This window comes from Sphaerisporangium perillae, from assembly GCF_023276435.1.
Lineage (GTDB): Bacteria > Actinomycetota > Actinomycetes > Streptosporangiales > Streptosporangiaceae > Sphaerisporangium > Sphaerisporangium perillae.
Genome location: NZ_JALLPO010000024.1, coordinates 115155 through 157349 on the forward strand (window position 1 = coordinate 115155; position 42195 = coordinate 157349).

Consider the following 42195-nt stretch of genomic DNA (forward strand, 5'->3'; position numbering starts at 1 on the left):
GCGTCCCGTCGGTCAGGGTGCGGGCGCCCCAGACCAGGGGCGGGCGCCCGGGGAAGCGGCGGATGGCGTTGATCCCGGCCTTGTTCAGCGCCCCCTGCTCGGCGTCGTTGAGCGCGTACTCCAGGTCGACCGCACCTCGTACGGTCTCGTTGGCCGGCGCCTTGTGCACCCCGACGGAGCCGTCGCAGCGCGCCATCACGCCGGCGACATGCCCGGAGGGTGGGACGGTGACGGTCGCCGAGGTGCCGGGCCGCGCGGTGGGATCGGGGATCACGATCCACGGCCAGTACAGCGCCCCGAAGCCGTTGGCGGACTTCAGGCCGCCGCGCTGCTTCTGCAGGGCGCCGTCGGCCTTGAGCGGCGTGGTGTCCTGCGCGCCGTCGAGCACGGCGAACCGGTCGCCCATCGTCTCGCAGTGCGCGAGCACCTTCGCCTGGACGGTGGGGTCGACGACGCCGGGCAGGCAGACCATGCTGACGTCGGCCAGCCGGGTCAGCGCGTCGAGCGCGCCGTCCACCCCGCCGTTGTCCTTGATCGGCACGACGTACGCGAACGTCCCGCCGTTCTCCAGGAAACCCCGCACCGCGTACGGCAGGTTCAGCGACGCCTTGTAACCGCCGAAGGCGTCGGTGTACGCGGTCCAGTTGGTGATCGCCACCGGCTTGCCGAGGGCGCTGTCGGCCGCGGCGACCCCGATGAGGGCCGGGACGCTGGTGCCCGCGCCCGTGATGGGCCCGGCCGGCGTGATCTCCTCGATGTAGACGCCCGGCGCCTTGGACTCATAGTCGATCATCGTCTCCTCCTACGCCTGCGGGACGGGTCAGTGGCCGGGCAGGACCACGTCGTGGATCTGGGCCTCGGCCGCGTAGTTCACGGGCACCTGCCGGTCGGGATGGCCGGCGGCCTGCACCCGCAGGTGGTAGGCGCCGAAGCCGAGGCCTTCGACGGCGAACCCACCGTCGCGGCCCGAGGTGACCTGGTCGCCGGTCTCGGTCACGGTCACCGTGGCGCCGGGGACCGGGGCCAGGGTGTGGTCCAGTACCCGGCCGGCGAGCGCGGGATACTGCGGCGAGGCGGTCCGCACCTGCACACCCTGCACCGCGGCGAACTCCTCGACCTGGTCGAAGGGGTCCACCGTGATGGTCACGGTCAGCGCGAAGGCCGGGCGGGGCGGCACGCCGAGGGCGCTCCAGAAGTGGCCCATCGCCTGCCCCTCCCTGGTCTGCGCCACGACGGCCGGCAGCGGGTACGGCTGGGGCGGGGTCTGCAACGTCCCCTGCAGGAAACGTTCGTCGATCACCGGGAACCGGCTCAGCCACACCAGGGCGAGGCCGAGCAGCCGATGTTCCTCGGCGGCCCTCATCCCGGCCGTCCGCGACGACCACGCGGTGGTGAGGTAGGTGCAGTCGACGCGCAGCGACGGCAGCCGGGCGCGGTAGCCGCTCCCGGCGCGCTCCAGCACTCGCGCCTCGTCGCGCAGCGTGCGGTTCTCGGTGACCTCGTGCAGGAACAGGTTCACGGTGGCCTGCGCCGGCTTGTAGTCCTTGTCGGGGGTGTCGAAGCTGACGTCGGCGTCGCGCAGGAATTCCGGGGCCGCCGGGTCGCGCAGGAGCGCCTTCAGGGTCGCGTCGAGGTCCTGGAACATGTGGTGTCCTCATCCCTCACCCGGCCCGGTGCGAAGCTCCGAGTCCAGCAGGATCTTGCCCATGTTGTGGTGCTCGCGGCGGACGGCCTCGAGCAGATGGGACATGCCGATCGGGCGGTCCTGCGCGGCGGCGAGGAAGGCCGCGCGCAGCACGGCGTTGCCGATGTTCCCGCCGGAGAGGCGGAAGTCGCGGCCGAGCCGCCCGAAGTCGACGTCGTCCTCGCGCGGCGCGCTGTCCGGGAGGCTGACCTGCCAGATGCGCCGCCGCTGCGCCTCGTCGGGGAAGGGGAAGTCGACGACGAACTGGAGCCGGCGGGTGAAGGCGTCGTCCAGGTGCTGGCGCAGGTTCGTGGCCAGGATCGCGACGCCGTCGTGCTGCTCCATCCGCTGCAGGAGGTAGGCGGTCTCGATGTTGGCGTACCGGTCGTGGGCGTCGCGTACCTCGGAACGCTTGCCGAACAGCGCGTCGGCCTCGTCGAACAGCAGGATCGCGTCGGCGTCGGCGGCCGCGGTGAAAATGCGCTCCAGGTTCTTCTCGGTCTCGCCGATGTACTTGCTGATCACCGAGGACAGGTCGATCTTGAACAGGTCCAGGCCCAGCTCGCCGGCGACGACCTCGGCGGCCATGGTCTTGCCGGTGCCCGGCGGGCCGGCGAACAGGGCGCTGACGCCCTTTCCCCGTGCGGGCCCGCCGTCGAAGGCCCAGTCGTGCCAGACGCGCCGGCGCAGGGCAACCCGCAGGCACAGCTCGCGTAGCTGGGTCGTGGGGTCGCCGGGCAGGACGAGATCGTCCCAGGTGCGGGATGAGGTGATCCTGCGGGCCAGGGCCGCCAGTTGGTGACCGGTCTGGTCGCGCGCCGCGGCGAACAGGTCCCCGCGCGCCGGTCCGCTTGGTGATGCGGGCCCGCAGGCGGACGCCGCGCCCGCGGCCGCGACGGCGTGGGCGATCTGGCCAGGCCCGAAGCGGAAGCGGCCCGCGAGCGCCTCGGCCAGGTCGCCGGGGGCGGCGACGCCGGCCTCGGCCAGGCAGGCCGCCCATACCTGGCGCCGGACCTCGTGCCCCGGGCGGGCGAACGGCACCGTGACGACGCCGAGCGGCGGCCCGCCGAGCGGCAGCCAGGGCCGGTCGCCGGCCATGATCACGATGCCGGGGTGGCGGGCCAGCCGCTCGGCGAGCGCCCGGCGGGCGTGGGCCGGCCCATGGGCCGCGACCCCGGCGTCCTCGGTGTCGCTCGGGCGCAAGGCGTCCGCGGCGTCGAGGTAGAGCAGCGCACCGTGCAGCTGGGCTTCGCGGAAGGCGCGGAACAGCACCTCCTCCGTCTCCTCGCCGGTGGTGGGCGGGCCGGCCAGGCCGAGCGTCAGCAACGGTGCCCGCAGCTCCCCCGCCAGGGCTTCGGCGGTGGTCCGGCGGCCCGACCCCGGCGGCCCCTGGAAGTACAGCCGCAGCGGACGGTGCTCCCGCGCGGCCCGCGCCGTGGCCAGCAGCGGCTCACGCGCGGAGGCCGGCAGGGGGACGGCGGGCCAGCGGCCGGGCGGGGGAGCGGTGAGGCGGCAGCGGGCGGCGAGCCTGCGGTCGAGGCCGCCCTGGAGGAGCAGGACGTCGACGATCTGCTCGTCGAGGGCGATGAAGTGCGCGAGCAGCGGCGGCCGGACCGGCCGCTCGTCCGGCACGAGCGTGACCACGTGCTCGCCGACCAGCGGTGCGTCGGCACGGAACATCGAGCGGGCGGCGAGCTTGCCGGCCACGGTCGTGGTGACCAGGTCCAGGGCGAGGTTGACGGTGGGACGCCGGCGGTTGACGTCGTCCTGCAGGTAGCCGTACAGCCGTTCGTACCGCGGATCCACCTCGGGCGCGAGGGCGACCAGGACGACGTCGAGTTCCTGGTCGGTGAGGCCGTAGGTGTCGCGCAGCCAGCTCCAGCCGGCGTGGTCGCCGGTCACCTCGTCCCAGCCCGGCCGCACCGGCTCGGCCGTGCCGCGCGCGGCCGTTCCGGCCAGCAGCGGGGCGCCGGGCTCGCCGTGGAGCGAGGTGGCGGCCTGCTCGGCGGTGACGTACAGCCCCCGGAAGGCGTCGGCGGCGGCCCCGGCGCCGAACCGCTCGCGGGCCTGGGCCGTGGCGCGGGTGAGAAGCACGTCGAGCCGCGTGAAGGGGAGCTCGATGGCATTCACGTGCTCGGCCGGGAAAATCGCGTCGTCCACCGTGGAAGGAAATAAAGGTACGCCAATAGACACATCTGCCCCCGAGGACGAACCGATGAACACTCCCGGCCCGATCGATGCGACGACTCATCCCCCCGGCTTGGAACGTTACGAATCACGTGATGGCATTGTCAATAGTTCGAGCGACTTCAACGGTGTTGATCAGAAACGCGGTCTTCCTCGCCTTGGTGCCCTTGGTCGTAGGTGTCCCCGAGCTCGGCCGATCCGTCACGCCGGGCTACTTCGCTGCTGCCGTGGAATTGCTGGTTTGCGGCAATTGACCGCAAATGAGGGGCTATGACGGCCGTTCGACCGGCTTTTCACGGTTGTCACCGTGTGCCGCCTCGTACGGGCAGGGCGGCACCGGGAGCCGGCCGGCCCGGCCAGACGTCGGCCACGGCGTCTTCGTCGCTCCGCCCGTATGACGCCCCGCCCGTGTGACGTCCCGCCGGTGTGTCGCCTGTCGAGGGCGTCGGCGCCTTCGCCGGCACCGTCGTCCCCGGCGCCCCTGCGATCCCCGTCCCCACCGCCCGCCCACGGCCCCGGACCCGCCCGTGAAGGACCCCGAGAACCCCACGGCGCATCGCACCGGCCTCAGTGGATCACACCTTGAATCAAACCCGCAGACGGTCAGATCAAGGGGTCGAACTCGCCGGTCTTGACGCAGCCGATGAAGGTCTGCCAGGTGGGGCGAGGAGGAGCTTAGGGCCGTGGGGATTCTTGCTGTCCCGGACCGCTACCACCCGGGGACGTTGGCGGCCACCTCGACACACTGCCCGCCGTTGCCACCGGAATGCGATGACTTCCGCCATGCAGCGGTGCTCAGATCCATTCCCGCTTCACTTCCTCGATCATTTTGAGGGATACATGCTCAGGATAGGCCCATAGTCGTATGGCTTCATATCGGTTTCGTATCGAGGTCACGAGCCCAGGTTCACTCGTGATCTGACCTTCGGCTGAGGAATCCACATGAACGGTGTCGGGTTCTGCGTTCGGTAGCTTGGCAATCATGAAAGCGCCGAGCAGGCCTGGAAGGCATTCCGGGTCGACGATTTGGATGGAGATGGTGGGCCTGTCGGCGAGTTCTACATCAGGGGCTCCCGGCTGAAGATACGCCGTGCGTAGGACTCGGTTCGCAGGAGGCCGGGGACAAAGAGGGGATCCCAGGAGTGGAGGACGAGCGCCGTGGGTTCTATTTCTTCGACCCAGCTTCTGAACCATATAGGTCCTCCGGGGGCGATGATGCGTTCGCGCAGTCCGGTGAAGTATGTACTGCCGCCCGATCCGAAGAGGCGGTCGAGGCGTTCGGCGTCGGACTTCGATGGCGTGCGGGTGGCGGCTTCCAGGCGGCTGACCTGGGTCTGGGTGCAGCCGAGGCGGGAGGCCACGGCGGCCTGGGACAGTCGCGCGGCCTCGCGCAGGCGGCGCATCTCGGCGCCGAAGCGCATGCGGGGGGAGTCGGGACCGGGAAAGGGTTCGACGCTCATCGCGTTCCTCCCGAAATGGAGAAAAACGGACCTTTCAGCTCGAGATGCGATACCGGACGCTGGTTTCGATAAACTGTTGTCCGTCATTAGCGGTCATCCAATGGGATGCCGATCGGGTCATGGATTCATCGCTCACGGGGGCAATCTAAGCACAGCTCTTGTTCATTCGGCAGGACGGAAAAAGAAAAGCGATCCGGTATTCCACGAGGCAGGGACGGGGCGGGTGCCGCATGATCGAAAGGGCCGTCTTCGGTACGTGCTGACGCGGCTGCCCTGGCGGATCGCGGACGCGGCGCGCTTTGCGGGAGTCCCCGGCGTCGTCGGCCCGTCACTCGGGCAGGCGGTACTCCTCGAGGAGGCGGCGGCCGATGATCATTTTCTGGATCTCGGAGGTGCCCTCGCCGATGAGCAGCATCGGGGCCTCGCGGTACAGGCGTTCGATCTCGAACTCCTTGGAGTACCCGTACCCGCCGTGGATCCGGAAGGCGTCCTCGACGACCTCCTTGCAGTACTCCGCGGCGAGGTACTTGGCCATGCCGGCCTCCAGGTCGTTGCGCTCGCCCGCGTCCTTCTTGCGGGCGGCCATCACCATCATCTGGTGCGCGGCCTCGACCTTGGTGGCCATCTCGGCCAGTTTGAACTGGATGGCCTGGTGCTCGTGGAGCGCCTTGCCGAAGGTCTCGCGCTGCTGGGCGTACCGGATGCCGAGCTCGAACGCGCGCTGGGCCACCCCGCAGCCCCGCGCCGCCACGTTGACCCGGCCCACCTCGACGCCGTCCATCATCTGGTAGAAGCCCTGGCCCGGCACGCCGCCGAGCACCCGTCCGGCGGGGACGCGGACGCCGTCGAGCACCATCTCGGTGGTGTCGACGCCCTTGTACCCCATCTTGTCGATCTTCCCGGGGATGGTGAGGCCAGGACGGGTCTCGCCGAAGCCCGGCTCCTTCTCGACCAGGAACGTCGTCATGTTCCGGTACACCGAACCGGCGCCCTCGTCGGTCTTGGCGAGCACCGCCACCAGGTTGGCCGACCCGCCGTTGGTCAGCCACATCTTCTGGCCGTCGATGACGTACTCCTCACCGGAGCGGACGGCCTTCGTGCGGATGGCCGAGACGTCGGACCCGCAGTGCGGCTCGGACATCGAGAAGGCGCCGCGGATCCGCCCCTCGGCCATCTCCGGCAGGAAGTGCTCCTTCTGCTCCGGCGTACCGTGCTGCTCGATCATGTAGGCGACGATGAAGTGGGTGTTGACGATCCCCGAGACGCTCATCCAGCCGCGGGACAGCTCCTCCACCACCAGCGCGTAGGTGAGCAGCGACTCGCCGAGCCCGCCGTACTCCTCGGGGATCATGAGCCCGAACAGGCCCATCTCCTTCATCCGCTCGACGATCTCCGAGGGGTACTCGTCCCGGTGCTCGAGTTCGGTCGCGACCGGGATGACGTCCCTGTCGACGAAGGCCCGCACCGTGGCCAGGATCTCCCGCTGCACGTCGCTCAGGCCGTCGGTCTGCGCAAGCCGACCCATTTCAGTCCTCCTCCTGCTCAGGTGGGCCGATCTCCACGGCGGGGATCACCCGATCACGCCCCGGTCCCGCAGCGCGGCGAGGTCCGCGGGGGAGTGGCCGAGCGCCTCGCCGAGCACCTCGCCGGTGTGCTGACCCACCGCCGGCGCGGGACGGGCCCCGCATCGCTCGCCGTGCATCACCAGCGGCGAGCCGGCCGCGATGTGCGGGCCCACGCCGGGCTGGTCCAGCATGGCCAGCACGGGATTGCCGGCCAGCAGCGCGGCCGGGTCGGCGACGAGATCGCCGAACGTGCGGTACCGCGCGTACAGCAGGCGCCGGGACGACAGGGCGGCGTCGACCTCCTGGAAGGTGTGCCGGGCGAACCACGCTTCGAGCAGGCCGCTGATGACGGCGCGGTGGGTGTACCGGTCGCCCTCGCGGGTGAAGTCGGCCCCGAGCGCCCGCTCGACCGCCTCCATCGCCGCGCCGAGGCCGGTCAGGGCGAGCAGGTCCGTCCAGTGCCGCCGGGTGAGCACGACCAGCATCACGCGATGGCCGTCACCGGTCGGGAAGTCGCGGCCGTAGCTGCCGTAGACGTGGTTCCCGTCCTGGTGGCGCTCCCCGCCAAGCTGAGCCTCGGCGAGGTAGCCGAGATTGCCGGCCATGGCCATCGCCACGTCCTGGAGGGCCACGCTCACGTACTGCCCCTCCCCGGTGAGCAGGCGGCGGCGCTCGGCGGCCAGCAGGCCGAGGGCCAGATAGAGGCCGGCGGCGATGTCCCAGGCGGGGAGCACGTGGTTGACCGGCCCCGCGCCGGCCGGTCCGGTGACCGAGGGGAGGCCGGTCTCCGCGTTCACGGTGTAGTCGACGGCCGTCCCCCCGTCGGCCTTCCCCGTGAGCTCGACGTGGATGAGGTCGGGGCGGCGCGCGCTGAGGGCCTCGTAGGACAGGCCGGGGAACCGGGCGTTGCTGACGACGATGCCTCCACGCGGGCCGCCCCCGGTCACGAGATCGGCGATGACGGAACGGCCGGCGTCGGAGCGGAAGTCGACCTCGACGGCGCGCTTGCCCTTGTTCAGGCCGGTCCAGTAGAGGCTGGTCCCGGACTCGCTCAGCGGCCACCGGGAGCGGTCCACCTGGCCGCCGATCGGCTCCACGCGGATGACGTCGGCGCCGAGCTGGGACAGCGCCATCCCGCACAGCGGCGTGGCGACGTAGCCGGACAGCTCGACGATCCGCATTCCCCGCAGCGGGGCGCCGGCGGGCACGGCCGGGGCGGCCGGCCTGCTCTCCTCGGCCGCGCCAGTCACATCAACCGCCCGCCGGTGACCTCGTGCACCGTGCCCGTCATGTAGCTGGACAGGAACAGCACGACGCTCGCGACCTCGGACGGCTCGCCCGCCCGGCCCATCGGGATCTCCGCCATCTTCTGGTCCCAGGCGTGCCGCGGCATGGCCTCGGTCATCGCGGTGCGGATGAGTCCCGGCTGGACGGCGTTGACCCGCACGCCCAGGTGGGCCAGCTCCTTGGCAGCGGCCTTGGTGAGGCCCACGATGCCGGCCTTGGCCGCCGAGTAGTTCGTCTGGCCGACCATGCCGACCTTGCCCGACAGCGAGGACATGTTGACGATCGACCCCCGGCCGGCCTCCCTCATCACGAACCGGTGCACCGGCGCCCGGATGCTTTCGAACTCGTCGGCGCCTACGGCTCCTCGCCCAGTCATGTGTATAAGCTACTTAAGACCGTGAGGAGCCCTGGCACGTGGTCCCGGCGCGCGGTCACAGGCCGTAGGCCTCCAGCAGGCGCAGCCAGACCTCGCTGACCGTCGGGAACGACGGGACCGCGTGCCAGAGCCGCTCCAGCGGCACCTCGGCCGTGACCGCGATGGTCGCGGAGTGCAGCAGCTCGGCCGTGTCCGGCCCGGCGAAGGTGACCCCGAGCAGCACCTGGCGCTCGGTGTCGACCACGGCCTTGGCCCGGCCCCGGTAGCCGTCGCCAAGCAGGTAGGCGCCGGTCACGTTGCCGAGGTCGTACTCCACCGTGCGCACGGGGAATCCCTCGGCCCGGGCGAGGGCCTCGGTCCGGCCGACCGCGCAGATCTGCGGGTCGGTGAAGACCACCTGCGGAGCGCCGTACCCGTCGCCGATGTCGCGCAGCCCAGGCAGGTCGTCGGGTTCGCCCTTGGCGCGGGCGGCGATGACGTCGCCGCAGAGGCGCGCCTGGTACTTGCCCATGTGGGTGAGCAGGTTGCGGCCGTTGACGTCGCCCACGGCGTACAGCCAGCCTCCCGCGACACCGGTGGCCCGCATGCTGTCGTCCACCTCGACCGGACGGTCGCCGGCCAGCCCGACCGATTGCAGGCCCACGCCGGCGAGGGCGGCGCGGCGGCCGGTGGCCACCAGCAGTTCGTCGGCCTCCACCGGGGGGCCGGAGGCGAGGTGCACGGTGACCGGGCCGCCCGGCACCGGACGCTCCACCCGGGTCACGCTCGCGCCCATGCGCACCTCGATGCCCACGTTGGCGAACTCCTCGGCCACGAGCCGCCCGGCGAAGGGCTCCATCCTCCCCAGCAGCCGGTCGCCGCGCACCAGCACCGTGGTCTCGGCCGCGCCGAGCCCGTGCATGGCCTGGGCCATCTCGCAGGCCACCACGCCGCCGCCGATGACGGTCAGCCGCCCGGGTATGGCCTTGGCGGCGGTCACCTCGTGGCTGGTCCACGGCCGGGCCTCGGCCATGCCCGGGACCGGCGGGACGGCCGCGACGCTGCCGGTGGCGAGCACGACCGCGTGCCGGGCGGTCAGCGACCGGGACGTGCCGCCGGGCTCCTGCACCCGGACCCGCCTCGGACCGTCCAGGCTTCCCCGCCCGCGCACGAACGTCGCCGGCACCCCCTCGAGCCACGCCACCTGCCCGGCGTCGTCGTAGTGCGAGACGGTCTCGTCGCGGCGGGCCAGCACGGCGGCGGCGTCGATCGGCCCGATCGAAAGGCCCGGGACCCGGCGGACCTCGGCGGCCAGGTCCACCGGCCGCAGCAGCGCCTTGCTCGGCACGCACGCCCAGTAGGCGCACTCACCGCCGACCAGGTTCTCCTCCACGACCGCGGCACTGAGGCCGCCTCGTACGGCCCTGGCCGCGACGTTCTCACCGGCCGGGCCGGCGCCGATGACGATCACGTCGAACTCGTCCGGCATGACTACCTCCTGGGAACTGAGCGTCTTCTCCACGGCCCCCGCGACCGCGGGTCGGCGGCGGCGGTCACCCGGCGGCGAGGGAACAGGCCTTCCCTTGATCGCGCCACCGATCGGGGCTGATCATCCCACAGGGCCCGCCACGGGGCCCTGCACGGAACGGTCAAGTCCGGTCGGCGGCGCGAGCCGTTCGCTGAACGCCGGGGCGATCGCCACGGCGGCACGGGCCGGTCAGGGACCCGTGAGGCGGCGTTCGCCGTTCGTGGTGAGGACGAACACCTGCCAGTTGTAGTACGCGTAGTAGTTCCTGCTGTCCCGCTTCATCTGCCGGGCGTGCAGCAGGACGGCGTTCACGTAGGCGTTGGACGGGTTGTAGGCGTGTAGCGCCCTCTTGTAGTCGCGGGGGGCGCCGGAGGCGCGCAGGTAGTTGGCGGCGCCCGCGATGGCATCCTCCGGGTCCTGGATGTCCCCGCCCATGCCGTACGCCTTCCAGGTCGCCGGCATGAACTGCATGGGACCCTGCGCGCCCGCGTAGCTCGCGGACCTGACCCGGCCGAACTTGGTCTCCACGAGCATCACCGCGGCCAGGACCTCCCACTCCACCCCGAACCGGCGCTCGGCCTTCTTGAACTGGCCGAGGAGGACGCCCGCGGGCAATGGACGCTGAACCTTGAACGTCGCCGAGCCCTTGAGGGGGTGGGCCAGCGAGAGCAGCTCGCGGATGGCCTCGGTGTTGTCCCTGGCCTCCCCGGCGAGCGGCGCGGCCAGCTCGCCGAAGGCGCGGGAGGCCGGCCCGGGATGGCGGGCGGCGAAGCGGTAGATGCGCTGCTGGTGCAGCGCCAGGAGCACGACCGGCTCCGGCGGCCCGCCCCGCGACGGATCGCCGTCCCCGGTCCAGGCGTCGACGGCCGCATGAAGCGCACGGGTGGTGTCCTTCAGGGACCGCGCGAGCTTCGAGGCGTCCTTTGGGATCTTCGTATCGGGGGCGGGAAGGCCGGCCCGTTCGCCGGTCGCGGCCGGCGTCGCCGACCGCTCCGAGGTCGACGCCGGAGACGGCGGCGAGGCCGTCTCCGCCCTGCCCGCGGGCTGCCCGCAGCCGCAGACGCCGACCAGGGTCGCGGTGATGACCGCCGCCATCGCCCGGGCGCGGGCCGGACGACGCGTGCTCTCCGTGCCTTGGTCCATAGCGGCAACCTACAACCGCCGACGCGACGGGCGGGGCGACGCGCGCGAGGGCCGGCCTGCGAGTCGCCGCGTATGTCCTGCGCTGAGCTGCCGACGACCGCCGTGCCGGTCAGGTGGTCCACGCGGCGGCGAGGAGTTCGAAGGAGCGGACGCGGTCGGCGTGGTCGTGGGCGATGGTGGTGACCAGCAGCTCGTCGGCGCCGGTCGCGTCCCGCAGGACACCTAGCCGGTCCACCACCGTCTCAGGCGACCCGACGAACTGGGTGTCGAGCCGGTCGGCGACCAGCGCGCGGTCCTCCTCGCTCCAGACGTGCGCGGCGGCCTCCTCCGGCGACGGGAACGCCATCGCCCCGTCGCCGCGGCGGATGCTCCGCACCCAGAGCCCGTACGGCTCGGCGATCCTGCGCGCCTCCTCGTCGGTGGCGGCCACGACGACGTCGGCCGACACCATGACGTGCGGGGCGGCGAGCGTCGCCGACGGCTTGAACGCGTCCCGGTACCCCTCCACCGCCTCCAGCACGGTGGCGGGGCTGACGTGGTAGTTCGCGGCGAACGGCAGCCCGCGCTCGCCGGCGACCTGGGCGCTCTGGCCGCCGCTGCTGCCGAGGATCCACAGCTCCACCTCGGCGCCCTCGCCGGGCTGGGCGTGCGCCTGGAATCCGTCGGCGGAGCGGTAGGCGCCGGCGAGCAGCGCCTGGATGTCGTCGACCTGCTCGGCGAAGTCGGGTGACTCGGCGCCGGGCTGCTGGAGCAGCGATCCGGACAGCTTGAAGAGCGGGGAGTGCGCGAGCGCGGCGAAGGAGAACGGCGGCGGGATGAGCAGGCCGTCCACGATCCGCGCCTCGGCAGGCGGCGGGGCGGGCGCGCCGGCGGCGGCGCGGGCCGCGGAGCTCAGTTCCTTGGCGCGCTGTCCGGAGCGGCCGAGGCCGAGGTCGATCCGGCCGGGGTGCAGCGCCTCGATGGTGCCGAACTGCTCGACCACGGCGAGCGGGGTCTGGTGGCCGAGCTGGACGGCGCCGGAGCCGACCCGGATCCGGCTGGTGGCCGCGGCGACGGCGGTGATGAGGACGGCGGGCGCCGAGCTGGCGACGCCGGGGGTGAGATGGTGCTCGGCCAGCCAGTACCGGTGGTAGCCGAGCTCCTCGGCCCGCCGGGCGATGTCGACGGTGTTCCTGAGCGCGTCGCGCGCGGTTCCGCCCGAGACGATGGGGGCGAGGTCGAGGATCGAGAGCGGCGTCATGACAGTCCTCCGTTGGAGAGTGGTCTGCTGGGGATCTCCTTGCGGAGGACGGGGGCGACGTCGCGCTGGAACAGCTCCAGCGACGCGCGATGCTGGGCGTCGGTCAGCCCGTCGGCCTCGGCGGACAGGTGCATCACCTCGTGGCCGAGCCGTTCGTGGTAGCGGTGGATCTTCTCGATGATCTGGGAGGGGCTGCCGACGAGGATGGAGCTGCGCTCGATGGCGTCTTCCAGGGTGTGAAAGACCGGGTCCAGGCCGCGCGAGGTGAACAGGGCGATCCGGGCATCGAAGATCGGCCGGTACGTTCTGATGGCCTCCTGCGAGGTCTTGGCTCCGTAGTAGCCCGCGCTGCCCGCGCCCACCAGGGCGTCGGCGGGGGCGTGGCCGTAGAACTCCCAGCGCTCCCGGTAGTAGCGGATCAGCTCCGCGTACGGCTCGACCGGGTTGGTGACGTTGGCGGAGAAGACCGGGTCGCCGTACCGGGCGGCGAGGTCCACCGACTCCCTGCTGGTGGCGCTGCCGTGCCAGATCCTGATCCGCGGCCGCAGGGGCCTCGGGAGCACCTCGGCGTTCTCCAGCGGCGGCCGGAAACGCCCTGACCAGGTCACCTTGTCGTCGTGCCAGAGCCGCCGGAACAGCTCGTACCCCTCCTTGTTGCGGTCCCACTGGTCGCTCTCCGTCACGTGGAAGAGCTCCGCCTGCGCGGTGCCGTTGCCCTTGCCGATCATCAGCTCCAGCCGGCCGCCGGAGAGGTGGTCCAGGGTCGAGTAGTCCTCGAACGCCCGGACCGGGTCGAGCAGACTGAGCGTCGTCACGGCGGTGAACAGCTTGATCTTCGAGGTGAGGGCCGCGATGTGGCTGAGCACCACCGGCGGGGAGGAGGACAGGAAGGGCCGTTCGTGCCGCTCGCCGAAGGCGAACCCGTCGAAGCCCAGTTCTTCCGCGAGGACCGCGCTGGCCACGACCTCGCGGAATCGTTCGGTGACCGGCTTGTACTCGCCGGTGAGCGGGTGGGGGGTGTGGAAGGCCAGTGTCATCGCCAGGAACTTCAAGGCCGGTGGTACTCCTTCGTCGTGCGGGTCACCTCGGGGATGTCGGCCGAGGCGGGTAGGCGCGGGAGGCGGGGCGCGGCCCGGTGGCCGGGACCGATCGTCGGGCGATGGTGCGGACAGGGCTCATGAGGCCTGCCGATAACGGCTGGGCGGGCGGCTCAGGCCCAGCCGGCCGCGCAGGTCGGCGGTCTCATACGCGCGGCGGAAGGCGCCCCTGCTCTGCAGCTCGGGCACCAGGACGCGGGTGATCGCGGTCAGGTCGTGGGGCAGCACGCCGGGCCGGAGGCGGTAGCCGTCCAGGCCCGCGTCGCGCCAGTCGAGCAGGAGGCCGGCGAGCCGGTCCGCGGTGCCGACGAAGACGTGGGCGTCCGAGACGAGCTCGGCCCCGTCGAGATCGTCCAGGCGCGCCTTACGGTCCACGCCGCCGAGGAAGACCACCAGGTCGGCGAGGATCTTCAACGGCGGTCCGCTACGGCCCACGGCGGCCTCCGCCGCCCGCACGCGGCCGACGATCTCCTCGGCGTCCTCCCGGTCGCGGGGGGTGACGTACACGACGTCGCCGCCGCGGGCCGCGAACTCGTACGGCAGGGTGTCGTGCGCGAGCGAGGTGACCAGGGGCTGCCCCTGCGGGGAGCGCGGGGTGATCGAGGGGCCCTTGACGCTGAACCACTCGCCCTGGAAGTCGATGTAGTGCAGGCGGTCCCGGTCGATGAAGCGGCCGGTCGCCACATCGCGGATCTCGGCGTCGTCATCCCAGCTGTCCCACAGCCGGCGGACCACTTCGACGGCGTCGGCGGCCTCGCCGAACAGCTTCGCGACGTGCTCGGCGATGGCCGGATCGGAGAGGTCCAGCGGCGGGAACGCGCGGCGTCCGAAATGGGCGGCCTCGTCCGGGCGGGCGGACACCCGGGGCCGCCAGCCGGCCCGGCCGCGGCTGACGTGGTCGAGCGAGGCGATGCCGATGGCGACGTGGAACGGCTCGGTGTGGGTCGTGCTCGTGGTCGGGATCAGCCCGATCCTGGTGGTCAGCGGGGCCAGGCTGGAGGCCAGCAGCACCGCGTCCAGCCGGCCGCGCACCTGGTCGAGCCGGTCGTCAGGGGCGTCGAAGCGGGAGGACTGCAGGCCCAGGGAGTCTTCGAAGGTGACCCAGTCGAGCAGGCCGCGTTCGGCCTCCAGCACCAGTTCGGCCCAGTACCCGGCGGTGAAAAGCCGGTCGGGACGCGTTCCCTCGTCTCGCCAGGCGGCCGGGTGCCAGCCGGCGCCGTCCAGCGCGACGGCCAGATGCAAGGTCATCGGGTCTCCTTCGTGAGGCCGAGGTGGTCGCGGAGGGTGGGGCCGGTGTAGTCGGCGCGGAAGACGCCCTTCTCCTGGAGCAGCGGGACGACCTTGTCGACGAGGTCGTCCAGGCCGCCCGGAGTGAGGTGCGGGACGAAGATGAAACCGTCGGCCGCGTCGGCCTGCACGAAGGCGTCGATCTCGTCGGCCACCGACCGTGGCGTGCCGATGAAGGTCTGCGGCGCGGCCACCTCGATGACCAGCTCGCGGATGGACAGGTTCTTCTCCTGCGCCAAGGCCCGCCACTTGGCCGCTACCTCGCCCCGGTCCCGGCGGAACTGCGCGCGGCCCTTGGAGACCCCTTCGTCGAGATCGGGTTCGAGGTCGGGGAGCGGCCCGTCGGGGTCGTATCCCGACAGGTCGCGGCCCCAGACGCCCTCGACGAAGGCGAGCGCGGTCTGCGGGCTCACCTGCGCGCGGCGGATCTCGGCCGCGCGCTCGGCCGCCTCGGCGTCGGTGTCGCCCAGGACGTAGGTCACCGCCGGCAGGATCTTCAGCTCCTCCGGCCGCCGCCCGTACGCCGCGAGGCGGCGCTTGACGTCCCGGTAGAAGGCGCGGCCCTCGTCCAGCTTGCTGTGCCTGCTGAAGATCACGTCGGCGGTGGAGGCGGCGAACTCGCGGCCCTCCTCCGAGTCGCCGGCCTGGATGATGACCGGGTGGCCCTGCGGGCCGCGCGGGACGTTGAACCGGCCGGAGATGTCGAAGTGCCGGCCCTGGTGCCGGAACGGGGTGATGCCGCCGTGCCGGATGAACGCGCCGGTGCCGGGGTCGGCCGCGACCGCGTCGGGCGCCCAGGAGTCCCACAGCTCGCGGGCGGTCTGCAGGAACTCCGCGGCCCGGGTGTAGCGGTCGGCCTCCTCGAGGAAGCCGCCGCGCCGGAAGTTCTCGCCGGTGAACGCGTCGAAGCTGGTCACGACGTTCCAGGCGGCCCGGCCGCCGCTCAGATGGTCCAGTGACGCGAGGCGCCGGGCCACCTCGTACGGCTCGTTGAAGGTGGAGTTCACCGTGGCGGCCAGCCCGAGGTGCGTGGTGACGGCGGCCAGCGCCGACAGGACCGTGAGCGACTCGGGCCGCCCCACCACGTCCAGGTCGTGGATGCGGCCCTTCATCTCGCGCAGCCGCAGCCCTTCGGCGAGGAAGAAGAAGTCGAACTTGCCGCGTTCGGCGGTCCGGGCCAGGTACCGGAAGGAGTCGAAGTCGATCTGGCTGCCGGACCGGGGGTCGGACCACACGGTGGTGTTGTTGACGCCGGGGAAGTGCGCGGCGAGGTGGATCTGCTTGGTCATGAGGCCTTCCTGACGGTGACTCCGGTGGCGGCGTCGATGCGGGGGACGGCGGCCAGCAGTTCCCGCGTGTAGCCGGCCCGGGGTTCGGTGAAGATCTGCCTGACGTCGCCGGACTCGACCACCCGGCCGTCCTTCATCACCAGGACGTGGTCGCTGACGTGGTGCACGACCCCGAGGTGGTGGGAGATGAACAGGTACGCGACGCCCAGCTCGGACTGCAGGTCGGCGAGCAGGTCGAGCACCTGCGCCTGGATCGAGACGTCGAGCGCGGAGACCGGCTCGTCGCAGACGATCACGCGCGGGCGGGGCGCCAGCGCGCGGGCGATCGCGACCCGCTGCCGCTGGCCGCCGGACAGCCGCAGCGGGCGCCGCTCCAGCACGGAGGCGTCCAGGCCGACCTGTTCGAGCAGCTCGACGGCCCGGTCCCGCCTGGTCGCCCGAGGCTCGCCGCCGACGTCGAGCGCCTCCGCGAGGATGCGGCGCACGCTGAACCGCGGGTCGAAGGAGCTCAGCGGGTCCTGGTAGACGACCTGGATGTGGCGGCGAAGCTCACGCCGTTCCGTCGCCGTCAGCCCCTCCCACGGGCGGCCGTCGATCGCGACCGAGCCCGCGTCCGGCGCGAGCAGGCCGAGCACCAGACGGGCGGTCGTGGTCTTGCCCGAGCCGGACTCGCCGACGATGCCGAGCGTCCGCCCGGCACGCAGCTGGAACGACACCCCGTCGACGGCGGTCCGGCTCCGGAACCGTTTCACCAGGTCATGTGCCTCGATGACGACCTCGCCCGGCGGCCGGGGCGGGATCGGCCGTGCGGGCTCACCCTCCAGGACCGAAAGGCGGGCGCCCTTGGCGTGCTCCATCGGCACGGCGGCCAGCAGCCGCCGGGTGTACGGGTGCTCCGGCTCGCTCAGCACCCTCCCGGCCGGACCGTCCTCGACGACCACGCCGTCCTTCATCACCAGCACCCGGTCGGCCAGCTCCGCCACCACCGCCAGGTCGTGGCTGATCAGCAGCAACGCCGTGCCGTCCCGCTTGCGCTCGGCCAGCAGCCGCAGGATCTGCGCCTGCACCGTGACGTCCAGCGCGGTCGTCGGCTCGTCGGCGATCAGCAGCCGGGGGTGGCAGGCGATGGCCGAGGCGATCAGCGCGCGCTGCCGCAGCCCGCCGGACAGCTCATGCGGGTACTGCCGGGCGCGCAGTTCGGGCTCGGGCACGCCCACCTCGCGCAACAGCTCTATGACCCGGCCGGCGGTCTCGGCGCGTGGGACGGCACGGTGCAGCCGCAGCGTCTCCGCGATCTCCTTGCCGACCGGCCGCAGCACGTCGAGCGAGACGAGCGCGTCCTGCAGGACGAAGCCGATGCGCCTGCCCCTGATTGCCCGCCACTGCCGCTCCCGGTGGCCCGACGCGTCGACGCCCTCGACCCGGAAGGAGGTGGCGCGCACGCGGGCCTCGTCCCCGGTGAGACCGAGCAGGGTGCGGGCGGTGACGCTCTTGCCCGACCCCGACTCGCCCACGATGGCGACGCACTCGCCGGGGTGCACCGCGAACGACACGCCCCGCACGGCGTGGACCGGTCCGAAGGACACATGCAGGTCGGTGACTTCCACGATCGGCCCGGTCACGAGGTCCTCACTTTGTGCGGCCTCCACGATCGGCTCGGTCATGAGGTCCCCCCTTCCGCCAGTCGCCGCAGGTGACGGCCGACGACGGTGATCGACAGCACGGTGAGGGTGATCGCCACCCCAGGGAAGATCGCGATCCACCACGCGACCGAGAAGTAGTCGCGACCGGCGGAGAGCATCGCCCCCCACTCCGGCGCGGGCGGTTGCGGCCCGAGCCCGAGATAGCTCAGCGAGGCCGCCGCGACCAGGGCGGTCCCGACCTCGATGGTCGCGAGCACGAGCAGCGGCGCGAACGCGTTCGGCAGGACGTGCCGCAGGATGATCCGCCTCCGCGTCAGCCCCAGGGAGGTGGCCGCCTCCACGTAGCCGGCGTGCCGGATCACCATCGTCTGGGCGCGGACCAGCCGGGCATAGCTGGGGGCCGTGTAGAGCGCGATGGCGAAGATCACGTTCAGGGTGCCCGGCCCGGCGACCGTGATCACCAGCAGCGCGAGCAGCAGGGTGGGCAGTGCCAGCAGCACCTCGACCAGGCGCATGACCACCTCGTCGAGCACTCGGCCGCCGAGCGCGGCCAGCAGGCCCAGCGCGGTGCCCGCCGCGACCGCCAGGGCGGTGGCGCCGAGGCCTGCCAGCAGCGACGGCGCGGCCCCGAAGACGATGCGGGTGAAGACGTCGCGCCCGTTCGCGTCGGTGCCGAGCAGGTGCGCCGGGCTCGGGCCCCGCAGGGCGGCGAGCGCGTCCGCCGCGTCCGGCGTCCCCGGCGCGACCACGCCGGGCGCGATCGCGGCGACGGTGACCACGGTGAGGAACAGCGCCGCCGCCCACACCCCCGGCCGCGGGACTGCGCGCGGGCGTCCCGCGCCGATCGTGATGACGGCGGTGCTCACGCGGCACCTCGCAGCCGGGGATCGACGACGAGGTAGAGCAGGTCGATCAGGATGTTGACGACGACGTACAGGACCGCGGTGATCAGGACGACGCCCATCACGACCGGCAGGTCCTTCCCGGTCACGGCGGCCAGGGTGAGCTGGCCGATGCCCTGGCGGGAGAAGATCTGCTCGACCGCGACCATGCCGCCCAGCAGCAGGCCGACGACCCAGCCCAGCAGGGTGATCGCCGGCACCAGCGCGTGCCTGAGCGCGTGCTTGAGCCGTACGCCGAGGTCGGACATCCCCCTGGAGCGGGCGGTGAGGACGAAGGGTTCGTCCAGGATCAGCTCCAGGTTCTCCCGCATCATCTGGGTGAGCATGGTGGTGATCGGGATGGCGACCGCGATCATCGGCAGGAACAGGCCGGAGAACCCGTCGCCGCCGGCCGCGGGGAACCAGCCGAGCTGGAAGGAGAAGACGGTCAGCAGCAGGATGGCCGTCCAGAACGTCGGGATGGAGACCCCGACGAGCTCCAGGCCGGAGGACAGGCCGCGGATCCAGCGCGCCCGCCGGGCCGTCAGCACCGCGAGCGTGGTCGACACCACGACCGCGAAGACCAGAGCGCTCGCGGTGAGCTGCACCGAGGCCCCGAGCTGCGCGCCGATCGCCGACGCGACCGACTCGTGCAACTGGTAGGACTGCCCGAGGTCGCCGCGGAGCACCCGGCCGAGATAGGTCGCGTACTGGACCGGCAGCGGCCGGTCGAGCCCGTAGTCCGCGATGATCTGGGCTCGGACCTCCGGTGTCACGATGGAGCTGCCGATGAGGACATCGGCCACGTTCCCCGGCGTGAGATGCAGGGCGGTGAACGACACCGTCACCGCCCCCCACAGGACCAGGAGCGAGGTGCCGAGCCTGGTCAGGACCCGGCGGGTCATGCCTTCGACACCCATGCGTCGTAGAAGGTCGGGTACGCCTGCGGCTCCCAGCCGATGTCGTGCGCCGTCCTGGACACGCCCAGCAGGTAGGTGAAGACGTACACCGGGAAGACCGCCGCGTCGGCGTTGACCTTCCGCTGGACCCGGGTGTACAACTCCGATCGCTTGGCCAGGTCGGTGGTGGCCAGCGCGTCGCTCAGCCAGCCGTCGACCTCGGCGTCGTCGTAGCGGGAGAGATTCTGGCCGAACAGCGCGCCGCTGGGGATGTTGGAGATGGCGAACAGGTTGCGCAGGGCGTCGCCGTCCGCGCGCTGCCAGCTGAAGTCGACCAGGTCGTAGTCGCCCGAGAGGGCCTTGGGCACGAAATCGTTCGGCGTGACGTCGTCGAAACGGACCTCGATGCCGATCTTCTTGGCCTCCGCCTGCACCTGCTCGGCGAGCGTGCCACGCTGCTCCCTGGCGAACGACTTCAGGAACGGCCAGTGGACCGTCAGGCGCGTGCCGTCCTTGGTGCGGTAGCCCGCCGCGTCGCGTCCGGTCCAGCCCGCCTCGTCGAGCAGCCGCCCGGCCGCCGCCGGGTCGTACTTCCACTGCGTCTCGGTGTTCTTGTCGTAGCCGAGGGTCGCGGGGGAGATGGGGCTGAACGCGGGGGTGAAGGCGCCGAAGTACAGCTGCTGGACGATCGTGGCGAAGTCGATGCCGTCCCGGAAGGCCTGCCGGACCTTCGCGTCGGCGAACACGCCCTTGGCGGTGTTGGGGAAGTAGTTGTAGTTGCCGCCAGGAGCCTGCCGCCTGAGGATGGCGAGTTTGGGGTCGGCCTCGACCTGCTTGACGTTGACCGGCGGGACGCTGGCGATCGCGTCGATCTGGCCGCTGGTCAGCGCCCCGAGCCGGACCGAGTCCTCGGTCAGGATCTTGAACTCCAGCCTCTGCAGATACGCCGCCCCCGTGTGCTTGGCCCCCTCGGGGCCCCAGCCGTAGCCGGCGTTGCGGTGGTAGGTGATGCCCTGGTGCGGGATGAAGGCGTCGATCACGAAGGGCCCGGTCCCGACCACCTTCTTGGCCAGAGCCTCGGGCCCCGCGGCCAGCGACTTCGGTGACTGGATCCCGAAGTACGCGGTGGCGAGCGCCGCCAGGAACGGGGAGTACGGCTTGGAGAACGACACCTCGGCGGTGAGGTCGTCGACGACCTTGGTCCCCTTGTACGGGCCGAAGGCGGCGGCCGCGAGCTGCGACTTGGTCTTGGGGTCGACGATGTGGTCCAGGTTCACCTTGACCGCCGCCGCGTCGAAGGCCCCGCCGTCACTGAACTTCACGCCTTCGCGCAGCTTGAAGGTGTAGGTCTTCCCATCCGGGGAGATCTTCCAGGAGGTCGCGAGCCAGGGGTGGATCTGGCCCTTGTCGTCGAGCGAGACCAGCGAATCGAGCACCGGCCGGGTGAACAGTCCGGTGACGTCCTGCGGGCTGGCGTGCGGGTCCAGGTTCTGCGGCTCGGTGTTGACGCCGAAGATCAGGGTCCCGCCCGCGACGGGAGCGCCCGCCTGTTCGGGGGCCGGGGTCGTCGCGGGGGAACCGCCGCAGGCGGTCAGGGCGATGAGGGGGAAGGCGGCCAGTCCCGCGATGAGGGGTCTGCGGACGTGGAGCAAAGGTTCACCTTTTCCGGCGCCGATGGAGCGGGGTGAGGGGGGCGGGGACCCGCGGGCCCCCCGCCCCGGTCGGGCGAAGCCTCCGTCAGGCGACGACGAGGGCTTCGGCGGTGAACTCACGTCCGGCGATGATCTCGGAGACGAACCCGTCGGGGCCGACGGGCCGGTCTCCGATCAGGGTGACGCGGTGCAGGGTCCGCTCGACGTCGAGGTGGTCGAGGTCGGTCGGGGCCAGGTGGGCGGTGGCGCGGTTGTCCCAGAAGGCGACGCTGCCCGGCTCCCAGCGGAAGCGGACGGTGTACTCCGGGCGGGTGATCTGCTCGTAGAGCAGGTCCAGGAGGCGCCGGCTCTCCTGGGGGGACAGGCCGACGATGCGGTCGGTGAAGCCGGGGTTGACGAACAGGGCCCGCTCGCCGGTCTCCGGGTGGACCCGTACCACGGGGTGCACGGAGATCAGCAGGTTGTCGTTGATCCGCTTGGCGTACTTCCCGTCCTCCCCGGTGGCCTGGTACCCGGCCAGGAAGCGGTGCTCGGCGCGCAGCCCGTCGACGAACCGCCGCAGCGGCTCCGACAAGCCCTCGTAGGCGGCCACCAGGTTGGTCCACTGGGTGTCGCCGCCGAAGGACGGGACGGTCTCGGCACGCAGGATCGAGGCGGTGGGCGGGTTGACGGCGGCGGTGACGTCGGTGTGCCAGCCGGAGTAGTAGGAGTACTGCCGCTTGCGGTAGAGCTCGCGGAAGTCCGAGCCGTACCGTTCCTCGTACCGGCGCGGGTCGATGGTGAGGATCTGCGGGAACTCCTGCGGCGGCGCGTCCTCGTGCGGGTGGGCGTGGGTCAGCTCGCCGAACTGGCGGGCGAAGGCGATCTGCGCGGCGTGGTCCAGGGTCTGGCCGCGGAAGAACACGACCTTGTGCGCGAGCAGGGCCTGGCGGATCTCCTGGGCCGTGGACGGGTCCAGCGGGTGGGAGATGTCGATGCCCCTGATATCGGCGCCGATGTGCCCGGCGACGCGCCGGACGTCGAGGGTGGTGGTCGATGGCATGTGAAGGCCTCCATGAGCTCTGATGTCACCGGACGTTCCTTGCGCCCGGCACGGACGGCGCGGGGCCGGTAGGGCGCGCACCGGGGGAGCGGGGGCGGCGGGACCCGTAGGTCACCGCATGGCACAGAGCGCGCTCGCCTGCCGTCTGAGGTCGACGTGGAGGCGGGCCACCAGAAGCTCGCTGCTACTCACATCTCCGACATTGAACGACATTCCCCTATAAGTCAATAGGGATTACATGAATTCGCGCCGAGGGCCGGCCGCCCCTGCCCCTGCCGTGCGGCAGGGGCAGCGGTCAGGCCTGGGCCAGCGGGCGAACACCGGGAGCAGCATCAGCCCCGCGCCGTGGGCCGAGGACATCAGGAACGACCAGGCGGTCAGCTGCGGCAGGGACAGCCGCATGCCCACCCAGCGGAAGTGCCGCGTGGACAGCAGCCGCCACAGGCCGAACCCGACCAGCGCCACACCGCCGCCGATCGACAGCGCCGTGCTCGTCACCAGCGAGCCGGTGAGGCCGGCCGCGATCGCGACCAGCGCCACCGAGGCGAGGTGCCCGGCCGCGATCAATAGGTAATGCCCCGTCTGGCGCCGGGAGCGCCGCCGCGGAGGTGCTCGATCAGTGGTAGCGGTACTGGGGGAGCGACAGCATCGGCGGACGCTCCCCGACCGTGACGTCCTGGTCGAGCGCGTCATGTCCCGACGCGCTCCGGCGGAACTGCGTGAGCGTCGCCGAGGGCGTCCGCCACGGTGTGATGACCTTCTGGCGTTCCAGGCGGGACCAGGCGGTCTGCATGATCTGCCCGGCCATCCGGCCCAGCGCGTCGGTGGACTGGTGGGAGTGGACGCGGCGGCCGAGGTCCACCTGGGCCAGCCCGTCCAGGCCGACGAGGTCGAGCAGGTCGATCAGGAGTGCCAGCTCCACGCCGTACCCCGTGACGAACGGCACCCGCTCGAGCGCGCTCCGGCGCCCGGCGTACTCCCCGGCGAGGGGCTGGACGAATCCGGCGAGCCGCGGCCAGTGCATGTTGAGCAGCGGACGTGCGACCAGCTCGGTCACCCGCCCGCCGCTGTGCTGCAGGTCTTCAAGGGGCCGGTCGTAGCAGCCCTTGACGTACATGATGGACGGGCTGGTCAGCAGCGGGCCCAGCAACCCGGTGACGAACGACGTCTCGAACTCGCGCAGGTCGGCGTCGATGAAGACCAGGATGTCGCCGGAGGTCACCGCGAGCGACTTCCATAACGCCTCGCCCTTGCCCTCGAAGGGGTCCAGGTGGCAGAGGATCTCGTCCTGGGCGAAGACCTTCGCCCCTGCCTGCACGGCTTCCGCCGCGGTGTCGTCGGTGGAGCGCGAGTCGATGACGATGAGCTCGTCGACGAGCGGCACGCCTTCCACGAGATCCCGGCGGATGGCGGAGACGATGCGGCCAACCGTGCCCGCCTCGTCGCGGGCCGGGAGCACCACGCTGATCCTCGTGTCGCCCTTGGCGGCGAGCAGGGTGGCGACCGGCCAGTCGGCCGAGGCAGTCGTGCGGCTCAGAAGCCAAGCCTCCACCTCAGGCAGCACACACGGCCCTCTCCTCAACTCCAGACTCGACGCTCTTCACCTTATGGCGTGTGCGATGGGTGCCGGAGCGTCGTGCGGTTTCAGTCATGGAGAGTGAGCGCGTCTGGTTCTGCGACGATGATATTCGAGTCCTTGAGATAGGCGCTCCGTGGAGCGATGGCCGGAACGTCGATGATCGCGATGAAGTCCTGATGCGGGGGCACCCGTCCGGCGAGGTAGCGCCAGTGTCTCGACAGGTACCACCCCGCTCCAAGGGTGCCTTCGGTCCCGATGCCGCCGACGATGAACCAGCGCCGGTCGGGGCAGTGGCGCGGGTCCGGTGAGTGGCGCATGATCAACCCGTACTGGCGGTGGGAGTCCGAGTGGAACTCGCGGCCGTCCTTGACCCGGACGAACTTGCGGAAGGGCCGCTCGTCCGGCTCCGGGACGAGTTCGAACATGGACAGGTCGGCCATCCGCTCAAGGTAGAGGAACGTGCAGGCGCTGCTCGACAGCCCGACGCTGAGAAAGCTGCGGTCGCACCCTTCGATGAGCCGGCGGTCGGTCATCATCAGGTTGGGCTTGGCCGCTATCCCGTCGAAGATGTCGGCGAGGTACAAGATGGCCTCGATGTCGCTCGGCGCCGCCGAGTAGTGCGTGTCGATCCAGAAGTCGGCCAGTCCCCGGATCTTCGAGGTGGGGCGCTGGTAGCGGTGGGGCATCCCCACTCCCTCGAGCGCCCGGGTCACGTCGTGGTGCGGTTCGAAGTCGGGGAAGGCGAAGGTGGCTCCGCCCCTGGCCAGCTCCCGGCCGAAGAACTTCGCCCTCCTGCGGCCGAGGAGGGAGCCCTGTACGGCCAGCAGCATGTCGAAGACGGCGAGGAAGACGAACGACGTGGCCACCCCGACCAGGAGGTCGGGCCACGGGTCCGGGGAGGGGACCGAGAGGACGAACAGCGCGCCGGCGATCATCAGGCCGATGCCGTCGAGGGGCAGCTTGTCGTTCTTCATCCAGCGCATGCGGTACCCGGTCCTTCGCCACCGTGCTGCTACGAGCTGAACGTCTCGAACGACGCACGGAGTTCCCGTTCTCGTTCCCCTGTCCCAGGGGAGGGATCGGGCTTTCTATGTATAACCAGTAGGAAATATTGACTTACTGCGCGCCGGGTCGTAGGTTCGATGTATGGGACAAGGGCATTATCTGACGCGTCGCTCGCATGTCGACCACGGTCACGTCGCCAGCGCGCAGTGTCGTTGATCGCGGATCGCTAGCTCCTTCTCCATCCCGTGAGGGTGTGCGGCCGGCGTCCCGCCGCACTCGGGCCCTCGCGGTCGTCGCGTGGCCGACGGTGTCCACGCTCCCGTGAATCGTTTCCGATTCCCCGAAACCGTCCCCCTCCGGCATGCCTCGCCCGCGGCAAGGCATCGCGCGAGCATGCCCTTCCTCCATGAGGACACTCCCCGTGACCAGAATCAGACACGCCCTCATCCCCGCCCTGCTGGCGAGCCTCCTCGTCGCGTGCGGCTCCGCCTCGGGCGCGGCCAAGCCCGGCGGGCTCGAGGTGACCGAGCTGCGCTACCAGGGCAGCGTCGGCGCCGTCACCTTCCCCGAGCTGGCCGAGCATCTCGGCTACCTCGCGCCCATCAAGCTCAAGTGGATCGGCAACACCATCTCCGGCCCGCAGGACATCCAGGCGGCGGCCACCGGGCAGACCGACTTCGGCGGCGCGTTCAACGGCGCCATCGTCAAGCTCGCCGCGGCCAAGGCCCCCATCAAGGCGGTGATCGGCTACTACGGCAGTGACAAGGACAGCTACGTCGGCTACTACGTGGCCGACGGCTCACCGATCAAGGGTCCCCGCGACCTGATCGGCAAGAAGATCGGGGTCAACACCCTCGGGGCGCACCTCGAGGCCGTGGTGAAGGAGTACCTCAAGCGCGGCGGCCTGACCCCGCAGGAGATCGGCAAGGTGGAACTGGTGGTCGTGCCGCCGGTCAACACCGAGCAGGCCCTGCGCCAGGGCCAGATCGACGTGGCCGCGCTGTCCGGCATCCTGCGGGACAAGGCGCTGCAGCGCGGCGGCATCCGCCCGCTGTTCAAGGACATCGACCTGTTCGGGCCGTTCACCGCCGGCAGCGTCGTGCTCACCCAGCGGTTCATCCAGCGGAACCCGAACACCACCAGGAAGTTCGTCGAGGGCTTCGCCAAGGCGGTCGAGTGGACGCAGACCCACTCCCGCGAGGAGGTGATCGCCGAGTACAAGAAGATCATCGATGGCCGGGGCAGGAGCGAGGACGCCGGCGGGATCACCTTCTGGAAGAGCAGCGGCGTGGCCAACAAGGGCGGCGTGATCGACGCCAAGGAGTTCCAGACCTGGGTCGACTGGCTGGAACGCGAGGGAGAGATCAGGCCCGGCCAGGTCAAGGTCGCCGACCTCTACACCAACGAGTACAACCCCTTCAAGCGCGGGAGCGCGTCGTGAGCCGAGCCCTCACCGAGCAGCAGCATGAACGCCCGATCGTCGAAGGAGTCGTCGTGCCCGCGACCGTCGGGGACGCCGGGACCCGTACGAAGATCGGCCTCCGGGACGTCGGCAAGGTGTTCCAGATCAGGGGATCCGACCGGCCGTTCACCGCGATCGAAGGAGTCGGCCTCGACGTGCGGGAAGGGGAGTTCCTCACCCTGGTCGGCCCGAGCGGCTGCGGCAAGTCCACCCTGCTCGACCTGATCGCCGGCCTCACCGCGCCGACCGGCGGCGAGGTCCTCATCGACGGCCGGCCGGTCACCGGGCCCGGCCTGGACCGGGGGATCGTCTTCCAGCAGTACGCCCTGTTCCCCTGGCGCACGGCCCTGGCCAACATCGAGTTCGGGCTGGAGGCCAAGGACGTCGCCAAGAAGGAACGGCGGGAACGGGCCCGCCACTACCTGGACCTCGTCGGGCTGACCGGGTTCGAGCAGCGCTACCCGCACGAGCTGTCCGGCGGCATGCGCCAGCGCGTCGCCATCGCCCGCAGCCTCGCGTTCGACCCGGACGTGCTGCTGATGGACGAGCCGTTCGCCGCGCTCGACGCCCAGACCCGCGAGTTGCTCCAGGAGGAGCTGCTGCGCATCTGGGAAAAGACGAACAAGACCATCGTGTTCATCACCCACGGCATCGACGAGGCCGTCTACCTCGGCCAGCGGGTCGCGGTGATGACCTCCAGGCCCGGCCGGATCAAGAAGATCATCGACATCGCGTTCGACTCGCGTGAGGGCGACCTGCGCGCCCACCCGCGCTTCGGGGAGTACCGCCACGAGATCTGGACGTTGCTGCGCGACGAGGTCGCGGCGGCTCAGGAGCAGGAGCGGAACATTGGCTGACACACTCGCCGCCCCCGGGAACGCGACCACGGAAACCGCGACCGCCGCGCCCGTGACCCCCGGCACCGTGACCCCCGGAGCCGCCGCGCCCGGGACCGCGACCACCGGCCTGGAGGCATCCAAGGCCGCCCCGGCCGCGGGTGCGCGCGGGGACGTCCCCACCGCAGGTGACCTGGCCACCCGGTTCTTCAAGGTCTCGGGGAAGGGGCGGCCCTCGGCGGCGTCGCGGACGGCGCTGCTGCTGCGGCGGTCCCTGGCGCTGATCCTGCTGGCCGCCGTCTGGGAGGTGCTGCCCCGCACCGGGGTGGTCGACCCGGTGTTCGTCCCGCCGCTGTCGGAGGACCTGGTCGCCTGGTACGACCTGCTGGTCAGCGGGCAGTTACTGGAGCATTTCCAGGCGTCGCTGATCCGCTCCCTCGCCGGCTTCGGCCTGGCCATCGTGCTGGCCATCCCGCTGGGCCTGGCCATCGGCTGGTACCGGCCGGTCGCCGACTTCCTCAGCCCGGTGCTGGAGCTGTTCCGCAACACCTCGCCCGTGGCCCTGCTGCCGGTCTTCATCCTCATCTTCGGCCTGGGCGAACCTTCGAAGATCATCTTCGTGCTCTACGCCTGCGCCTGGCCGATCCTGCTCAACACCGTCGGCGGCGTGAAGACCGTCGAACCGCTGCTGATCAAGTCGGCCCGCTCCATGGGACTCGGTCCGCTCCGGCTCTTCCAGAAGGTGATCCTCCCGGCCGCCGTGCCGACCATCTTCACCGGGATACGGCTGGCCGGCGCCTACTCGATCCTCGTGCTGCTGTTCGCCGAGATGGTCGGGGCCAAGGCCGGCCTCGGCTACCTCATCCAGGACGCGCAGTTCAGCTTCCGCATCCCCGACATGTACGCCGGGATCATCACGATCTCGGTGCTCGGCCTGCTGTTCAACCTGCTCCTGGTCACCGTGGAGCGCCGCTTTTCGACGTGGAGGACCTCATGACTGCCCGCAAGCTGCACCTGAACGCGTTCCTCATGGGCGTCGGCCACCACGAGGCGGCCTGGCGCCACCCGCGCGCCGAACCCGCCCGCCTCACCGACGTCCGCCACTACCAGGAACTGGCGCGCATCGCCGAGCGCGGCAAGCTCGACTCGGTCTTCCTCGCCGACGGCCTGGCCCTGCAGGGCAACGTCCGGCACAACGCGCTCGGCGGCCTGGAGCCCCTCACCCTGCTGTCGGCGCTGGCGGTCGTCACCGACCACATCGGCCTGATCGCGACCGTCTCCACCACCTACAACGAGCCGTTCCACGTGGCACGCAAGTTCGCCTCCCTGGACCACATCAGCGGCGGCCGGGCCGGATGGAACATCGTCACCTCCGCGAGCGAGGCCGAGGCGCGCAACTTCGGCGTCGAACGCCCCGCGCACGCTGACCGCTACGCCAGGGCGACCGAGTTCGTGGAGGTCGTCACCAAGCTGTGGGACAGCTGGGAGGACGACGCGGTCCTGGGCGACCGCCGCAGCGGGGACTACGCCGACACCGGCAAGATCCACCCGCTCGAGCACGAAGGCGCCCACTTCCGGGTCGAGGGCCCGCTGAACACCTCCCGCCCGCCGCAGGGCCACCCCCTGCTGGTCCAGGCCGGATCCTCGCAGGACGGCAAGGAGTTCGCCGCCCGCTTCGCCGAGGCGGTCTTCACCGCGCAGCAGACCCTCGCGGACGCCCAGGACTTCTACACCGACATCAAGTCACGCCTCGCCCGGTACGACAGGCATCTCGACGAGCTGCTGATCCTGCCCGGCATCTCGCCGATCATCGGTTCCACCGAGCGCGAGGCGTTACGGCTGGAGAAGGAGCTCGAAGAGCTCATCATCCCCGCGTACGGGCTGGCCCAGCTCTCGCACCTGGTGGGCATCGAGCTGCAGGAGGACGCGCTGGACAGGCAGTTGCCCGACGTCCCCGTCGAGACGGAGGGGGCGCAGAGCCGCCGCAAGCTCGTCATCGAGCTCGCCCGCCGCGAGAACCTGACCGTACGCGAGCTCCTCGGCCGGCTCGCCGGCGGGCGGGGGCACCGGGTCGTGACCGGCACCCCGGAGCAGATCGCCGACGAGATCCAGACGTGGTTCGAGAACGGCGCGGCCGACGGATTCAACATCATGCCGCCGATCCTGCCGGGCGGCCTGGAGCACTTCGTCGACCATGTCGTGCCCGAACTACAGGCCAGAGGACTGTTCCGCACCGAGTACGAGGGCCGCACGCTGCGCGGCAACTACGGACTCGCCCGGCCCGCCTCCCGCCACGCGGCGGCAGAGGAGAGCGAACGGCTGGACGTGGCGGTGGCCTCATGACCTCGCTGATGACGCTTCCCCAGGTGGCGGCGGTGCTCAAGGAAGGAACGGGAATTTGACCGAGACCCTGCCGGCCCAGGAACGCGGCACGGCGCAGGGCCGGGCGGTGGACCACGACGTCTTCCGCCAGGCCCTCGCCGTGCACGCCGCGGGCGTCGTCGTGATCACCGCGCAGAGCGAGGGAGTGCCCGTCGGCCTGACCGCCACCTCGTTCTCCTCGGTCAGCCTGGATCCGCCCCTGGTCTCCTTCTATGTGGACCAGGCCTCCACCACCTGGCCCTGGCTGCGGACCGCGGACCACTTCGCGGTCAACATCCTGGCCGGTGACCAGGCGGAGGTGGCGTCGCGGTTCGCCCGCAAGGGCGTGGACCGCTTCGCCGAGCCCACCCGGTGGCGTCCGGGACCGCTCGGGGCGCCGCTGCTGCAGGACGTCTCCGCGCATCTGGTCTGCCTTCCCTACGAGACGTTCACCGTGGGGGACCACGTCTTGGTCGTGGGCCTGGTCGCGGAGGCGGAAGTGCACAAGCCGGGCCGCCCCCTGCTGTACCACCAGGGCCGCTTCGGCCGTTTCATCCCCCACCCCTGACCCACATCCGCTCACCGGCCCGCTCCATCGCCCACCTCGGACCGGTGCTCGCCGGCCCGTTCACGACCCCCTGACCGGTACTCACGGCACGTTTCACGACCCCCTGATCGGTGCGCCCACCTGCCCGGCTCACGCCCCCGGGCCGGTGGGCGCACCTTTTTGCGCCCGGGTCAGGTGGGCGTACCCCGTCGAGGAGAACCGGCGCCGGCGACAATGCCCCGAATCTCCGGCATACCGAGCACACGGGATGCCGGAGGGACGGCTCAGTCGTGCAGGAGTTTGTCGCGGTTTTCAATGATTGCTCTCCCAGCATTGGCCGGACGGTTAGCTTCGATCACTAGACCTGGCATCTGATCGGACTTGCTCACGGGCGGCTGTCACATGGCTGATTCGGTCAATCTCGCCGACCCGCGAAGCTGTCCCGCAGCGGAGGAAGAATTGATGCGAGCTGTCCAACTGTTGACCGCGTCGGCCGCCGTCGTGGCCCTGGCCGGCCTGGCCTCCCCGGCCACGGCACAGGCGTCCCCGGGCGACACCGCCCATTCCCGGCACATCGAGGTCCGCCGTGATCACAAGGACGTCCGGGTGCCCGTCGTCGTGCGGAAGTCCGGCGAGGCGGTCGTCGACCTGAACACCTCAGCGCCCGGCACGGACTGGGCGGTGAAGGGTTCCGAGTCGGCGGTCGTGTCCATCTCGGTCGACAACCGGTACGCCACCGACCTGGTCGTCTCCGGCGGGCAGCCCCTTCACCGGCAGCTCGCGCTGGGCCGGCTCACCGCCGGCGTGCACATGCTGCGCCTGCACTTCGCCGGCGAGCGGTCCGCGGCCGCGAGCAGGTCCGTCGTACTGGACGCCCTGAAGGTCTCGACGTACGCGCCAGGAAGCCCCGAGTACCTGGTGCTGCGGTACGCGCCCGTCGTCTACGGGCGCAACCTCGCCGACCTCGGCGGCCCGTACCAGAACGCGACCAGCGACACCCCGCTCATCGCCTGGCACGACTCGGCGCCGGCCGCCACTCCCGGCCACACGAAGCTCACCTACTCGGTGGTGTGGAGCAACGAGGACGGCGGAACGAACACGCCTGCGCTGATGGCCCGCTGGGGTCGCACCACCGACATCGAGTGGATCTACGACGTCGAGGTCGACGAGAACGGCGACCGGGTAGCGGGCAGCGACACCTACCAGGCTGCGAACCACCAGACGCTGCACTTCTCCGGCAAGTACGAAGGCGACCACGCCCTGCTCGAGACCTGCACGTCGAACAACAACATGTGCGACACCGTGGACGACCCCATGCGGTTCTTCCTGTCGCCCCTGCAGACGCTGCCGGCCGGCCAGGCCCGCGAGTACCTCATGGACACCAACTCCTGGACCTACGAGATCATGGCCAAGGAGATGCTCCGCGAGGGAAAGATCGAAGTTCCCTCGGCGACCACCCCGGCCACGCCTGAGGTGAGCGACCAGCGCAACTACCTGTACGCGGTGGTCAAGAAGACTACGCAGCCGGCCAACGCGGGATCGTCCTGGGTCGGGGTCGCGCTCGGCGTCCGCCTCGTCAACGGTGACACCGTCTACCTGTCCAACCATGTGGACCCGACGTGGTCCATCCAGCGTGACGACCCGGCGGCCACCACGGTCGAGTTGCCGGCCGGCACGACGGCCGACGACATCGCCGAGGTGACCGCCCACCGCGTCGTGGTGGGCACCGACACCGGCGCCACCGTGCACGTCACCGCGATCAAGCGCGGCTTCCTGCTCGGCCAGGACTACCTTCCCCAGCAGTCCTTCCTGAACTGGACCGGCGACGTGGTCCTCGACGGAAGCACCACCTCGGCGGTGCTCTGGCACCGCTGACCGCACCACATGGCGGGCGCCGGCCGGGGCGCCCGCCATGACGGAAGGCTCAGCCGGCGTGCTGCGCCGTGCAGGGGCGGCCGGCGCAGACGTCGACCACCAGGCCGTAGCGGAGGAAGTACGCCTTCTGGGTGCGTGCCGTCGCGTCGGCGCGCGGGTCCTCGTGGGAGTCGGTGCCGTACTGCGGGCCGATCGGCGGGGTGTTGGTCACCGGGGGAGCGGGCGTGCCGCTGTCCCACACGACCATCGCCGACCCCGGATAGGGTCCGCGCGGCAACGCCGGAATGCCCCAGTACGGCACGGCGTCGGGGTTGCGGCCCGCCGCGATCGCGGGCTGGTGGACCCGGGCGCCGATCGTCCGCGCCTCCACCTCGGCGGCGACCGTCGACACCTGGTGGTCGCCGAACGCGACGTGCATCAGGATGCGGTGCCGGGGGGAGCCGGGAAGCGGGTCGCCGCCCAGGTGCTGGGCGTACCCGTTGGTCTCGGCCCGGTCCCACAGGATCTGCAGCAGGGCGAAGCACACCTGCTGGTCCAGCTTGTCGGGATAGTAGCCGTTCATGACCTGCTGGAAGGGCTGGAAGTCGACGCTGCGGTTGAGCAGCGTGCCGTAGTTCATCCCCGGGACCCCGAGCACGCCCCTGCGCACGTCGGGGGAGACGGCGACGAGCGCGCCGCCCGCGATGGCCCCCTGGCTGTTGCCGTCGTACGCCAGTTCCGCCCGATGGTCGATCAGCGATCGTCCCTTGCCGTCCTGGAACGCCTTGTCGCTCGCCAGCCCGTCCTTGGTGATCATGGCGCGGCCGAGGAAGACGAAGTTCAGCAAGCTCTGCTGGAGGCGGTCGGCCACGGTGTCGAAGCGGGAGAAGTCGGTGAACACCCCGCCGACGTTGGGGATGTCCTCCTGCGCCATGCCGATCCACGCGGTGGCACAGAAGACGAAGCCGTGCTCGCCGGCCATCGCCCTGACGTTGGAGGCCCGGACCTCGGTGATCCTGCCCAGCAGGCCGTGCCCGTACAGGGACGGGCGGGCCGGCCTGGTGAACGCGGTCCTCGGGATCTCGCACTGGAACCGGGCGCGCAGGTCGTCGCCGAGCGGCTCCGGCCTGCCGCCCGCGTCCCGGTTCAGCACCGAACCGGGCGGGCCGCCCGGCCGGTCGAGATAGTTGGGCACCAGGACCTCGCCGGTCACCTCGCGCGCGATGTTCGCGTCCTGCTCGAGGGTGAAGTCGGTGGCTGAGGTGACGGTGAACCGCGGGGACGCGCCGCGCAGCCGGCCGAGCGCCTCGTCGCGCATCCACAGCACCTGCCCGGCGAGGCCCTGCTCGCTGGCGACCGTGAAGTCCCAGGCCAGATAGAGGTTCCTGCCGCTCACTCCGGCTCGGGCTAGATCGCGCAGCGGGCGCCGCAGCGCGGCCTGCCGTGCGGCGAGCGGATCGTCATCGGGGACGGCGGCTCCGGCGAGCCGGGTGAACGTCGCAGGCGGGGCGATCATCGAGCCGGAGGAGTCCTTGAGGTCGCGAAGCGCGACGGCGTAGCGGTGGCCCTCCAGGAAGTTCTTCGCGGGCCGGACGATCAGGGCCTGCCGCGCCGGATCCTTCGCGCCTGCGTCCAGTTCCGCCCAGTACGGCCAGCGCTCGCCCGTCCGGGTGTCCACGATGACGATCGGGGCGTCCCGCCGCAGCGACCTGCCGACGTCGGTCACCGGCGCCGCCCCGGTGGCGGCCAGGTCGAGGCCGGGGACGTTGGTGAGCAGCATCGAGCCGGGCGAGAAGCCGTCGGAGCGGTTCCACGCCGCCGGGTCGATGGCCTTGCCCGCGGCGTTCTTCGGCGTCATCGCGCCGGACAGGTCGAGCCGCAGCCCGGTCGGCGTCCGGGCGCTCGCCGTGAACCAGTCGTTGGGGAAGGGCAGCAGGCAGTCGCCCCCGGCGATGGGGTCGCATCCCCGCGACGCCGGGGACCCCGCCGGGCTGGGAGTGCCCGAGGCGGGCGTGGCCGGGGCGGGAGTGTGAGTGGCGGGGGTGGGAGTGGGCGAGCCGGACGCCGCCAGGACGGGCGTGGCGCAGGCCATGAAGACCGAGGCCGCAAGGGTGAGGATCGAGAACGCGCGGTGCGGGGGCACATGTCCTCCTGAGTTGGAACACCTCAGTCGAAGATCGCACCCGCGTCGGGTTTTGTTGTGAAATTGGCTGAATCGCAATCAAAGGCGGCGGGCTACCCGCTTCTCGGACAAAGCGACCTTGCCGGACGGTCGCCCGCAAAGCGATCGGTGCCGGAGCGGCGGCCGGCGGGCGCGGGCACAATGGAAGGCGTGCCTCGACGCGATCCACGACCTCAAGCCCGTCTCGCCGCTCGCGCGCCATGCCCGTGCGGGCTTCCCGCGACCTACCAGGACTGCTGCGGGCGGCTGCACCGCGGCGTGGCCTCCGCGCCGACGGCCGAGGCGCTCATGCGTTCGCGGTTCAGCGCCTTCGCCGTCGGCGACGGCGCGTATCTCCAGCGCACCTGGCATCCCTCGACACGCCCGCCATTGGCCGGCCTCGACGCGGCGCTGCGGTGGACGAGCCTGGAGATACTCGAGACGACCGGCGGGACGCCCTTCCACACCGAGGGCACCGTCCGGTTCCGCGCCCACTACATCGAGCGTGGAACGGCGGGACACCTGGACGAGCACAGCCGGTTCGTCAGGCACGCGGGGGAATGGACGTACGTGGGCGCGCTGTAGTGGCGCGGACGCCCAAGGGCGATGCGGGTCCGGCCGTCAGGGGAACCCGTCAGGTCTTCCGGCGCCGGCGGAACAGGGAGCCTTTCGGAGCCGGGCGTGCCGGTGAGGGTTCGGCGGGGGCCGCCTCGGCGGGCCGGCGCGCCTTCCAGACGCGGACGACCTCTTCGACGTCGAAGGGCGTCAGGATGATCGGCGGGCCCGAAAGCGCCTTCCGGGTCCCCTCGACGATCTTCTCGTTGATGTCCGCCACGATCTCGCGTACCTCGGCCTCCGACCTCGCCGCCGCCGCCGCGGCGAGTGCCTCCTCGGCCTCCTTGCGCAGGGCGAGCGTGCCGGGCAAGGGGTAGGACAGGCCCTCGGCCCGCAGCTTCTGCTTGATCCACCACATCTCGTCGTGGGGCTTGCCCTGGTCGGGGAGGGGCTTTCCGCTGCCGGGCAGGTTGTCGAACTGCCCGCGCTCGGTGGCCTCGCGGATCTGCCGGTCGATCCACGTCTCGAAGGAGACGCCTGCGGGTTTGCGCTCTGTCACGGCTCCGCCTCCAGCCCTCCCGGTCCCAGCCCTCCCGGTCCGCGGTCACCTGCCACCCTAATCACCGCCCCGGCACCCCGGTGATCCGGCCCGTCCTCGCGCCCGGAGCGACCGCGACCAGGCCGGGGCAGGCCAGGTCAGGCAGGGCCGGCCGCCCTCGCGCGGCCGGCCCCGGTGGCGCCGGTGTTCGGTCCCGATGAAGACTCAGGCCAGTGCGGGCTCCTCGATGAGGGCGACGCGGACGGCCGCCGGATCGTCGCCGGAGAGCGGAGCGGCGAAGACCGCCGTCGCTCCGCCGGCCCCGTAGACCACGAAACGCAGGCCGTCCTCGTCCCACACGTCCAGCACGTCCGAGGTGAGCCGCGCGGACGCCGAGCAGTAGGCCGGGCTGAGATAGAGCAGGCGGAGCGTGACCTCGAGCGGGACGTCCTGCGGAGAGGGTGCGGCCAGCGGCCTGCGCAGCCGTACGAGGAGCCGGCGCAGGGGCACCAGCCAGTGGCGGTCCAGCTCCGGCGAGAGCAGCAGCAGCGCGGCCGCCTCCGCCAGGCCCACGACCGCGAGCGGTGGGTCGATCGGATACGGCCGCGCCCACACCGCCACGACGCTCGCGGCGAGCAGGAGCCCCGCGCGGGCGAAGCCGCGCCGGTCCACCGGACGGGAGTGCGCGCCCAGGCACCCGCACGAGGAGGTGGGCGCGGCCCGGCGCGCGTAGGTGAGATAGGCGAGGAAACCGGCGCAGAGCCCGGTGGCGGCCGCACCCTCCAGCGGCAGGACCGGTGGCAGCAGCAACGCCGCCGCCACCGCGAGTTCCAGCACCCCGATGAGCCGGAAAGCCGGGACCGCGCGCGCCGGGCCGACGAGCCTGGCCAGGGCGCTCTGCCCGGCCTGCGCCCGCAGGCGCCGGCCGAACAGTTTCACAAGGCCCGCCCACAGGAGGAAGAGGCCGATCACGTACGGCTGCAGCGCGGCGATCCCGTTCATGCATCGCTCCTAGTGGGGGGAGAAGACGGTGGCGATGTCCACCTGGTTGGTATCCGGCCGCCAGGCGCCCAGCACCTGTACGTGCTGGCCCACACGGAGCAGCGACAGGTCGGCGGAGGGCGGAGCGTCGGAGTAGACGGCGACCGACTTGCCCGCCACGCGGTGACAGAGGATCTCCTGCCCGTTGTGGTCGAGGTGGAGCTTCTCGCTGGTGATGTTCCGTACGTGGCCCTTGACGTTGACGATGTTGAGCCACACCGACTCGGCGGCGAGCACCCCGTCGGGCATGCGGACGCCCCGGGCGTAGAGCCCGTCACCCGGTTTGGCCTGGTCGAAGGCGACGGGGCCGAGCTTCCACAGGCTCGTGCCGTCGACGACCCTGATGCGGTGGAACACCATGTTGGAGCCCAGGACGAACAGGGTGTTGTCCTTGACGGAGCGGATCCGGCCCTCGGCGAAGTCGGGGTCGGGCGCGCCGGGGGCGACTCCGGGCGCGGCGGCGCCGAAGGCCGCCTCGGGGCCGAGGGATCCGAGTGCGGTCGCGGCGAGCACGCCGGCGCCGCCGCCGAGCACGGCGGACTTGAGCACTTGCCTTCTGCTGGTCATCGGCGGCCTCCTAGGGAACCGAGATCTCGCATGGGCGCAGACCGCTCGAAAGGCTGGCGATCTTGCTGTACGCGGCGGGGGTCAGGTCGATGAGCCGGTTGCTCGCGCAGGTCGCGCCGCAGCAGCTGCGCTCGCCGCAGAACAGGTCCGTCTGAGGGCCGCAGTCGGCGATGGAGGTGACGACGCTGGTGCCACTGCACAGTGCCGTGATCCGATGGGTGAAACCGCAGGTCCTGCGGGACAGCCCGACGCCGCAGCTGTCAGGCCGGGTGATCGCCCAGCAGGCGTCGGAGGTGTTGGGCCAGGCGTGTTGCATGCTGCCGGAGTTGCAGGTGCCGCAGGCTCCCCTGCCGGTGCTGCTGCACGGCCCCCAGGCCGAGCCGCAGCAGAACCAGGAGACCTCTCCTGTGACGGGACCGAGTAAGTCGACGGGTGGGTCAGCGGACTGGCTGCGCGCCATGCGCGTCCTCCTAGGGTGGCGGCTCGGGTCCCCCGATCTGGTGGTGCATTTACCGAAATTTTCTGACTTGATCTATGAATAGCATGTAATAAATCTTCGTCAATGACCATCTAGGGGATCACCCCGGAGCTATGGAAAGGCCCGGAACGGGCGACGCGGGCACCCGCCGACGTGATCGTGTGGCGCCGGACGCGAACGTGGCCGGCCGCCGGACGCCGGGGACGGCCGGCCGCCGTCGCCGAGGGGGCCGGCTCCGCTACCTGTGCTCGTCCGGGTCGCGGGCGAGGGAGCCGAGGAGGCGCGCCGCCTCGGTCACCACGGCCGGCAGCGCGCGCGCCGGATCCTCGGACCGGGCCAGGAGCATGCCGGCCTCGCACAGCGCGCCGAAGATCAGCTGGGCGCGGACGCGCAGCTCCCCGTCGACCATCCGGCCGTCCGCCGTGGCGGCGCGGAGGCCTTCGGTGAGCACCCGCAGCGTGTGCTCGTACTCGATCTCGCGAACCGCCTCCCAGCCGAGGACGGCCGGCCCGTCCAGCAGCACGATCCGCCGGAAGGCGGGGTCCAGGCAGTGCTCGAGGAAGGTCCGGCAGCCCTGGAGCAGCCCTGACCAGGTGTCGGGCTCCGCGGTGGCGGCACGCGCCAGCGCGGCGGAGATCTGCTCCTGCTCGCGGACGAAGACCTCGCGGAACAGCGTCGCCTTGTTGAGGAAGTGGTGGTAGGCGGCGCCCTTCGTCACGCCGGCCGCGGCGGCGATCGCCCCGATCGTGGTGGCGGCGTAGCCATCCCGGCCGAACAGCTCCTGCGCGGCGGCCACGAGCCTGGACGTGGTCACGTCCGACCGCTCGGCCTGGCTTCGGCGTGTCATTTCCCCCTCTTGACGGAAGTCGCGAAGCGAACGTAGGTTCGAGTTCCAGTTACATACCCACGGTATGGAAGTGAGTTGGTCATGACCACACCGCTCATCGCAATCTACGGTGCCACCGGGCACACAGGACGCTTGGTGGCCGCCGAGCTGCACGCCCGCGGCCAGCACATCGTGCTCGCGGGGCGGGACGCGACGGCGCTCCAGGCCATGGCCGACGAGCTCGGCGCCCGCGCCCACCCGGCCGCGGTGGACGACCCGGCGTCCCTGCGCGAGCTCGCCGAGAGCGCGACCGTCCTCATCAACTGCGCCGGGCCTTTCTCGGTGACCGGCGAGCCCGTCGCCTCCGCCGCCGCCGAGGCGGGATGCCACTACATCGACCACGCCGTCGAACCGCACCACGTCAAGCGCGTGTTCGACACCCTGCAGGCGCCGGCCCAGCGCACCGGAGCCACCATGATCCCCGCGCTCAGCTTCTACGGCGGCCTCGGCGACCTCCTCGCCGCCGCCGTGGCCGACGGCATGACCGACGTGGAACGGGTGACGATCGCCTACGCGGTGACCGGCTGGCGGATGACCACCGGAGCACTGAACACCGCCAGGCAGCTGTTCGCCGAGACCCAGCGCATCGGCTTCTCCGACGGCGCGCTGCGCGTCGGCTACGTGGAGCCGCGCAACGCTGTGTTCGCCTTCCCGCCGCCCCTCGGGCCCCGCACGATGATCGCGCCGGTGCCCTTCCCCGAGGCCATCACCATCCCCCGGCACGTCCCCGCCCGCCACGTCGAGGCGATGCTGACCGCCAGGACCTTCGAGGAGGAGCAGGTGTTCACCAGCGAGGACGCCGGCGCCGAGGCGCGGGCGGCCACGGACTTCACCGTCGCCGTCCAGGCGATCACCGACCACGGCGGCCGTGCGGGGCAGATCACCGGGCACGACCTCTGGCGGGCCGGCGCGCTCGCCTCGGTGGAGGGCGCCATGCGTCTGCTGGGCGACGATGGCGCGGCCAAGAGCGGCGTCCTCAGCGCCGCCGAGGTCTTCCCCGCCGAGCCCTTCCTGCGCGAGCTCGAACGGCTCGGCGCCTTCACCGTCACCCTGTGAAACCCGATCGAGGAGACACCATGGAACCGGTACTGGTCACGGGAGCGGCAGGCGGGCGGCAGGGGTCGACCGGCCGGCACGTCACACGGCTGCTCCTCGAACGCGGCCGGCCCGTACGGGCGTTCGTGCGCGCGGACGACGCCAGGGCGGCCGAGCTGCGGTCATGGGGCGCGGAGGTCGTCGTCGGTGACCTGCGGGAGATCACCTCGGTGATCCCGGCCCTGCAGGGGGTGCGCCGGGCGTTCTTCACCTATCCGGTCACCGAGGGCATGCTCGACGCCACCGCCGTCTTCGCCGCGGCGGCCCGGCGCGAAGGGCTGGAGCAGGTGGTCGAGGTGTCGCAACTCGCGGCCGACCCCTACGCCGGCACTCCGCACATGCGGCGGCACTGGGTGTCGGAACAGGTCTTCGACCGGGCGGAGGTGGGCGCGGTCCACCTGCGGGCCGCGGTGTTCTTCGAGAACCTCGCCGTGGTGGCGGACGCCGGCGGCGGGCGGGAGCTCAGGCTCCCGCTGGGGTCGCCCGAGACCGTGCTGCCGCTGGTCGCGGCGGCCGACGTCGCCCGGGTCGCGGCCGGGCTCCTCACCGCCCCCGCCGGTGAGGCCGACCCGATCTGCCGGCTGACCGGCGAGATCATGACCATCGGGCAGGCGGCGAAGACCTTCGGCGGCGGTCTGACCTACGTCGACCAGGACCCTGAGGAGTGGCGGCGCGAGGCGATGGCGCTCTACGACGACACCGTCGCCGTCGAGCACCTCTCGCACCTGTGGGAGCTCTTCCGGGTCATCGGAAGCGGCCACGACCTCTACCAGGTGACCGAGGCGATCGAACGGATCGGCGGACGCCCACCCCTGACCCTCCACGACTACACCTCGACCCCCTCATCCCCCTGAACCACCCGCCCACCGAACCGCCGCCTCCGCCCCCGGGCCCCACTGACCTCCTCGACGGCCGCGTCCCGCTGAACTCGTCCGCCGCGTCCCGGTGAATCTGTCGGTGATGGTTGCGATGATGCCCGTATGACATCGCCGTCTTCCATCGCCGGGTTTTGGGACGCCGCGGCCGGGCGGTTCGACGAGGAAGCCGATCACGGGCTACGGGACACCAGGGTGCGAGCCGCGTGGGCGCGGCGGCTGCGCGAGTGGCTGCCCGGTGGCCGGTCGTCGGTGCTCGACCTCGGGTGCGGCACGGGGTCGCTCACCCTGTTGCTGGCCGAGCAGGGGCACCGCCCGGTCGGCGTCGACCTGTCCCCGAGGATGATCGCCCATGCCCGCGCCAAGCTCGCCGGCGCCGAAGCCGAGGTCATGGTCGGAGACGCCGGCGATCCGCCGGTGGGGGAGCGGCGGTTCGACGCCGTGCTGGTCCGGCACCTGGTGTGGACCCTCCCCGATCCGCATGCCGCGTTGCGCCGCTGGATCTCCCTGCTGCGCCCCGGCGGCCGGCTGGTGCTGGTCGAGGGCCGGTGGAACATGCCACCGGACGCGCCCGCCTACGTCGAGGGAGCCGAAAGCCTCCCCTGGATGGGCGGGGTGGCGTCCAGCGTCCTCGCGGACGCGCTCCGGGGCTTGGTGACCGACCTGCGGGTGGAGCTCCTCATCGACCCCCTCCTGTGGGGCCGCCCCATCGACGACGAACGCTACGCCCTGATCGCCCACACCTGACCCCGCGCTCACGGTCGTCTGACCTGGCGACCGCCCGCATCTGATCATGGGCCGGGCTCACTCGACCCCCGAGCGTGCTCATTCGACCGCCCTCACCTCGTCGCGTGGCCACGCTCGCTTGAGGCGTATACCCAAGTGGGGTATGGTTCTATGGACGAGTAACCCGTAATGGAAGAGGTAGGACAACGCCATGGACCACTCCGCCCACGATCACGCCGAGCATGGTCCCGCCGGACGTGCGCAGGCCGAGCACGATCACGCTGAAGTTGGTCATGCCGGACGTGCTCAGGCCGACCGCGGTCCTGCCGAGCATGGTCCTGCAGGACGTGCTCAGGCGGAGCGTGGTCACGCCGGGCACGGCAGCGCGCATATGCGGGCCGGCACCTCCTGGCGCACCGCCGTCCAGGCGACACTGCACTGCCTGACAGGCTGTGCCATCGGCGAAGTCCTGGGCATGATCATCGGCACCGCGGCGGGGCTGCACTCCGGGGCCACCGTCGTGCTGTCGATCGCGCTGGCCTTCGTCTTCGGTTACGCGCTGACCATGCGCGGAGTGCTGAAGTCGGGTCTGGATGTGCGCCAGGCGCTGAAGGTCGCGTTGGCCGCCGACACCGTCTCCATCGCGGTCATGGAGATCATCGACAACACCGTGATGGTCGCCGTGCCCGGCGCCATGGACGCCGGCCTGGCGAGCGTCCTGTTCTGGGCGGCCCTGGCATTCTCCCTCGCCCTGGCCTTCGTGCTGACCGTGCCGGTCAACCGCTGGCTGATCGCCAAGGGCCGCGGACATGCCGTCGTCCACGCCTACCACCACTGAACTACCGGCCCGGCAGCCGGCAGATGAGCCGGCGCCGCCATCCGGCCGAGGCTGGACAGTCAGGGTTCCTGACCGTCCTCCGGGACACGCCGCGGTGAGCGCTGGTCGGGGGCTGGACGGCCGGTCTCTCTGACCGTTCTTCCGGGATACGCCGCGGTGAGCGCTGTCCGGATCGCCGGCGATATCGTTGCGGGATGGTGCGTCCGCGGCTTGTCGCCTTCGTCGCCGCGGGGGCGACGGTCATCGCGGGGCTGGGGATCCGCGCGGCGTTCGACGGCTCGGTGGCCAAGTACGCCGGGGACCTGCTCTACCGAACTGTGGGCCAGTGCTCCGGCGTTCACGCCGGGGGTGAAGGCCCACGCGGGAGTGCCCGCTAGGGCGCGAGCGTGCTCTAGCCTTCCGCGCCCGTGAGCGGGTCAGCTCAGGCGGGTTGTTTCTGCTGTTCGATGTACTGCTTGAGGACCGTGAGCGGTGCGCCGCCCACGCTTGCGGCGAAGTAGGAGCCGGACCAGAAATGCCCGCCCCACAGGTACTGGCGGACGTGAGCGCTGT

The 42195-nt window shown here is 71.3% G+C and carries 44 protein-coding genes (1 of these 44 cut by a window edge); 12 read left to right on the forward strand and 32 right to left on the reverse strand.

The features are described from left to right. From MYF83_RS23815 to MYF83_RS23920, 24 genes are all read right to left on the reverse strand, one after another. Positions 1-793, reverse strand: partial view of a phage tail sheath family protein gene (locus MYF83_RS23815; protein ID WP_248962849.1) — the 5' portion only. 344 nt of this gene lie to the left of the window's left edge; only the first 793 of its 1137 coding nucleotides appear in the window; its start codon is at positions 791-793; the stop codon falls past the left edge of the window. A 27-nt stretch (positions 794-820) separates the two neighbouring features. Then, complete coding sequence (locus tag MYF83_RS23820) at positions 821-1645, reverse strand: Pvc16 family protein (RefSeq protein WP_248962850.1); 825 nt, start codon at positions 1643-1645, stop codon at positions 821-823. Between the two features lie 9 nt (positions 1646-1654). Beyond that, positions 1655-3844: an AAA family ATPase gene (locus tag MYF83_RS43875; protein ID WP_248962851.1), complete on the reverse strand. Its 2190-nt coding sequence runs from the start codon at positions 3842-3844 to the stop codon at positions 1655-1657. Positions 3845-4580: 736 nt separating this feature from the next. Beyond that, entirely contained in the window at positions 4581-4676 is a 96-nt protein-coding gene (locus MYF83_RS44405) for a DUF397 domain-containing protein (protein WP_372500220.1), read from the reverse strand. After that, positions 4667-5011 (reverse strand): Scr1 family TA system antitoxin-like transcriptional regulator, encoded by a 345-nt coding sequence (locus MYF83_RS44410; RefSeq protein ID WP_372500224.1) that lies wholly within the window; start codon positions 5009-5011, stop codon positions 4667-4669. Before MYF83_RS44410 ends, MYF83_RS44405 begins: the two co-directional genes overlap by 10 nt. Then, positions 4930-5331, reverse strand: coding sequence for a Scr1 family TA system antitoxin-like transcriptional regulator (locus MYF83_RS23835; protein WP_248962852.1), 402 nt, complete (start codon positions 5329-5331; stop codon positions 4930-4932). The genes MYF83_RS44410 and MYF83_RS23835 overlap by 82 nt, the downstream gene beginning before the upstream one ends. Before the next feature lie 328 nt (positions 5332-5659). Then, complete coding sequence (locus tag MYF83_RS23840; protein ID WP_248962853.1) at positions 5660-6856, reverse strand: acyl-CoA dehydrogenase family protein; 1197 nt, start codon at positions 6854-6856, stop codon at positions 5660-5662. A 45-nt stretch (positions 6857-6901) separates the two neighbouring features. After that, on the reverse strand, positions 6902-8146 hold the full coding sequence (locus MYF83_RS23845; protein WP_248962855.1) for a CoA transferase: 1245 nt from the start codon (positions 8144-8146) through the stop codon (positions 6902-6904). Further along, entirely contained in the window at positions 8143-8559 is a 417-nt protein-coding gene (locus MYF83_RS23850) for an SDR family oxidoreductase (RefSeq protein WP_248962857.1), read from the reverse strand. The genes MYF83_RS23845 and MYF83_RS23850 overlap by 4 nt, the downstream gene beginning before the upstream one ends. A gap of 55 nt (positions 8560-8614) precedes the next feature. After that, positions 8615-10027, reverse strand: coding sequence for a dihydrolipoyl dehydrogenase family protein (locus MYF83_RS23855; protein ID WP_248962858.1), 1413 nt, complete (start codon positions 10025-10027; stop codon positions 8615-8617). A gap of 228 nt (positions 10028-10255) precedes the next feature. After that, a complete protein-coding gene (locus tag MYF83_RS23860; RefSeq protein ID WP_248962859.1) occupies positions 10256-11209 on the reverse strand; it encodes a lytic transglycosylase domain-containing protein in 954 nt (317 codons plus the stop codon). A 109-nt stretch (positions 11210-11318) separates the two neighbouring features. Beyond that, positions 11319-12449, reverse strand: coding sequence for an LLM class flavin-dependent oxidoreductase (locus MYF83_RS23865; RefSeq protein WP_248962860.1), 1131 nt, complete (start codon positions 12447-12449; stop codon positions 11319-11321). Continuing rightward, on the reverse strand, positions 12446-13501 hold the full coding sequence (locus MYF83_RS23870; protein WP_248962861.1) for an LLM class flavin-dependent oxidoreductase: 1056 nt from the start codon (positions 13499-13501) through the stop codon (positions 12446-12448). The genes MYF83_RS23865 and MYF83_RS23870 overlap by 4 nt, the downstream gene beginning before the upstream one ends. A 123-nt stretch (positions 13502-13624) precedes the next feature. Beyond that, on the reverse strand, positions 13625-14794 hold the full coding sequence (locus tag MYF83_RS23875; RefSeq protein WP_248962862.1) for an LLM class flavin-dependent oxidoreductase: 1170 nt from the start codon (positions 14792-14794) through the stop codon (positions 13625-13627). Beyond that, positions 14791-16122, reverse strand: a complete 1332-nt coding sequence (locus MYF83_RS23880; protein WP_248962863.1) for an NtaA/DmoA family FMN-dependent monooxygenase — start codon at positions 16120-16122, stop codon at positions 14791-14793. Before MYF83_RS23880 ends, MYF83_RS23875 begins: the two co-directional genes overlap by 4 nt. After that, on the reverse strand, positions 16119-17786 hold the full coding sequence (locus MYF83_RS23885) for a dipeptide ABC transporter ATP-binding protein (RefSeq protein WP_248962865.1): 1668 nt from the start codon (positions 17784-17786) through the stop codon (positions 16119-16121). Before MYF83_RS23885 ends, MYF83_RS23880 begins: the two co-directional genes overlap by 4 nt. Next, positions 17783-18631, reverse strand: coding sequence for an ABC transporter permease (locus MYF83_RS43880; RefSeq protein WP_248962866.1), 849 nt, complete (start codon positions 18629-18631; stop codon positions 17783-17785). The genes MYF83_RS23885 and MYF83_RS43880 overlap by 4 nt, the downstream gene beginning before the upstream one ends. Further along, complete coding sequence (locus tag MYF83_RS23895; RefSeq protein ID WP_248962867.1) at positions 18628-19551, reverse strand: ABC transporter permease; 924 nt, start codon at positions 19549-19551, stop codon at positions 18628-18630. Before MYF83_RS23895 ends, MYF83_RS43880 begins: the two co-directional genes overlap by 4 nt. Further along, positions 19548-21197, reverse strand: a complete 1650-nt coding sequence (locus MYF83_RS23900) for an ABC transporter substrate-binding protein (RefSeq protein ID WP_248962868.1) — start codon at positions 21195-21197, stop codon at positions 19548-19550. Before MYF83_RS23900 ends, MYF83_RS23895 begins: the two co-directional genes overlap by 4 nt. A gap of 85 nt (positions 21198-21282) precedes the next feature. Further along, positions 21283-22239, reverse strand: coding sequence for a TauD/TfdA dioxygenase family protein (locus MYF83_RS23905; protein WP_248962869.1), 957 nt, complete (start codon positions 22237-22239; stop codon positions 21283-21285). Between the two features lie 111 nt (positions 22240-22350). Further along, positions 22351-22452: a putative leader peptide gene (locus MYF83_RS44415; RefSeq protein ID WP_372500221.1), complete on the reverse strand. Its 102-nt coding sequence runs from the start codon at positions 22450-22452 to the stop codon at positions 22351-22353. Between the two features lie 21 nt (positions 22453-22473). Next, positions 22474-22806, reverse strand: a complete 333-nt coding sequence (locus MYF83_RS23910) for a hypothetical protein (RefSeq protein ID WP_248962870.1) — start codon at positions 22804-22806, stop codon at positions 22474-22476. Between the two features lie 49 nt (positions 22807-22855). Continuing rightward, on the reverse strand, positions 22856-23803 hold the full coding sequence (locus MYF83_RS23915; RefSeq protein ID WP_248962871.1) for a glucosyl-3-phosphoglycerate synthase: 948 nt from the start codon (positions 23801-23803) through the stop codon (positions 22856-22858). A gap of 80 nt (positions 23804-23883) precedes the next feature. Further along, entirely contained in the window at positions 23884-24801 is a 918-nt protein-coding gene (locus MYF83_RS23920; RefSeq protein ID WP_248962872.1) for a hypothetical protein, read from the reverse strand. A 443-nt stretch (positions 24802-25244) separates the two neighbouring features. On the opposite strand from MYF83_RS23920, the gene MYF83_RS23925 reads away from it, so the two are divergent. The 6 genes from MYF83_RS23925 (at position 25245) to MYF83_RS23950 (ending at position 31904) form a co-directional block, all read left to right on the forward strand. Then, complete coding sequence (locus MYF83_RS23925; protein WP_248962873.1) at positions 25245-26264, forward strand: ABC transporter substrate-binding protein; 1020 nt, start codon at positions 25245-25247, stop codon at positions 26262-26264. Between the two features lie 92 nt (positions 26265-26356). Further along, complete coding sequence (locus MYF83_RS23930) at positions 26357-27142, forward strand: ABC transporter ATP-binding protein (RefSeq protein ID WP_372500225.1); 786 nt, start codon at positions 26357-26359, stop codon at positions 27140-27142. Beyond that, on the forward strand, positions 27135-28118 hold the full coding sequence (locus tag MYF83_RS23935; protein WP_248962877.1) for an ABC transporter permease: 984 nt from the start codon (positions 27135-27137) through the stop codon (positions 28116-28118). The genes MYF83_RS23930 and MYF83_RS23935 overlap by 8 nt, the downstream gene beginning before the upstream one ends. Further along, positions 28115-29464, forward strand: a complete 1350-nt coding sequence (locus tag MYF83_RS23940; protein WP_248962878.1) for an LLM class flavin-dependent oxidoreductase — start codon at positions 28115-28117, stop codon at positions 29462-29464. The genes MYF83_RS23935 and MYF83_RS23940 overlap by 4 nt, the downstream gene beginning before the upstream one ends. A gap of 55 nt (positions 29465-29519) precedes the next feature. Further along, positions 29520-30050: a flavin reductase family protein gene (locus tag MYF83_RS23945; protein WP_279339960.1), complete on the forward strand. Its 531-nt coding sequence runs from the start codon at positions 29520-29522 to the stop codon at positions 30048-30050. Positions 30051-30491: 441 nt separating this feature from the next. Next, a complete protein-coding gene (locus MYF83_RS23950) occupies positions 30492-31904 on the forward strand; it encodes a hypothetical protein (protein ID WP_248962879.1) in 1413 nt (470 codons plus the stop codon). A gap of 49 nt (positions 31905-31953) precedes the next feature. Here MYF83_RS23950 and MYF83_RS23955 read toward each other — a convergent pair whose 3' ends face one another. Beyond that, positions 31954-34026 carry a hypothetical protein gene (locus tag MYF83_RS23955; RefSeq protein WP_248962880.1) on the reverse strand — a complete coding sequence of 691 codons (2073 nt, stop codon included), beginning with the start codon at positions 34024-34026 and terminating at the stop codon, positions 31954-31956. Between the two features lie 180 nt (positions 34027-34206). Between MYF83_RS23955 and MYF83_RS23960 the strand changes: the two genes are divergently transcribed. Then, positions 34207-34629, forward strand: coding sequence for a YchJ family metal-binding protein (locus tag MYF83_RS23960; protein WP_248962882.1), 423 nt, complete (start codon positions 34207-34209; stop codon positions 34627-34629). 49 nt (positions 34630-34678) lie between these two features. On the opposite strand, the gene MYF83_RS23965 is transcribed toward MYF83_RS23960, so the two are convergent. From MYF83_RS23965 to MYF83_RS23985, 5 genes are all read right to left on the reverse strand, one after another. After that, the gene (locus MYF83_RS23965; RefSeq protein ID WP_248962883.1) at positions 34679-35158 is read right to left on the reverse strand and encodes a DnaJ family domain-containing protein; all 480 of its coding nucleotides are present in this window, start codon (positions 35156-35158) and stop codon (positions 34679-34681) included. A gap of 204 nt (positions 35159-35362) precedes the next feature. Beyond that, positions 35363-36139: a MauE/DoxX family redox-associated membrane protein gene (locus tag MYF83_RS23970; protein ID WP_248962884.1), complete on the reverse strand. Its 777-nt coding sequence runs from the start codon at positions 36137-36139 to the stop codon at positions 35363-35365. A 9-nt stretch (positions 36140-36148) separates the two neighbouring features. Continuing rightward, positions 36149-36745 (reverse strand): cell wall protein, encoded by a 597-nt coding sequence (locus tag MYF83_RS23975; RefSeq protein ID WP_248962885.1) that lies wholly within the window; start codon positions 36743-36745, stop codon positions 36149-36151. Positions 36746-36755: 10 nt separating this feature from the next. Next, positions 36756-37205, reverse strand: a complete 450-nt coding sequence (locus MYF83_RS23980; RefSeq protein ID WP_248962887.1) for an RlpA-like double-psi beta-barrel domain-containing protein — start codon at positions 37203-37205, stop codon at positions 36756-36758. A 256-nt stretch (positions 37206-37461) separates the two neighbouring features. Continuing rightward, positions 37462-38070: a TetR/AcrR family transcriptional regulator gene (locus tag MYF83_RS23985; protein WP_248962888.1), complete on the reverse strand. Its 609-nt coding sequence runs from the start codon at positions 38068-38070 to the stop codon at positions 37462-37464. Between the two features lie 81 nt (positions 38071-38151). On the opposite strand from MYF83_RS23985, the gene MYF83_RS23990 reads away from it, so the two are divergent. From MYF83_RS23990 to MYF83_RS24000, 3 genes are all read left to right on the forward strand, one after another. Further along, entirely contained in the window at positions 38152-39165 is a 1014-nt protein-coding gene (locus tag MYF83_RS23990) for a saccharopine dehydrogenase NADP-binding domain-containing protein (RefSeq protein WP_248962890.1), read from the forward strand. A gap of 20 nt (positions 39166-39185) precedes the next feature. After that, entirely contained in the window at positions 39186-40058 is an 873-nt protein-coding gene (locus tag MYF83_RS23995; RefSeq protein ID WP_248962891.1) for an NmrA family NAD(P)-binding protein, read from the forward strand. A gap of 126 nt (positions 40059-40184) precedes the next feature. After that, positions 40185-40826: a class I SAM-dependent methyltransferase gene (locus MYF83_RS24000; protein ID WP_248962892.1), complete on the forward strand. Its 642-nt coding sequence runs from the start codon at positions 40185-40187 to the stop codon at positions 40824-40826. A 148-nt stretch (positions 40827-40974) separates the two neighbouring features. On the opposite strand, the gene MYF83_RS24005 is transcribed toward MYF83_RS24000, so the two are convergent. Further along, complete coding sequence (locus tag MYF83_RS24005; protein WP_248962893.1) at positions 40975-41196, reverse strand: hypothetical protein; 222 nt, start codon at positions 41194-41196, stop codon at positions 40975-40977. Here MYF83_RS24005 and MYF83_RS24010 point away from each other — a divergent pair, their 5' ends adjacent. Continuing rightward, positions 41197-41643: a DUF4396 domain-containing protein gene (locus MYF83_RS24010; RefSeq protein WP_248962894.1), complete on the forward strand. Its 447-nt coding sequence runs from the start codon at positions 41197-41199 to the stop codon at positions 41641-41643. Positions 41644-41837: 194 nt separating this feature from the next. After that, the gene (locus MYF83_RS24015) at positions 41838-42020 is read left to right on the forward strand and encodes a hypothetical protein (RefSeq protein WP_248962896.1); all 183 of its coding nucleotides are present in this window, start codon (positions 41838-41840) and stop codon (positions 42018-42020) included. 44 nt (positions 42021-42064) lie between these two features. Here the strand turns inward: MYF83_RS24015 and MYF83_RS24020 are convergent. Next, positions 42065-42195 (reverse strand): transposase (locus tag MYF83_RS24020; protein ID WP_248962221.1); only part of this gene is annotated, 131 nt, incomplete at its 5' end.

Coding starts and splice junctions, on each gene's coding strand:
- MYF83_RS23840 (WP_248962853.1), bottom strand. CDS start 6,856: ATGGGTCGGCTTGCGCAGACCGACGGCCTGAGCGACGTGCAGCGGGAG.
- MYF83_RS23855 (WP_248962858.1), bottom strand. CDS start 10,027: ATGCCGGACGAGTTCGACGTGATCGTCATCGGCGCCGGCCCGGCCGGT.
- MYF83_RS24005 (WP_248962893.1), bottom strand. CDS start 41,196: ATGCGCGCTGCCGTGCCCGGCGTGACCACGCTCCGCCTGAGCACGTCC.
- MYF83_RS23905 (WP_248962869.1), bottom strand. CDS start 22,239: ATGCCATCGACCACCACCCTCGACGTCCGGCGCGTCGCCGGGCACATC.
- MYF83_RS44405 (WP_372500220.1), bottom strand. CDS start 4,676: ATGGATCTGAGCACCGCTGCATGGCGGAAGTCATCGCATTCCGGTGGC.
- MYF83_RS44415 (WP_372500221.1), bottom strand. CDS start 22,452: ATGTCGTTCAATGTCGGAGATGTGAGTAGCAGCGAGCTTCTGGTGGCC.
- MYF83_RS23850 (WP_248962857.1), bottom strand. CDS start 8,559: ATGACTGGGCGAGGAGCCGTAGGCGCCGACGAGTTCGAAAGCATCCGG.
- MYF83_RS23835 (WP_248962852.1), bottom strand. CDS start 5,331: ATGAGCGTCGAACCCTTTCCCGGTCCCGACTCCCCCCGCATGCGCTTC.
- MYF83_RS23920 (WP_248962872.1), bottom strand. CDS start 24,801: ATGCGCTGGATGAAGAACGACAAGCTGCCCCTCGACGGCATCGGCCTG.
- MYF83_RS23960 (WP_248962882.1), top strand. CDS start 34,207: ATGGAAGGCGTGCCTCGACGCGATCCACGACCTCAAGCCCGTCTCGCC.
- MYF83_RS24015 (WP_248962896.1), top strand. CDS start 41,838: ATGGTGCGTCCGCGGCTTGTCGCCTTCGTCGCCGCGGGGGCGACGGTC.
- MYF83_RS23865 (WP_248962860.1), bottom strand. CDS start 12,449: ATGACGCCGCTCTCGATCCTCGACCTCGCCCCCATCGTCTCGGGCGGA.
- MYF83_RS23875 (WP_248962862.1), bottom strand. CDS start 14,794: ATGACCTTGCATCTGGCCGTCGCGCTGGACGGCGCCGGCTGGCACCCG.
- MYF83_RS23950 (WP_248962879.1), top strand. CDS start 30,492: ATGCGAGCTGTCCAACTGTTGACCGCGTCGGCCGCCGTCGTGGCCCTG.
- MYF83_RS24000 (WP_248962892.1), top strand. CDS start 40,185: ATGACATCGCCGTCTTCCATCGCCGGGTTTTGGGACGCCGCGGCCGGG.
- MYF83_RS23980 (WP_248962887.1), bottom strand. CDS start 37,205: ATGGCGCGCAGCCAGTCCGCTGACCCACCCGTCGACTTACTCGGTCCC.
- MYF83_RS23895 (WP_248962867.1), bottom strand. CDS start 19,551: ATGACCCGCCGGGTCCTGACCAGGCTCGGCACCTCGCTCCTGGTCCTG.
- MYF83_RS23940 (WP_248962878.1), top strand. CDS start 28,115: ATGACTGCCCGCAAGCTGCACCTGAACGCGTTCCTCATGGGCGTCGGC.
- MYF83_RS23975 (WP_248962885.1), bottom strand. CDS start 36,745: ATGACCAGCAGAAGGCAAGTGCTCAAGTCCGCCGTGCTCGGCGGCGGC.
- MYF83_RS23860 (WP_248962859.1), bottom strand. CDS start 11,209: ATGGACCAAGGCACGGAGAGCACGCGTCGTCCGGCCCGCGCCCGGGCG.
- MYF83_RS23880 (WP_248962863.1), bottom strand. CDS start 16,122: ATGACCAAGCAGATCCACCTCGCCGCGCACTTCCCCGGCGTCAACAAC.
- MYF83_RS23990 (WP_248962890.1), top strand. CDS start 38,152: ATGACCACACCGCTCATCGCAATCTACGGTGCCACCGGGCACACAGGA.
- MYF83_RS24010 (WP_248962894.1), top strand. CDS start 41,197: ATGCGGGCCGGCACCTCCTGGCGCACCGCCGTCCAGGCGACACTGCAC.
- MYF83_RS23985 (WP_248962888.1), bottom strand. CDS start 38,070: ATGACACGCCGAAGCCAGGCCGAGCGGTCGGACGTGACCACGTCCAGG.
- MYF83_RS23885 (WP_248962865.1), bottom strand. CDS start 17,786: ATGACCGAGCCGATCGTGGAGGCCGCACAAAGTGAGGACCTCGTGACC.
- MYF83_RS23970 (WP_248962884.1), bottom strand. CDS start 36,139: ATGAACGGGATCGCCGCGCTGCAGCCGTACGTGATCGGCCTCTTCCTC.
- MYF83_RS23820 (WP_248962850.1), bottom strand. CDS start 1,645: ATGTTCCAGGACCTCGACGCGACCCTGAAGGCGCTCCTGCGCGACCCG.
- MYF83_RS23995 (WP_248962891.1), top strand. CDS start 39,186: ATGGAACCGGTACTGGTCACGGGAGCGGCAGGCGGGCGGCAGGGGTCG.